42 protein-coding genes, 1 tRNA gene and 1 pseudogene (2 of these 44 cut by a window edge) are annotated in these 57,671 nt (G+C 66.2%); 22 read left to right on the forward strand and 22 right to left on the reverse strand.

Going from position 1 to position 57,671, the window contains the following annotated elements; genetic code table 11:
- Nucleotides 1-1,147, reverse strand: partial view of a DEAD/DEAH box helicase gene (locus CCONF_RS01140; protein ID WP_290224362.1) — the beginning only. It extends 1,184 nt beyond the left edge of the window; 1,147 of the gene's 2,331 nt are visible here — the first part of the coding sequence; its start codon is at nt 1,145-1,147; its stop codon lies beyond the left edge, outside the window.
- 257 nt (nt 1,148-1,404) lie between these two features.
- On the opposite strand from CCONF_RS01140, the gene CCONF_RS01145 reads away from it, so the two are divergent.
- A complete protein-coding gene (locus CCONF_RS01145) occupies nt 1,405-1,611 on the forward strand; it encodes a cold-shock protein (RefSeq protein WP_290224365.1) in 207 nt (68 codons plus the stop codon).
- Between the two features lie 92 nt (nt 1,612-1,703).
- Here the strand turns inward: CCONF_RS01145 and CCONF_RS01150 are convergent, their stop codons facing one another.
- The gene (locus CCONF_RS01150; protein WP_290224367.1) at nt 1,704-2,333 is read right to left on the reverse strand and encodes a DedA family protein; all 630 of its coding nucleotides are present in this window, start codon (nt 2,331-2,333) and stop codon (nt 1,704-1,706) included.
- A 377-nt stretch (nt 2,334-2,710) separates the two neighbouring features.
- On the opposite strand from CCONF_RS01150, the gene topA reads away from it, so the two are divergent.
- Nucleotides 2,711-5,749, forward strand: a complete 3,039-nt coding sequence (topA, locus tag CCONF_RS01155; RefSeq protein WP_290224368.1) for a type I DNA topoisomerase — start codon at nt 2,711-2,713, stop codon at nt 5,747-5,749.
- Here the strand turns inward: topA and CCONF_RS01160 are convergent.
- Both CCONF_RS01160 and CCONF_RS01165 read right to left on the reverse strand, forming a co-directional pair.
- Nucleotides 5,709-7,013, reverse strand: a complete 1,305-nt coding sequence (locus CCONF_RS01160; RefSeq protein WP_290224369.1) for a DUF418 domain-containing protein — start codon at nt 7,011-7,013, stop codon at nt 5,709-5,711. The genes topA and CCONF_RS01160 overlap by 41 nt on opposite strands.
- Before the next feature lie 108 nt (nt 7,014-7,121).
- Nucleotides 7,122-8,654 (reverse strand): adenylate/guanylate cyclase domain-containing protein, encoded by a 1,533-nt coding sequence (locus CCONF_RS01165; RefSeq protein ID WP_290224372.1) that lies wholly within the window; start codon nt 8,652-8,654, stop codon nt 7,122-7,124.
- 45 nt (nt 8,655-8,699) lie between these two features.
- Here CCONF_RS01165 and CCONF_RS01170 point away from each other — a divergent pair, with 45 nt between their 5' ends.
- Together CCONF_RS01170 and CCONF_RS01175 are read left to right on the forward strand one after the other, a co-directional pair.
- A complete protein-coding gene (locus CCONF_RS01170; RefSeq protein ID WP_290224374.1) occupies nt 8,700-9,911 on the forward strand; it encodes a DNA polymerase III subunit delta' in 1,212 nt (403 codons plus the stop codon).
- Nucleotides 9,912-9,990: 79 nt separating this feature from the next.
- Nucleotides 9,991-10,063: transfer RNA gene (locus tag CCONF_RS01175), tRNA-Thr, on the forward strand.
- Nucleotides 10,064-10,146: 83 nt separating this feature from the next.
- Here CCONF_RS01175 and CCONF_RS01180 read toward each other — a convergent pair.
- The gene (locus CCONF_RS01180) at nt 10,147-11,802 is read right to left on the reverse strand and encodes an AMP-binding protein (RefSeq protein ID WP_290224376.1); all 1,656 of its coding nucleotides are present in this window, start codon (nt 11,800-11,802) and stop codon (nt 10,147-10,149) included.
- A gap of 187 nt (nt 11,803-11,989) precedes the next feature.
- On the opposite strand from CCONF_RS01180, the gene CCONF_RS01185 reads away from it, so the two are divergent.
- The 3 genes from CCONF_RS01185 (at nt 11,990) to CCONF_RS01195 (ending at nt 14,761) form a co-directional block, all read left to right on the forward strand.
- Complete coding sequence (locus CCONF_RS01185) at nt 11,990-12,826, forward strand: GDSL-type esterase/lipase family protein (RefSeq protein ID WP_290224378.1); 837 nt, start codon at nt 11,990-11,992, stop codon at nt 12,824-12,826.
- Between the two features lie 140 nt (nt 12,827-12,966).
- A complete protein-coding gene (locus CCONF_RS01190) occupies nt 12,967-14,073 on the forward strand; it encodes an S-(hydroxymethyl)mycothiol dehydrogenase (RefSeq protein ID WP_290224382.1) in 1,107 nt (368 codons plus the stop codon).
- Between the two features lie 67 nt (nt 14,074-14,140).
- Entirely contained in the window at nt 14,141-14,761 is a 621-nt protein-coding gene (locus tag CCONF_RS01195; RefSeq protein WP_290224385.1) for an MBL fold metallo-hydrolase, read from the forward strand.
- 38 nt (nt 14,762-14,799) lie between these two features.
- On the opposite strand, the gene CCONF_RS01200 is transcribed toward CCONF_RS01195, so the two are convergent.
- The 9 genes from CCONF_RS01200 to CCONF_RS01240 form a co-directional block, all read right to left on the reverse strand.
- Complete coding sequence (locus CCONF_RS01200; RefSeq protein WP_290224387.1) at nt 14,800-15,633, reverse strand: cytochrome c biogenesis CcdA family protein; 834 nt, start codon at nt 15,631-15,633, stop codon at nt 14,800-14,802.
- A 142-nt stretch (nt 15,634-15,775) separates the two neighbouring features.
- Complete coding sequence (locus CCONF_RS01205) at nt 15,776-16,690, reverse strand: DsbA family protein (protein ID WP_290224389.1); 915 nt, start codon at nt 16,688-16,690, stop codon at nt 15,776-15,778.
- A 125-nt stretch (nt 16,691-16,815) separates the two neighbouring features.
- Nucleotides 16,816-17,679: a glucose-1-phosphate thymidylyltransferase RfbA gene (gene rfbA, locus CCONF_RS01210; protein ID WP_290224391.1), complete on the reverse strand. Its 864-nt coding sequence runs from the start codon at nt 17,677-17,679 to the stop codon at nt 16,816-16,818.
- Nucleotides 17,680-17,690: 11 nt separating this feature from the next.
- Complete coding sequence (rfbD, locus tag CCONF_RS01215; RefSeq protein WP_290224393.1) at nt 17,691-19,061, reverse strand: dTDP-4-dehydrorhamnose reductase; 1,371 nt, start codon at nt 19,059-19,061, stop codon at nt 17,691-17,693.
- 67 nt (nt 19,062-19,128) lie between these two features.
- The gene (gene rfbB, locus CCONF_RS01220) at nt 19,129-20,127 is read right to left on the reverse strand and encodes a dTDP-glucose 4,6-dehydratase (protein WP_290226175.1); all 999 of its coding nucleotides are present in this window, start codon (nt 20,125-20,127) and stop codon (nt 19,129-19,131) included.
- A gap of 194 nt (nt 20,128-20,321) precedes the next feature.
- A complete protein-coding gene (locus CCONF_RS01225) occupies nt 20,322-21,896 on the reverse strand; it encodes an HNH endonuclease signature motif containing protein (RefSeq protein ID WP_290224395.1) in 1,575 nt (524 codons plus the stop codon).
- Nucleotides 21,897-22,108: 212 nt separating this feature from the next.
- Nucleotides 22,109-23,527, reverse strand: a complete 1,419-nt coding sequence (locus CCONF_RS01230; protein ID WP_290224399.1) for a M1 family metallopeptidase — start codon at nt 23,525-23,527, stop codon at nt 22,109-22,111.
- Between the two features lie 86 nt (nt 23,528-23,613).
- Nucleotides 23,614-24,693, reverse strand: a complete 1,080-nt coding sequence (locus CCONF_RS01235; protein ID WP_290224402.1) for an alpha/beta hydrolase — start codon at nt 24,691-24,693, stop codon at nt 23,614-23,616.
- Nucleotides 24,694-24,728: 35 nt separating this feature from the next.
- Nucleotides 24,729-26,051 carry an alpha/beta hydrolase gene (locus CCONF_RS01240; protein WP_290224405.1) on the reverse strand — a complete coding sequence of 441 codons (1,323 nt, stop codon included), beginning with the start codon at nt 26,049-26,051 and terminating at the stop codon, nt 24,729-24,731.
- A 605-nt stretch (nt 26,052-26,656) separates the two neighbouring features.
- Here CCONF_RS01240 and lpdA point away from each other — a divergent pair.
- Together lpdA and CCONF_RS01250 are read left to right on the forward strand one after the other, a co-directional pair.
- Nucleotides 26,657-28,069: a dihydrolipoyl dehydrogenase gene (gene lpdA, locus CCONF_RS01245; protein ID WP_290224407.1), complete on the forward strand. Its 1,413-nt coding sequence runs from the start codon at nt 26,657-26,659 to the stop codon at nt 28,067-28,069.
- A gap of 166 nt (nt 28,070-28,235) precedes the next feature.
- Nucleotides 28,236-29,111, forward strand: coding sequence for a MetQ/NlpA family ABC transporter substrate-binding protein (locus CCONF_RS01250; protein WP_290224409.1), 876 nt, complete (start codon nt 28,236-28,238; stop codon nt 29,109-29,111).
- Nucleotides 29,112-29,149: 38 nt separating this feature from the next.
- Here CCONF_RS01250 and ramB read toward each other — a convergent pair whose 3' ends face one another.
- On the reverse strand, nt 29,150-30,559 hold the full coding sequence (gene ramB / locus CCONF_RS01255) for an acetate metabolism transcriptional regulator RamB (RefSeq protein WP_290224410.1): 1,410 nt from the start codon (nt 30,557-30,559) through the stop codon (nt 29,150-29,152).
- Nucleotides 30,560-30,982: 423 nt separating this feature from the next.
- Between ramB and CCONF_RS01260 the strand changes: the two genes are divergently transcribed.
- The 8 genes from CCONF_RS01260 to CCONF_RS01295 all read left to right on the forward strand — a co-directional run bounded on the left by CCONF_RS01260 (nt 30,983) and on the right by CCONF_RS01295 (nt 38,098).
- Nucleotides 30,983-31,738: a succinate dehydrogenase cytochrome b subunit gene (locus CCONF_RS01260; RefSeq protein ID WP_290224413.1), complete on the forward strand. Its 756-nt coding sequence runs from the start codon at nt 30,983-30,985 to the stop codon at nt 31,736-31,738.
- Nucleotides 31,739-31,768: 30 nt separating this feature from the next.
- Nucleotides 31,769-33,784 (forward strand): fumarate reductase/succinate dehydrogenase flavoprotein subunit, encoded by a 2,016-nt coding sequence (locus CCONF_RS01265; RefSeq protein ID WP_290224415.1) that lies wholly within the window; start codon nt 31,769-31,771, stop codon nt 33,782-33,784.
- Nucleotides 33,784-34,533, forward strand: a complete 750-nt coding sequence (locus tag CCONF_RS01270; RefSeq protein WP_290224417.1) for a succinate dehydrogenase/fumarate reductase iron-sulfur subunit — start codon at nt 33,784-33,786, stop codon at nt 34,531-34,533. Before CCONF_RS01265 ends, CCONF_RS01270 begins: the two co-directional genes overlap by 1 nt.
- A 57-nt stretch (nt 34,534-34,590) precedes the next feature.
- Nucleotides 34,591-34,965, forward strand: a complete 375-nt coding sequence (locus CCONF_RS01275; protein ID WP_290224419.1) for a hypothetical protein — start codon at nt 34,591-34,593, stop codon at nt 34,963-34,965.
- A gap of 275 nt (nt 34,966-35,240) precedes the next feature.
- Nucleotides 35,241-36,551 carry a DUF445 domain-containing protein gene (locus CCONF_RS01280; RefSeq protein ID WP_290226177.1) on the forward strand — a complete coding sequence of 437 codons (1,311 nt, stop codon included), beginning with the start codon at nt 35,241-35,243 and terminating at the stop codon, nt 36,549-36,551.
- A 130-nt stretch (nt 36,552-36,681) separates the two neighbouring features.
- Complete coding sequence (locus CCONF_RS01285; protein ID WP_290224422.1) at nt 36,682-37,182, forward strand: CGLAU_01105 family protein; 501 nt, start codon at nt 36,682-36,684, stop codon at nt 37,180-37,182.
- Nucleotides 37,183-37,218: 36 nt separating this feature from the next.
- On the forward strand, nt 37,219-37,497 hold the full coding sequence (locus CCONF_RS01290) for a DUF2516 family protein (protein ID WP_409338398.1): 279 nt from the start codon (nt 37,219-37,221) through the stop codon (nt 37,495-37,497).
- A 13-nt stretch (nt 37,498-37,510) separates the two neighbouring features.
- On the forward strand, nt 37,511-38,098 hold the full coding sequence (locus tag CCONF_RS01295) for a hypothetical protein (protein ID WP_290224426.1): 588 nt from the start codon (nt 37,511-37,513) through the stop codon (nt 38,096-38,098).
- Here the strand turns inward: CCONF_RS01295 and CCONF_RS01300 are convergent.
- From CCONF_RS01300 to CCONF_RS01310, 3 genes are read right to left on the reverse strand one after another with little or no spacing between them, the layout of a single operon-like run.
- Complete coding sequence (locus tag CCONF_RS01300; protein WP_290224429.1) at nt 38,091-38,867, reverse strand: LmeA family phospholipid-binding protein; 777 nt, start codon at nt 38,865-38,867, stop codon at nt 38,091-38,093. The genes CCONF_RS01295 and CCONF_RS01300 overlap by 8 nt on opposite strands.
- A 57-nt stretch (nt 38,868-38,924) precedes the next feature.
- Nucleotides 38,925-39,731, reverse strand: a complete 807-nt coding sequence (locus CCONF_RS01305) for a class I SAM-dependent methyltransferase (RefSeq protein WP_290224433.1) — start codon at nt 39,729-39,731, stop codon at nt 38,925-38,927.
- A gap of 16 nt (nt 39,732-39,747) precedes the next feature.
- On the reverse strand, nt 39,748-40,239 hold the full coding sequence (locus CCONF_RS01310) for a DUF2505 domain-containing protein (RefSeq protein ID WP_290224435.1): 492 nt from the start codon (nt 40,237-40,239) through the stop codon (nt 39,748-39,750).
- 24 nt (nt 40,240-40,263) lie between these two features.
- Here CCONF_RS01310 and CCONF_RS01315 point away from each other — a divergent pair, with 24 nt between their 5' ends.
- Nucleotides 40,264-41,385, forward strand: a complete 1,122-nt coding sequence (locus CCONF_RS01315; protein ID WP_290226179.1) for a UDP-N-acetylmuramate dehydrogenase — start codon at nt 40,264-40,266, stop codon at nt 41,383-41,385.
- Here CCONF_RS01315 and CCONF_RS01320 read toward each other — a convergent pair whose 3' ends face one another.
- Nucleotides 41,386-41,880, reverse strand: a complete 495-nt coding sequence (locus CCONF_RS01320; RefSeq protein WP_290224437.1) for an S-ribosylhomocysteine lyase — start codon at nt 41,878-41,880, stop codon at nt 41,386-41,388.
- Nucleotides 41,881-41,959: 79 nt separating this feature from the next.
- Here CCONF_RS01320 and CCONF_RS01325 point away from each other — a divergent pair, with 79 nt between their 5' ends.
- Together CCONF_RS01325 and CCONF_RS01330 are read left to right on the forward strand one after the other, a co-directional pair.
- On the forward strand, nt 41,960-43,117 hold the full coding sequence (locus tag CCONF_RS01325) for a YihY/virulence factor BrkB family protein (protein ID WP_290224440.1): 1,158 nt from the start codon (nt 41,960-41,962) through the stop codon (nt 43,115-43,117).
- A 12-nt stretch (nt 43,118-43,129) separates the two neighbouring features.
- On the forward strand, nt 43,130-44,155 hold the full coding sequence (locus tag CCONF_RS01330; RefSeq protein WP_290224443.1) for a serine hydrolase domain-containing protein: 1,026 nt from the start codon (nt 43,130-43,132) through the stop codon (nt 44,153-44,155).
- A gap of 197 nt (nt 44,156-44,352) precedes the next feature.
- Here CCONF_RS01330 and CCONF_RS01335 read toward each other — a convergent pair whose 3' ends face one another.
- Both CCONF_RS01335 and CCONF_RS01340 read right to left on the reverse strand, forming a co-directional pair.
- On the reverse strand, nt 44,353-53,463 hold the full coding sequence (locus CCONF_RS01335; RefSeq protein WP_290224446.1) for a type I polyketide synthase: 9,111 nt from the start codon (nt 53,461-53,463) through the stop codon (nt 44,353-44,355).
- Between the two features lie 379 nt (nt 53,464-53,842).
- Nucleotides 53,843-54,370, reverse strand: coding sequence for a hypothetical protein (locus tag CCONF_RS01340; protein ID WP_290224450.1), 528 nt, complete (start codon nt 54,368-54,370; stop codon nt 53,843-53,845).
- Nucleotides 54,371-54,740: 370 nt separating this feature from the next.
- Here CCONF_RS01340 and CCONF_RS01345 point away from each other — a divergent pair, with 370 nt between their 5' ends.
- Both CCONF_RS01345 and CCONF_RS01350 read left to right on the forward strand, forming a co-directional pair.
- Nucleotides 54,741-56,474: a DUF262 domain-containing protein gene (locus tag CCONF_RS01345; protein ID WP_290224454.1), complete on the forward strand. Its 1,734-nt coding sequence runs from the start codon at nt 54,741-54,743 to the stop codon at nt 56,472-56,474.
- Nucleotides 56,475-56,621: 147 nt separating this feature from the next.
- Nucleotides 56,622-56,984 (forward strand): annotated as a pseudogene (locus CCONF_RS01350) (ABC transporter ATP-binding protein); the annotation flags it as partial.
- Between the two features lie 371 nt (nt 56,985-57,355).
- Here the strand turns inward: CCONF_RS01350 and CCONF_RS01355 are convergent.
- Nucleotides 57,356-57,671 carry the final stretch of an integrase core domain-containing protein gene (locus CCONF_RS01355; protein WP_290224455.1) on the reverse strand. It continues 374 nt past the right edge of the window, so 316 of the gene's 690 nt are visible here — the last part of the coding sequence; the start codon falls outside the window, past its right edge — the gene reads right to left on this strand; its stop codon occupies nt 57,356-57,358.

Genomic DNA, 57,671 nt, shown 5'->3' on the forward strand with positions numbered 1-57,671 from the left:
AGCTGGCCACGGTGCCGGGAAAACCGGCGGTGACCACCGCGTCCAGGGTGCCGACGTCGATGCCCAGCTCCAGCGCCGAGGTCGTGGCCACCCCCAGCAGGCTCCCGTCGTCGAGGCCGGCCTCCAGGGCGCGGCGGTCCTCGGCCAGGTAGCCGGCCCGGTAGGAGGCGATGCGCCGGGCGAAGTCGGCCCGACCCAGGCGACCGGACAGCTCCTCCTGGCAGAGCATGGAGACCAGCTCCGCGGCGCGCCGGGAGCGCACGAAGGTCAGGGTGCGCGCGCCCTCGGCCACCAGGGCCGCCATGATATCGGCGGCCTCGGAGGTGGCGGCGCGGCGTGTGTTCTCGTCGAGGAAGCCGGGCTCCCACAGCATGATGGTGCGCGTCCCGGTCGGCGCTCCGTCGGCGGTCACGGCCTGCGCCGGCCGGCCGGTGAGCCGCTCCAGGTGGCGGGCCGGATCCCGCATGGTGGCCGAGGCCGCGATGATGGTGGGGTTCGCCCCGTAGTGGCGGCACAGGCGCAGCAGGCGGCGCAGCACCAGGGCGACATTGGCCCCGAAGACCCCGCGGTAGGAGTGGCACTCGTCGATGACGATGAACTCGAGGTGCCGCAAGAACCGCGCCCAGCGCTGGTGGGCGGCCAAAAGCGAGACGTGCACCATGTCCGGGGTCGAGAAGACGAACCGGGAATTGTTCCGGATGCCGGCGCGGGCCTCAGCCGGGGTGTCGCCGTCGTAGGGGGCGGGGTTGGCCCAGCCGGCCAGGCGCCCGGCGGCCAGCAGCTGATCCGATCCCAGCGCCTTGGTGGGGGTCAGGTACAGCGCGCAGGCCGTCGGGTTGGCCGCCAGCCTGGTCAGGATGGGCAGCTGGTAGCCCAGCGACTTGCCGGAGGAGGTGCCGGTGGCCACCACCACGTCGTGGCCCGCCCACGCCGCCTGAGCCGTGGCGGCCTGGTGGCTGTAGAGCTTGCCGATGCCGGCATCGACAAGCACTTCCTTCAGCTTCGGGTCCACCCAGCCGGGCCAGTCCGCGTACTCGGCTGGGTGGGGCGGCAGCGTGGTCAGGTGGGTGCACTCGGACTCCGGGAAGCGGCGGGTGAGGATGTCCGCGAGCTCCGCGCCCAGTGGGTTCGGGGACTCAGCTACCATCGCGTATACCCCTTTCTGGGTGGAAAAATACCAAGACTTTTAGTCAATAAAGCCTCCCAAGACTATCGCGCGGCGGCAAAACGTGTCACACTTACCAGTGGTCGAAGATTTCTTAGCGCAGTGTTTAGATTTAGGTGCTCGTGAAAGATTTTGGAAAACGCGGGCACTTTCTGGCTTAACCAGCCGAGAGGTTCGACGCCTCGACCACTTTTTAAAAAAGTTCAACACATCCCTACACACGCCGAAAGAGGTACATAATGGCACAGGGAACCGTCAAGTGGTTTAACGCTGAAAAGGGCTACGGCTTCATCGCTCCGGAGGATGGATCCGCAGACGTCTTCGTGCACTACTCCGAGATCCAAGGCGGCGGCTTCCGCACCCTGGAGGAGAACCAGAAGGTCTCCTTCGAGGTCGGCGAAGGCGCCAAGGGCCCGCAGGCCCAGGGCGTTACCGCCATCTCCTAAGGCACTAAGTCGCACGCTTTCGCCCTCGCTACCTGGTATTCAAGGTGCGGGGCGAAAGCTTTTTTATGCGCCGGGTAGGACAGCAGGGGAGCTTAGGGGGTCTCCGCGTAGCCGTTGCGGGTGTCCTTCCAGTCCAGGATCCGGTTTTGCAGCCACTGGATGGCGAAACCGATGACCACCGCGGCCACGATACTGACCAGCATGGCCGCCAGGGGAGAATCCGAAAAGGCCATGCCGCCCAGGTAGCCGATGGCTAGGGCCTGGAAGGCCCAGATGGCCACGCCGATGCTGTCGAAGAAGAAAAACAGCGGCCACGGGTAGCGCACCGATCCCAGCAGGATGGTCATGAACAGGCGCGCTGAGGGGATGAAGCGGGCGATGATGATGGCGGCCCCGCCGCTGCGCCGCATGTGGCGCTTGACCCACAGCAGGCCGTCGTAGGCCTTGGAACCGCGGCGCAGGCGCTGCAGGTAGGGCATGAAGCGGGTGCCCAGCAGGAAACACAGGTTGTCGCCCAGGATGGCGGCGAACAGAGCCGTGAAAAACATCACGGTCACGGACGGGACCCCTTGGCTGCCGGCCCAGGCCCCGACCAGGTTCAGGGGGATTTCAGACGGCAGGACGGGGAAGAAGCAGTCGAGGAAGATGAGGCAGCCGATGACCGGGTACACCCAGTCGGTGGTCATAATCGACTCGATGACCTGCAGGATTGAGTCCACCATGAGGCAGGCCACCTCCTTTTCGCTGTCGGGCCGCGCGCAGTGGCGCGACAAAGGTCAGCGCCCGGCACGGTCCGCGGTTAACAAGTTCAATAGTGCAGGATACACCCACCACCGACCAACGCTATACCCCATGGGTTATGCCCCCGTTGGGGCGGTAAATGTTGGTTTCGGGGCTAGACAAGTGATAAACAGTTCGGAAGTGGCCCCATTAAATACTGTATTACTATGTAGCCGGTTTTGGCTCTGTGTAGGCTAGGGGCACTTGGCCTTGCCTGGGCGTGGCGCGCGAAAGCTCGGAAGCTAAAGCGCGCGGCGCCCCGGGCGGGGCGGACAGCGTAAGTCTCGTGTGAGAAGGCCTCGAAAGGGATGAAGTCGAAGTGGCAGAAGCTTCCGACACGTCGGGCAAGACCCTGGTCATCGTAGAGTCGGCGACCAAGGCGAAAAAGATCCAGCCGTATTTGGGCGACGACTACATAGTCGAAGCCTCGGTTGGTCACATCCGGGATCTTCCCCGCGGGGCGTCAGACGTACCGTCGAAATACAAGAAGGAGTCTTGGGCGCGCTTGGGCGTGAACCCGGAGGACGACTTCACGCCGCTGTACGTGATCAGCGCTGACAAAAAGAAGAAGGTCGCGGACCTCAAAGCCAAGCTGAAGCAGTGCGATCAGCTCTTCCTCGCAACAGACCCCGACCGCGAGGGCGAGGCCATCGCCTGGCACCTGCTCGAGGTGCTCAAGCCCAAGGTGCCGGTGCGCCGCATGGTCTTCAACGAGATCACTAAGTCCGCCATCCTGGAGGCGGCTGAAAACACCCGCGAGCTGGACGAGAACCTCATCGATGCCCAGGAGACCCGACGCATCCTGGACCGCCTCTACGGCTACGAGGTCTCCCCGGTGCTGTGGAAGAAGGTCATGCCGCGCCTGTCGGCCGGCCGCGTGCAGTCGGTGGCCACCCGCGTCATCGTCGAGCGCGAACGCGAGCGCATGGCGTTCATCGCCGCCGACTACTGGGATCTGGCCGCCGATCTGGACACCGGCAACAGCGGATCCGAGGAGCCGCGGACCTTCTCCGCCCGCCTGGCGGCCGTCGATGGCCAGCGCGTGGCCGTCGGCCGCGACTTCGACGACCGCGGGCGCGTCAAGAACGACGACGTCGTGGTGTTGGGCCAGGAGCAGGCCGAGGCCCTGGCCGACGGGCTGAGCGGCCAGTCGGTGAGCGTGGCCAGCGTGGAGCACAAACCCTATACCCGCAAGCCCTACCCGCCGTTTATGACCTCGACCCTGCAGCAGGAGGCGGGTCGGCGCCTGCACTTCACGTCGGAGCGCACCATGCGCATTGCGCAGCGCCTCTACGAAAACGGTCACATCACCTATATGCGTACCGACTCCACCTCGCTGTCCAAGCAGGGGCTGAACGCGGCCCGCAACGCCGCGACCAGCATCTACGGCCAGGAATACGTCGCCAGCTCCCCGCGCGTTTATGACCGCAAGGTCAAAAACTCCCAGGAGGCCCACGAGGCCATCCGCCCGGCCGGCGAGTCCTTCGCCACCCCGGGGCAGCTATCCGGCCAGCTGGACGCGGAGGAGTTCCGCCTCTACGACCTCATCTGGAAGCGCACCGTCGCCTGCCAGATGGAGGACGCCAAGGGCACCTCCATGAAGGTCACGGTGGCCGGCACGGCCGCCACCGGCAACGAGGTGGACTTCACTGCCACCGGCCGCACGATCACCTTCCCGGGCTTCCTGAAGGCCTACGAGGACCCGAGCAACCCGGGCAAGGGAGGCAAGAACGGCAAGAATGACAAGGACGATGCCAGCAAGCGCCTGCCCCAGCTGCGTGAAGGCCAGGGGCTGACCATCGCCGATCTCAAGGCCGAGGGCCACTCGACCAACCCGCCGGCCCGCTACACCGAGGCCAGCCTGGTCAAAAAAATGGAGGACCTGGGCATCGGCCGCCCGTCGACGTACGCGTCCATCATCAAGACCATCCAGGACCGCGGCTACGTGGTCTCCCGCGGCAACGCCCTGGTGCCCAGCTGGGTGGCGTTTGCGGTCACCGGGCTGCTGGAGAACAACTTCACCGAGCTGGTGGACTACGACTTCACCTCCTCGATGGAGGACGAGCTGGACGCCATCGCGGCTGGCAACCAGGACCGCACCCAGTGGCTGAAGGACTTCTACTTCGGCAACGCGCAGGTGGGCCAGCAGAAGGCGGCATCGGTGGCGCGCCACGGCGGCCTGAAGTCGCTCATCGACGTCAACCTGGAGCAGATCGATGCCCGCCAGGTCAACTCCCTGAAGCTCTACACCGACTCCGAGGGCCGGGACGTGGTGGTCCGCGTGGGCCGCTACGGCCCGTACATCGAGCGCGTTATCGGCCGCGACGAGGAGACCGGGGAGCCGGTCTATCAGCGCGCCAACCTCTCGGAGACCACCACCCCGGACGAGCTGACCGAGCAGCTGGCCGAGAAGCTGTTCGCCACCCCGCAGGGCGGCCGTGAGCTGGGCGAGAACCCGGCCAACGGCCGTATGGTGGTGGCGAAGGAGGGTCGCTTCGGCCCGTACGTGACCGAGGTGGTCCGTGACGACGAGCGCGCCACCGCGGAGGCGGAGGCCGAGGAGGTTGTCGCCAAGGAGCGCGCCGAGGAGGACGCGCAGCGTGCGGCCGAGGGCAAGCGCGCCAAGAACTGGGAGACCAAGACCGCGGCCAAGCAGAAGGAAAAGCGGGTAGCCCAGTACATCGACGAGAAGCTGAAGCCGGGCACGGCCTCGCTGTTTAGCTCGATGGAGCCGTCTGAGGTCACCCTGGACGAGGCCCTCAAGCTGCTGTCGCTGCCCCGCGAGGTGGGCGTGGACCCGTCCGACGGGGAGATCATCACGGCCCAGAACGGCCGTTACGGCCCCTACCTGAAGAAGGGAACGGATTCTAGGTCGCTTGCCAACGAGGAGCAGATCTTCAGCATCACCCTGGACGAGGCCCGCCGCATCTACGCGGAGCCGAAGCGCCGGGGCCGCCAGGCCGCGCAGCCGCCGCTGAAGCAACTGGGCGACAACGACGTCTCCGGAAAGCCGATGACGGTCAAGGACGGCCGCTTCGGCCCCTACGTCACCGACGGGACCACCAACGCCTCCCTGCGCAAGGGCGATAAGCCCGAGGCCATGACCGACGCGCGCGCCAACGAGCTGCTCTCGGAGCGCCGAGCCAAGGAGGCCGCCAACGGCGGTTCCAAGGCCAGCAAGAAGGCGGGCAAGAAGACGAGCAAGAAGTCGACTAAGAAGTCGACGAAAAAGACGGCCAAGAAGTCGACGAAGAAATCGACCAAGAAGGCCGGCAAGAAGTCCACGACGAAGACGGCCAAGAAGCCGTCGCCGGGCACTAAGAACGTGGTGAAGGCGGGTTCTCGCCGGTCGAAGTAGGCGCGTCGGCCGCGTCAGGCGTGCCGGGCTCCAGCGGCGTGCGGTACTTGGCCGGCAGCTCGGCCCGTCGGGTCGGTCCGTAGGCCAGGCGCCGGTGGGTCCATTCCAGTGGGCCGGGGGCGCCCAGCGCCTCTAAAGCGCAAGCCAGCACCAGGGTGATAAGCCAGGTGATAAAGGCCAGGCCCAGCATCTGGGCGGCGCTAAAGTCGGCGCCGATACCGGCGGTGAACGGGAAGACTAGGGCCAGCAGGATGACAGACTGCAGGACGTAGCCGCTCATCGAGCGCTTGCCCAGGGCGCTAAACGGCCACAGCCACCGTGGCATCGCCGCGCCGGCGGAGACCGCCTTTTGCACCGGGTTGAGTACGAGTGCGACCGCGGCGAGGATGCCGGGCCCGCTCAGGATGCCGACGGTGAAGTTGAGGGCCACAAAGACCGGGGTGAGGTTGTCGGGCAGCACCCCGATGGCGCACAGCCCCCAGGGCAGGCCGATGAGCGCCACGACGGCGGCGGCGATGCCGGTCCAGGCCAGCAGGGTCCCGCGGTGGGCGTCGACGTCGGCGAGCACGCCCCGGCGGGCCCAGACGAAGCCGACCAGCATCACCGGCAGGTACATCAGCATAAACAGCGGGGATACGATCAGCTGGCCCATCATCACGATGAAATTCTCGCCCAGCATGCCGAGGAAGGTCTCGGCCGGGGCCGTTGCCCCCGTGCTGAAGGGATCGGCGCCGGCAAAATCGTCGCGCAACCAGGCCGCCAGGGCGGCGATGGCTGCCCCGCCGACGCTGACCAGCCCGAGCAGGCCGTAGGCGATGCGCAGCAAGGCCTTGTCGGTCAGGGACAGCAGGCAGGCGATGAGGATCCCGCACAAGCCGTAGAACATCATGATGTCGCCGCTGAACAGGAAGATGCCGTGGGCCAGCCCGAAGGCGGCCAAGAGGCCGTAGCGCTTGACGATGACGGACCGGGCAGCCGGCAGCGGGAAGCCGCGGCGCCACAGGCTCATGGTGATAAGGCCTACGCCGAAGCCCAGCAGGGTGGAAAACATCGGCAGCCCGCGGTCGTGGGCGAACATCGCGGCAAACAGCGCCGCGGCCTTATCGGCCGTGCTGTCGCCGGCGATGCCGCCGAACATCCCCGCCGGCCCGGTCCCGTGGACCAGCCAGGCGGTGGACATGTTGGCGATGCAGATTCCCAGCAGGGCCAGCCCGCGGGCGATGTCGGGCACGACCATGCGGGGCCTATGAGTCGGTTGAGTCATGTCTAAAAAGATAACTTAACGGCCCCGGCCGCGCAGGCATCGGTCGCCGGCGCTCCTTCCCGGCCGGTGTTGCGGGCCGCTGTTACTGCGCGGGGCTACGGCCCGCCGCTACTGCTCAGCGCGGTCGGCCAGGGTGGCGCGGATGGGCCGGGCCAGCTGGGTCATGCGGCGGCGCCCGCGCAGCTCGATGGACTTCATGAAGGTCCAGCGGGCCTGCTCCGCCTCGTTGGCGGTGCGCAGGGTCGAGGCGTTGGTCAGCACACGGCCCGGGGTGTCCTTGGCCAGCTCGGTCAGGCGGGCGGCCTCGTTGACGGCGTCGCCGATGACGGTGTATTCGAAGCGATCGGCGCCGCCGATGTGGCCGGCGACCACGTGCCCGGCGGCCACCCCAATGCCGGCCTGCAGCTCCAGGTTGCGCAGCTCCTGGCGCAGCTCGCGGGCCGCCTGCAGCGCCATCGAGGTCGAGTCGTTGACGTTGATGGGGGCGCCGAAGACCGCCAAGGCCGCGTCGCCCTGGAACTTATTGATGATGCCGTGGTTGTGGTGCACCACCGTCACGACGTGCTCGAAGAACTTGTTGAGCTCCTCGACGACGTTTTCCGGGGTGTGGTTGACCGCGAAGGTGGTCGACCCGATGACATCGATGAACAGCACGGCGACCTTGCGGTCCTCGCCGCCCAGCTCCGGGCTTTCCTCCAGGGCGCGTTGGGCGACCTCGGAGCCGACGTACTGGCCGAAGATGTCGCGCACTCGCTGGCGCTCCCGCAGGCCCTTCATCATCTCGTTGAAGCCGGCCTGCAGCACGCCCAGCTCGGAGCCGTCGTAGATGTCCACCTCGACGTTTTGCTCGCCGCGGCGCACCCGGTTGATGGCGTCCTGGAGCTCCAGGATGGGATCGACCACGCTCATGATGGCGAAGGAGGTGCCGATGAAGCCGGTGCCCATCGCCGTGATCGCCAGGACCAGGATGGCGGGGATGAGGTCGTCAGCATCGGAAGTAAAAAAGCCGGAGCGCTGCCCCAGCAGGAGCAGGACGATGCCCAGCATGGGCACGCCCGCCGTCATCGCCCAGGAGGCGGTCAGGCGGGTCTTGATGGGCGGCTCCAGGGAGGAGTCCTCGAAGCGGCGGGCCAGGGCGTTGGCGGCGACGGGGCGGACTAGGCGCTCGGCCTGCAGGTAGGTCAGCAGGACCACGACCATGCCGGCCAGGATGGTGGACAGCCCCACCACCAGCCCCAGGCGGCCGTCGACGGAACTGGTCAAAATTACCGAAATGACGATGCCGATGGCCCAGACCACGGCCGCCACTCCGGCCTGGTAGACGGGGATGCGCAGCACCAGGTTGCGTACCATGTTCGGATCGTGCGCGTTCGGGTTGCGCTGCCAGTCCAGCACAGGCCTAAACAGCAGCAGGGTCACGGCGATGCCGACGATGACCGCGAATACCACGTAGAGCACGCCGATCCAGGCCAAGCCCGGCACGCTCTCCTTGAATTTGGAGATCTCCGGCATGGGCAGGAATACCGCGACGAACATCATGATGGCCACGGCCCCGATGATGTTGGCCCCGAGGACGACGGCGGCATAGATCGGCCACTGGGTCTCCAGTAACCATCGCAGTCTCCGCACAGTAGAGCTCATGTCTTAATACTCTAACCGCTCGCCGCCGCACTGTGGGTTAGTAGGATGGGGCGGGTGAGTACTCCAGATGTGGCACAGCGGTTGGCCGACACCCCCGCGGTCCGGGACACCATCCTCCGGGCGGCGGCCGGGGCTCGGGGTTTGCCCGGGGAAGACCCCCGCGCGATGAGTCATTCCTGGCTGTTCACCGGGCCTCCCGGGGCCGGCCGCTCCCAGGCGGCGCTCGCCTTTGCCGCGGCGCTGATGTGCGAGCGGGGCGAAGAGTTGGGCTGCGGCGAATGCGCGTCCTGCCGGGGCATCCTCGAGGAGGGCCGGCACACCGACTTGGTCTACCTGCGCCCCCAGGAGCTATCGATCGCGGTGGACACGGTCCGTGACATCATCGGCCAGGCGGCCTCGCGCCCGACGGTGGCGCGCTGGCGGGTCATCATCTTCGAAAACGCCGATCGGCTCACCGACGGGGCGGCCAACGCCCTACTCAAGACGGTGGAGGAGCCCACGGCCAGCACGGTCATCGTCATGCTGGCGCCCTCGGCGGACCCGGAGGATTTCTCGCAGACCCTGCGGTCGCGCTGCCGGCACCTGTACATCCCGGCGCCGTCGACGGAGGCCATCGTGAGCCAGCTGGTGGCCGAAGGTGCCGGCGAGTCCGATGCCCGGCTGGCCGCCGTGACCTCCCTGCGGCACGTGGGCCGGGCCCGCCGCCTGGTAACCGATCCCACCGTCCAGCGGCGCCGCGCCCAGTCCATCAACCTGGCCGAGGAGGTCTTCCAGGGCGCCCAGGGCTTCCAGGCGGCCGGCGCCTTAATCAAGGCCATCGAGAAGGAGTCCAAGGAGGCCGGCGCGGAGGCCGACGAAAAGGAAAAGGCCGACCTGGAAAAGGCCTACGGGGCCGGCGGCAAGGGCAAGGGGGCGGCCAAGGCCCAGCGCGACGTGCGATCGGCGGTCAAGGATCTGGAAAAGATCCAGAAGAAGCGGGCCACCCGCCGGGTGCGGGACCTGCTGGACCTGGCGCTGGTGGATCTGGCCGGCATCTACCGCGACGCGCTCATGCTGCGGGTGGGCGCCGATGTGGAGATGACCCACCCGGACTTTTCCGGTCTGGCCCAGGAGCTGGCCCAGCGCGTCGGGGAGGAAGGGCTGGTCGCCTGCCAGGAGGCGATCGTGACCTGCCGCAACCACATCGCCGTCAACGTCGCCCCCGGCACCGCCTTCGACGGGCTGGTCGGCCGCCTGCGCCGCGCCTGCGGGACCTGATACCCGACCTGATTTCTCGATTGGCTACCGGCTAGGTTAAACTTTGCGGTGCTGCACAGTACTGCTGTGGTACCAGCAGGCCGCTTTAGCTCAGTCGGTAGAGCGTTTCACTCGTAATGAAAAGGTCGCGAGTTCGATTCTCGCAAGCGGCTCTCGTGAAATAACCCGCCGCCTCCCTAGGTTTTCCCAGGGGGCCGGCGGGTTTTCGCATGCGGCGGGCCCGACCCAGCCCGGCCTAGCGCGGAAGCTGGCGGGGAACGACCTTGCCGGTGGCGTTGCGCGGCAGCAGGTCCAAGAAGTGGACGTCGCGGGGCACGGAGTGATCGGCCAGGTTGGCGCGCACGAACTCGCGGATCTTGTCGGCGGTCAGTTCCTTGCCGGCGGGGGAGTCCTCCGGCACCACCCAGACGGCCACGCGGGCGAAGGTCTCCGGATCGTCGACGCCGGCGGAATGCAGCTCGCGGATGCCGTCCATGGTCTCGAGGACCTCGGTGACGGACTGGGGGTGGACGTTCTCGCCGCCCACGATGATCATGTCGTCGGCGCGGCCGACCACGTGCAGGTTGCCGTCGGCATCGACGCGCCCCAAGTCCCCGATGGAGATGAGCCCCTGGGCCTGCTTGGACTGGATGGTGGGGTTGGTGTAGCCGATAAGGGCGGTCGCGTTGGTCAGGTAGATTTCGCCCACCTCGCCGCGGGGGACCTCGTGGCCGTCGCGGTCCAGGATGCGCAGGCGGGTGCCGGAGGCCACCTGGCCGCCGATGGTGGGATTGGCGGCGACCTGTTCGGCGGTGGCGGTGGCGGCCAGGGCCAGCTCGGTGGAGCCGTAGATGTTGCACAGGATGGGGCCGAAGCGGTCGATGGTCCGCTGCACGATGGACGGGCTCAGGGCGTGCCCGGAGGAGGCGATGAAGCGCAGCGAGGAGGCATCGTAAGCGCCGTCGGGGTCGGCCTCGACCATGCGCAGGTAGAACACGGGGGACGACAGCAGCCCGTCGAGGCGGTAGCGCTGGATGTCGCGCAGGCAGGCGACCGGATCGAAAACACGGCGGGTGACGATGGTGTTGCGGGCGGCCAGCGCGATGTTCAGGCAGGCCCAGCCCCAGGCGTGGAAGATGGAGGCGGTCAGCTGGACGCGCTGATCGGCGCGCCAGGGCATGGTCGACATGATGGAGGCCACCACCACCGGTAGGGTGGGCTCGTTGCGGATGATGCCCTTCGGGATGCCCGTGGTGCCCGAGGACATCAGCACGATGTGGCCGTGGCGCGGCAGGACGGGCAGGCGCAGGTGATCGACGCGCTCCGGGTGGCGAACGATGTCGGCCAGGCGCGGCCAGCGCCCGGACTTGTCCGCCTGCCCCGACTCGTGGGCGATGATGACGTGGGTGGTCTCGTTGACGCCGGCGGGCAGGCGATCGACGAATTCGTCGTCCATGACCAGGACGTTGATGCGGTTCTCGGCGATGACCCCGGCCAGCTGCTCGGCTGAGGAGCCGATGTTGAGCAGGAAGATGCTGCCGCCGGCCAGGCCCTTCGCGCCCAGCGGGATGATGATGCCGCGCCCGTTGCGGGCCATCACGCCCAGGCGGATCTCGTCCAGGTTGAGCGCGAGCAGGTGGCGGGCGAAGGTGCGGGCCTGGTCGCGCAGCTGGAGGTAGGTCAGGGTGCCGTCGTCGTCGATGAGCGCCAGCCGGTCGGGGCAGGCGCGGGCGCCCTGCTCGAGCTCGCGAGCCGTGGTGAAGCGGTAGCGGGCCAGGATCCCCGGGGTGGCCGCGGCGGCGCGCACCCCTCCGGCGGGGCTAACGATGCCGGTGCGCACCAGGCTGGCAGCCAGCCGCGCGAGCGCCCGGGAGTGGAAGGACAGGGAGTGGGCTGCCGAGGAGAAAGACATAAACACCAATCTAAAAGCTACGGGTCTAAATGCTACGGGGGATGACATCCGGTATATCGCCGCGGGGGTGGCCCGGCGCTACCCGCCGGTAATGCCGGGGGCGTGCGAAGCGATTAATAAGTACCGGTCGTTGTGGCTGTCAATATAGTGTATTTTTGTAGGGGAATGTAGCGGAGAAAGGAAGCTCGTGTCTGTCGATCTACTGAAAAAGCCTGTTCTAGCCGTCTTTGTTTCTGTCTTTACTTTGTTGGCGGCGCTGCTGGCCGCCCCCGCCCCGCAGGCCCAGGCCGCCGAGCGCAACCTGGTCGCCTTCGGGGACTCGGTGCTGGCGGACCCGGACATGGGGACCTACCTGCGCGACCGCATCGGCGGCGCCTTCGACCAGCGCCCGCTGGGCGTTAACTGCCCGAAGGGCAACAACTACGCGGTCCGTACCGGCGCTAAGCTGGGCCTGCCAGTGCGCGACTTCTCCTGCTCCGGGGCGGCCTCCATGTCCCCGGGCCCGCAGATTTCCGCGCAGATCGACACCGCCATCGCCCGCGGGGCGCTGAACCCGTCGACGGCGCGCGTCATCTACGCCACCGGCTTCAACGACACCTACAACAACGCGAACCTGAACCAAGCCCAGATCCGGGCCAAGTTCGTCCGCTTCAACCGCCCGCTCATCGACCGCATCCGCGCGGCCGCCCCCAACGCCCGCATCCAGATCGTGGGCTACCCGACCATCGGCGACGGGATCCACTACTGCCTGATCCACGCCGGTTCCTCCTGGGACCGCACCCCGCTGCCGCAGGTCGCCGACTTTGAGAACAAGGCCCAGTGGATGCAGGTCGACCTGGCCCGCGCGACCGGCACCGAGTTCGTCGACCTGAAGCCCTCGACCCGCAACTCCGGTATGTGCGGCCCGGACGGCAACCGCAAGTGGGCCGGCCTGGTGGACTTCAACGCGGGTGACGGCAACCTGCCGCTGCACGTCAACGCCCGCGGCCACGAGCACATCGCGAACGTGTTGGCGGCGTCTTAATCTCGCGCATTCTTTTGCGTCCGTTTTCCTGAGCCCCTTCCCGGGGGAGGGGGCGGGCGCCGAAACCCCTGGTTACCACGGTAATTGGGGGTCGTTTTCATTAGCTGCCGGGTAGTGAAAACATGGGTAGGCTCGCGGGTATGAGCGAGAAGAATGAACAGATTGTATCTGGTGTAATCGCCCGTTCTCAGGGCGCGGAAGTCGAGAAGGTCAACATTGTCATCCCGGCCCCGGGCCCGAATGACGTTGTCGTCAAGATCCAGGCCTGCGGCGTCTGCCACACGGACCTGGCCTACCGCAACGGCGACATTGAAGACGCCTACCCCTTCTTGCTCGGCCACGAGGCTGCCGGCATCGTCGAGACGGTCGGCGAGGACGTTACCCACGTCGCCGAGGGCGACTTCGTGGTCCTGAACTGGCGCGCAGTGTGCGGCGAGTGCCGGGCCTGCAAGAAGGGCGAGCCGAAGTACTGCTTCGACACCTTCAACGCCTCCCAGGCCATGACCCTGGAGGACGGCACCGAGCTGACCCCGGCCCTGGGGATCGGCGCCTTCGCCGAGAAGACCCTGGTCCACGAGGGTCAGTGCACCAAGGTCGACCCGGACGAGGATCCGGCCGCCGCCGGCCTGCTGGGCTGCGGCATCATGGCCGGCCTCGGCGCGGCCGTCAACACCGGCGAGGTCCAGCTGGGTGAGACGGTCGCCGTCTTCGGCTGCGGCGGCGTGGGCACCGCGGCAGTGGCTGGCGCCAAGCTGGCCGGGGCCGCCAAGATCATCGCGGTCGACCTGGACCAGTCCAAGCTGGACGTGGCCCGCGAATTCGGCGCCACCGACACCAGCTGCTCCGCCGGCATGGAGGAGCAGGAGGTCATCGACGCCGTCCGCGAGCTCACCGAGGGCTTCGGCGTCGACGTGGCTATCGATGCCGTGGGCATCCAACCCACCTGGCGCCAGGCCTTCTACTCCCGCGACCACGCCGGCCGCCTGGTCATGGTGGGCGTGCCCAACCTGACCGACCACGTCGACGTGCCGGCCATCGACCTCTACGGCCGCGGCGGGTCCATCCGCCCGGCCTGGTACGGCGACTGCCTGCCGGAGCGCGACTTCCCGGCCTACGTCTCGCTGCACCGCAACGGCCAGTTCCCGCTGGACAAGTTCGTCTCCGAGCGGATCGCCCTGGACGACGTCGAGCGCGCCTTCGGCACCATGCAGGAGGGCAAGGTCCTGCGTTCGGTCGTCGAGATCTAGGCCGCGGCCACGGCTGTTATTCCCTGATTCCCTGTCTGAGACACCGCACGATAAGGAGACTAACCACATGCGGATTGAAAACCTGGTGACTTCCGGAAAGTTCTGCCTCGACGGCGGCTGCTGGGACGTCGACAACAACGTCTACGTGCTGTCGGTCGGCGACGCCGTCGTGGTGGTTGACCCCTCCCACGATCTGGACGCGATTGCCGACCAGGTGGGCGACCGCGAGGTGCGCGCCATCCTGCTCACCCACGCCCACAACGACCACTGCGAGCTGGCCCCGCGGGCGGCCCGCCGCTTCAATGCTCCGGTCTACCTGCACCCGGACGACGACGTGCTGTGGCAGGAGTCGAACGGCAACGAGCCCTACCTCCACTTCTACGACGGGCAGCGCTTCCTACTCGAGGGCGAGGAGATCCGGGTGCTGCACACGCCGGGTCACTCCCCGGGCTGCGTGGTGCTCTACCTGCCGGGCGAGGAGACCCTGCTCTCCGGCGACACCCTCTTCTCGGGCGGGCCGGGGGCCACGGGGCGCAAGTACTCCGACTTCGACGTCATCGTGGAGTCCCTGCGCGACGTCGTCTTCTTCCTGCCAGCCGAGACCCGGGTGCTGCCCGGCCACGGCGATGCCACCACGATCGGGGCCGAGGCCGATCGTATCGACGAGTACGTGCGCCGCGGCTACTAAGCGCCGCTAGCTATTGCGGGGAGGGCGGGGTTGGGAATTTACCCGGCCGGGGCCGGGGCCGGGGTGCGGGCGGCCTTGATACCCACCGCTGCGGCCGCCACCCCGCTGATTCCGCCGGCCACCCACGCGTCTGGGGCGCGGCCGGCCAGGCGCGCCACCCATTCCTGCACGACGAAGGCCTCCTCGGTGCCCACCGGGCTGGGCAGCAGGCTCGTGCCGTGGGAGAAGATAAACAGCACCCCGATGCCCACGAACAGGGCCCCGGCCAGCACCGACAGTGAATTGGTGCGGATGGGCCCCAGCTGCAGGGGGCGCCCGCGCAGCCAGGGCCGGCGGCCCAGATCGAAGCGATCCCAGGCCGCGGCCAGGACGAACAGGGGGACGGTCATGCCGAGGGCGTAAACCCCCATCGTCAGAGCCCCGTAACCCAGGGATCCGCCGACGGCGGCCGTGGTGAGGACCGCGCCCAGCAGGGGGCCGGCGCAGAACCCGGCGAAGCCGTAGACGCAGCCGAGCAAAAAGACGCTGACGTAGCCATCGCCCCTAACTCGCTGGCTGAGCCGGCCCAGCCCCGGCAGGGTGAAGCCGCCGCCCAGGGCGATAAAGATCCCGAGGGCCACCATGACGGCCCCGCCGGCGGTGATGACGGCCTCGCGGTGCTGGTTAAACAAGCCGCCGATGCCGCCCAGCCCCGTGCCCACCGGCACCAGCACGGCCGCCAGCCCGCAGAAAAACACCCCGGTCCGGGTCACCAGCTGGGTCACCGACCGGAAGGCGTAGGCGAAAAAGGCCGGCAGCAGCAGCGCGGAGCACGGGCTGAGCAGGGACAAGACCCCGGCTAGGAAGGAACCGAGCAGGCCGATTTCCATCATGTGGTGCGTCTCCTTTCTCCTGAAGTCTCTTTAAGCTCCTTAAATCTTCCCTTAAGCGCCCAGCGCGCTGCCGAGGCCGAGCCCGAAGAAGAACCCGGTACAAGCCAGCAGGGCGATGAACAGCCAGACGAGCCAGTGGACCTTACGCATCCCGGGACAGCTCCTCCTCGATGACCTGGCGGAAGACGTCCTCGGGCTGTGCCCCGGAGACGAACTGTCTGCCCACCACGAAGGACGGGGTGCCGGTGATGCCCAGGCTGGCCGCGTAATCGCGGGCGTCTTCGACGACCTGGGTGTAGGTGTCGTCGCCGGCCTCCTGGCGGAAGCGTTCGATGTCCTCGATGCCGGCCTCCTCGGCGAAGCGCACGTAATCATCCATGTCGAAGTTGGGGTGGCCGTCCATGTCGGCGCTGGCGGCGAAGGCGGCCTTCTGGAACTCCGCGAACTTGCCCTGGGCGGCCGCGGCTCGGCCGGCCTTCGCCCCGTCGATGGCGTGGGGGCCGTTGACCGGGAAGTCATTCCACTCGATGCGCACCAGGCCCTTGTCGACGTATTCCGCGATGAGGGCGGGCGCGGTCTGGTTGTGGAAGCGGGAGCAGAAGGGGCACTCGAAGTCGGAGAACTCGGAGATGACCACCGGGGCATCGAGGGCGCCGCGGGCGAAGGGATCGTTGTCGGCCCGGCGGTGGACCTTGTCGATGTCCTCATTGGAGGAGATGGTGCCGGCGGGGCCGTACAGCTTGGGGTCGCCGTTGGGTTCGTCGAAGTTGGTGCCCGGGGCGGCCTGGGCTGACTTGTCTGATTGGCCGTCTGGTTGGCCGGCAGATTGGCCGTCTGCTGGCTGGCTGTGGCTGGCGGCCCCGCTGCTGCTGTTGCTGTTGCCGCCGTTGCTGGCGGCATCGTCGGCGCCGTTGCGGTCGGCGACCAGGAAGCCGATGACGACGGCCAGTACCACGATCACGGCGGTGAGCACCCACACCAGGGCGGGGACGTCGCGGAGGGCGGAGGGGCGCTTCTGTCCCACTAGGGGTTGGTCGTACATTGAGCTATCGGGCAAGGGGCCTCCTCCGTAGAGAACTCTTAAGGTGCGGCGTGAATGGTGTGAATAAAAACCAGCGTCCCGGACAGTCTAGCCCGGGCGGCGCGGCGCGGGGTCGTGCGGTGTGCGGTCGTGCGGTGCGGCTAGTCCTCGGCCGCGGCGCGCAGGTAGGCGCCGTAGCCCGATTTGTCGAGGCCGGCGGCCAGGCGCAGCAGCTGTTCCCGGTCGATGAAACCCTCGCGGAAGGCGGCCACCTCGGGTGATCCCAGGACGGTGCCGGTGCGCTTCTGGATGACCTCGACGTAGGCGGAGGCCTCGCTCATCGAATCCACGGTGCCGGTGTCCAGCCATACGTCGCCGCGCCGCATGCGCTTGACCGAGAGCTCCCCGCGGCGCAGGTACTCCTCGTTGACGGCGGTGATCTCCAGCTCCCCGCGGGCCGAGGGCTGAATGGACCGGGCGATCTCGCAGACCTGGTTGTCGTAGAAGTACAGGCCCACGACGGCGTGGCTGGACTTCGGGTGTTCCGGCTTCTCCTCGATGCTGATGGCCCGCCCGTCGGGGGCGAACTCGACTACGCCGTAGCGCTGGGGATCGGAGACCTCGTAGGCGAAGATGACTCCCCCGTGCGGGGACCGGCACTCGGGCAGGGCGCTGCTGAAGCCGTGGCCGTCGAAGATGTTGTCGCCCAAAACGAGGGCGACGTCGTCGCCGCCGATGAACTCCTCGCCGATGATGAAGGCCTGTGCCAGGCCCTTGGGGCGGGGCTGGACTGCGTAGGAGAGCATGAGGCCCAGCTGGGATCCGTCGCCGAGCAGGCGCTGGAAGGAGGCGGAATCCTCCGGGGTGGTGATGATGAGGATCTCCCGGATACCCGCCTGGATCAGGGTGGATAGCGGGTAGTAGACCATCGGCTTGTCGTAGATCGGCATGAGCTGCTTAGAGATCCCCTGGGTGATGGGGTAGAGCCGCGTGCCGGAACCGCCGGCCAGGATGATGCCTTTCATGCTTTAAAAGTCTAGCTTTCCGCTTCCCCGGCGGCCGGGTACAACGCCAGGTAGAGGGCCAGTGCGGCCCGCCAGTTCTGGGGCCGGAAGCCGGTGGCCTCCAGCTTGCTCAGATCGAGGGTCGACTCGGCCGGGCGCGGGGCCGCGCCGGGCTGGGCGAAGTGATCGGTGGTGGTCGGGCGGACCTCGGCCGGATCGTGCCCGATGCCGATGAAGGTGGCCATCGCCAGCTCGTCCCGCCCGACGGTGTCGCCCGAGTTGGTGACGTTGTAGACGCCGTACTCGGCCCCGGAGTCCAGCAGGTGGGCGATGGCCTTGGCCAGGTCCTCGGCGAAGGTGGGGCGGCCGCGCTGATCGGCGACGACCTCGGGCTCCACCCCGCGCAGGGCGAGGCCGCGCATGGCCTCGACGAAGTTGTTGCCGTCGCCGAAGACCCAGCTGGTGCGGACCACGTAGTGGCGGGCGGTGGCCTGGGCGGCGGCATCGCCAGCCGCCTTCGATGCCCCATACACGCTCAGCGGGCTCACCTCCTCCTGCTCGGAGTGGACCTTCTCGGTGCCGTCGAAGATATAGTCGCTGCTGACGTGCACCAGCGTCAGGTTGTGGGCGCTAGCGATGCCGGCCAGCCGCGCCACCGCCTGCGCGTTGACGGCCCAGGCGGTCGCGCGATCGCGCTCGGCCCCGTCGACGTTGTTGTAGGCGGCGCAGTTGATGATCGCGGAATAGTCGCGCCAGCGGCGGGCCTCGGCGAGGTGGGGGTCGGTGATGTCGAGATCGGCCCGGGTGGCGAACTCGGCGTGGGGCAGGATCCGCCGGAAGGCGCGCCCGAGCTGCCCGTCGGCGCCGGTGACTAGGACCTTGCGCGGGGGCATCGGGGTCGCCTCGGAAAGTTGCGGGTGGGCCGCGTCCTTGTCGGAGATCTCGGTCGGCTCCAGCGGCCAGTCCACCAGGTCGAGGTTGACGGCCGGGTAAGACGCCTCCGGGGACCAGTGATCGTTGACCAGGTAGGAATAGGCGGTCAGTTCCAGGGCTTGGAAGCCGTTGGCCACCCCGCGGGGGACGAAGACGGCCGTGTCGGGGCCAATCTCGGTGGTAACCAACTCGCCGTAGGTCTCGGACCCTTCCCGCAGATCGCACCAGGCCCCGAAGACCTTGCCGTAGGCGACAGAGACCAGCTTGTCCCAGGGCTCGGCGTGCAGGCCCCGGGTCACCCCGGCGGTCGCGTTGAAGGAGACGTTGTTCTGGACCGGCGCGAAGTCGGGGAGGCCGGCCGCCACCATCTTCTCCCGCTGCCAGTTCTCCTTGAACCAGCCCCGGTCATCCCCGTGGACGTCCAAGTCCACAATGAGGAGTCCCTCGATGCCCGTGGTGCGAATGTCCATTCTGTCCTTCCGTGGTTCCTGGTTGTTAGAACTTGCTGTTAGGCCTGGTTGTAAACCTTGGCCGATCCTACTGTCCCCGCCGGGCGTAGCCGGCCTCGACGTCTTGCTTGCTGGCCTCCCACCAGTCGCGGTTGTCGGCGTACCACGCGATGGTGTCTTTCAGGCCGGCCCGCAGATCCGTGAACCGCGGGGTCCAGCCCAGTTCGGTGCGTAGCTTGGTCGCGTCCATGGCGTAGCGCTGGTCGTGCCCGGGCCGGTCCGCCACGTGGTCGAAGCCGTCCGCCCCCATGAGGTCGCAGATGATTTCCATGACCTGCAGGTTGCTGGTGTCGGGTTGGTCGGCGCCGATGTTGTAGGTCTCGCCCAGCCGGCCGCGTTCCAGGATGTCGATCACGGCCCGGTTGTGGTCGTCGACGTGAATCCAGTCGCGCACCTGCTCCCCGGTGCCGTACAGCTTCGGGCGCAGGCCGGACAGGATATTCGTGATCTGGCGGGGGATGAACTTCTCGATGTGTTGGTAGGGGCCGTAATTGTTCGAGCAGTTCGACACCGTCACGGGCAGGCCGAAGGACCGCGCCCAGGCGCGCACCAGGTGGTCGGATCCCGCCTTCGATGCCGAGTACGGCGACGACGGCTGATACGCCGTCGATTCCGTAAAGCGCGTGTCGGCCCCAATCTCCAGGTCACCGAAGACCTCGTCGGTGGAGACGTGGTGGAAGCGGGTCCCGCGGTTCCGGGCGGCTTCCAGCAGGGTAAAAGTACCCACCAGGTTGGTCTGGATGAACGGCGACGGGTCGCGCAGGGAGTTGTCGTTATGGGATTCGGCCGCAAAATGAACCACGGCGTCAACGTCCCGCATGACCTGGTTGACCAGTTCTGCGTCGGCGATGTCGCCCTGGACGAAGGAGCAGCGGTCGCCTCCTAGATCGGCGATGTTGGCGCGGTTTCCCGCGTAGGTCAGCTTGTCGAGGACCACCACCGAGTAGTCGGTTTCCGCTAGGGTCAGCCGGACGAAATTGGAACCGATGAAGCCGGCCCCGCCGGTCACGAGCAACGTAGACATAATGGTCACCATCCTACTTCAGCGGTTGCCTCGAAGCCTGCCACCGTCATCTCCCGCCACGAGCAGCCCAGTAGACCCAAGCTGCCCCGAGGAGCCGCAAGAGCCCCCAAGAGTCCTCAAGAGTCCAGGCGCGCGTGAATCCCCGCCAGGCCACACGGGCGTGCCCTTGGCAGGGGAGGGTGAACAGGGACAACATCTTAACTAAACAACGGAGCCTGGCTGTGCGGGTCTGGCGGGGGAGCCTCGCCGCCTGAGGTGGAACCGGTACGGGGTCCGGGACTAGTGCCAGTGGGTGGTGCACCTCGGTGGCGGACCTTGTGACCACACGATTGCTGGGCCGCGGGCGATTCGTTGAACCGCAGCGGTTGCCCTGGCCCGGCCCGGTGGCCGGTGCGCCTGGTCTCGGGGGATCTGTCGGCGTGGCCCATGTTGTTGGCACCATCCCGGAAGTCGTTGTTATCCACGTGGTGGCGTCGGCACCGGAGCGTGAGGTTGGAAATATCGGTATCTCCTCCCAAAGCCCAGGCGATGACGTGGTGGACGTCGCAGTCAATCCAGGCCCGGTTGCAGTCCGGGTGGGTGCACACCAGCTCGGAAGCGGCCAGGGCAATCTTTTGCCAGAGGCTCGCCGTGCGCCTATTGCGCGCCAGCTCGAGCGGGAAGCCGTGGGGGTCGAGGACGCAGAGGAAGTCGTGCTCAGCGAGCCCCATCCGGAGAAGGTCGAGCGGGCTGACCGAGATACCCGCGGTGGTGGGGAAGCGGCTGTCTCCGGTCATGTTCTCGAGGTCATCCATGGTGAGCGTGACCAGAAGGCCCGCCGCGCCGCCGGTGGACTGGTCCTTGGAGGATAGGTACCGGCGGCAGATATAGCGCAGGTGGTCCACGTTGCGCTCTTGGAAGCTGCGCTTGTCTTCCTGGTCCAGCCCGCTTTCCTTCAAAGCGGCGTTATCCGCGTTGCGGGCGTTCGCCAGGGCGCTCTTGACGAGCGCGGCGGTGGCGGGGTCCAGGTAGCCGCGGACGTGCACGCCGCCGTCGGCGTCCGGGTTGGACAGGGCTAGCCGGCGCTTCTTGTAGGCGGCGTCCTTGTCCTTGGTACCTTCCGGGGTGCGGGCGGCCAAGTTGGCGTTCTTAATCTGCTTGCGCAGCCAGTCCCGCAGCGTGTGCAGCGAGGTATCTTTTGCCTTTTCCAGGGCCTGCTCGCGCAGCTGCTTGTGGCCTGGGGTGGCGTGCTGGTTGAGGTGTTTGAGCTCCGTCTCAATCATCGCCAGCACCTTGGCGCTGGTGGTTTGGCCGTCTTCCAGGAAGCGCTTGCGGCGGCGCTCCTCAGCTTCCCTTTCCGCCTGCGCCCGGCGTTGCGCTTCCGCGTCGGCGGCCTGCTGGCGGGCGCGTTCTTCATCGCTGACAGCCTGGGCGTCGTCGGGCAGGGGAGTCGGTTCCGGTGCGGGCGCGGCCTCCTCGAGAGGGCTGAACAGATCGCGGCCGGTCTCGAGCCGCTCCCGGGCGGTGGCAAAGTCCAGGCCGAGGCGCGCCATGAGGTAGTCGATGGCCTTCGAGGAGCCGACCTGGCGGCCGGCGTCGTCGCGCTCGGCGAGGAAAGCGAAAGCGCCATCGATGACGGTCTTGTTGTTGAAGGCGTATTCGAAGGCCTCGAAGCCGCGGTGGAGGCGTCCGAAGGACAGGTCTTCGGGTTTCTTCATTAGGGAGCGTAACCGCTCCATGGAGCCAGAGATTTCTTTGAGCGTTGCTAGGATTTCGTCGTGCTGGTCAGTCATGGCGGTCACCCCCTAAGGAACCGTCGCGTAGAACCTTTTTTCGCTTACGTGTTCTAGTATAACGATAAAAAAGCCCGTGTCAACAGCAAAAAAGAAAATATGTTCGACTTTACTAAAGTGCCTGTTCGCCAGAGCTGGCTTAGTTTAAGTAGAAACTAAAATCGGCAGCCAACCCAGCCGGCCCAGCCAACCCAGCCGAATCCCAGCGCCAACTACTTCGGGAACCGCGGCAATTCCTGCTCGTTCAGCCATTGGTTCCAGAGGCCCTCCACGTCCGCGACAGAAACATCGGAAGCGCCCTCTTCTGCGTCCTTCACAGCCCCCACCAGAGCCTCCCAGAAGTCCCGCGCGACGACGTTTCCGTGCTGGTTATCGGCGAGGTAGGAGCGGACGAGGGGGAAGAAGGTGGCATCGCCAAGCAGGTGCCGCAGGGAGTGGATGAACAGGGCGCCGCGCTTGTAGACGCGGTCGTCGAACATGTCGCGGGTGCCGGGGTCGGCCAGCAGGAGGTCGTGGGGCTTGCGCGAGAGGACCAAGTAGTGGGAGTGGGCGGCATCGTGGGCCATGGCTTGGCCGGTGTGCTCGCTCCAGAGCCACTCGCAGTAGCAGGCGAAACCTTCGTTGAGCCAGATGTCCTGCCAGCGGCTAAGGCCCACCGCGTTGCCGAACCACTGGTGGGAAAGCTCGTGGAAGATGAGCCGCTCGAAGGCGTGGTCGCCGCGCACGTGGTTGGAGCCAAAGATGGAAATGCCTTGCGCCTCCAGCGGGATTTCCAGCTCGTCTTCGGTGACGACCACGCGGTAGTCGGGGAAGGGGTACGGCCCGAAGGTCTCGGCCAAGAAATCGAGCATCTCCTGCTGGCGGCCGAATTCCTCGGTCACCTGTTCGCGCAGGTCAGCGGGCGCGTACGCCACGGTGTTGGGCCCCAGGCGGAACTCGCTGAACTCGCCCACCAGCACCGTCGCCAGGTAGGTCGCCATGGGCTTATCGATGCGGTAGTGCCACGCCGTCCGCGACGGCCCCGCCGTGGCCTTGTCGACCAGCGTGCCGTTGGCGACGACGGTGAAGGGGTTGTCGGCAGTGATGGCGAGGTCAAAGGTCGCCTTCTGGCTCGGGTGGTCGTCGCACGGGAACCAGCTCGGCGCCCCGTTGGGCTGGCTGGCGACTAGGGAACCGGACTCGGTCTCCTCCCAGCCGATTTCACCCCAGGGGCTGGCGATGGGCCGCGGGTTGCCGCCGTAGCGGATGGCCAACGTGATTTCTGCCCCCGATGCCACCGGCTCCGCAAACGAAATCCGCAGCTTGCCGCCCGAGGTCCTAAAGCGGGCCACCCGCGGGCCGGCGGGGCAGCTGACGCGGCGCACCGCCATCGCGGGACCCAGGTCGAGCTGCAGGGCATTCAGGTCTTCCTCGCCGACCTCGATGGTCAGCGTAGCCTGCGCAGACAGCAGGTTGGGCTCGACCTTGTAGTCCAGCTCCAGCTGGTAGTGGCGCACCCGAAACCCCAGGTTGTAGTCAACCTTGGTGTACGGATCCCGGGTGGCGTGAGGGGCAACCCTGGCACTAGAACCAGCACCAGAACCAACAGAAGAACCAGAAGCAGCAGAAAGGGCGGTAGAAGAAAGCATCATGATAAATGCTAAGTCTACCGCCCTTGTAGAAAGCCCCAGGAGCCAGTCCGAAAACCGGCCTTAAGGCCCGTGCTTAGAACGCAGCGTTAGTTGTAGAAGGCCTGCCAGAAGGTGGCCCAGGACTTCTCCAGGTCCTCGCGCCAGCCGGTCCAGTTGTGGACGCCGGCGTTGCGGAAGTTGTAGGTCGCCGGGATCTTCTGGGAGTCCAGCTTGGCCTTGAGGTTGTGGGTGCAGTGGTTGACGCCGGCCTCGATGACGCCGCCCTCGACCTGGTTGATGGCGGAGCCGACGGCGGCCTCAGCCTGGCTAGCGCCCTTGGACTGCAGGTAGCTCGGCATGGCAGTCTCATCGGCCAGGCCGGAACCAGAGGAGATGTAGAGCTTGGTGCCGCGCAGCTTCTCCGAGTTCATCAGGGCATCGTTGTAGCGATTGTTCGCGGAGCCCTGGCGGCCCCACATCTGCTCCGGCTGGCCGCCGCCCCGGTTGACGGTCAGGCGCAGGAACTCGTATTCCATCGGGTAAGCGGTGGCGGCGCAGCCGGCGAAGGAGCCGACGGCGTCGTAGAAGCCCTGGTTGTGCTGGGCTAGCAGCAGCGAGGAGGTCGCGGACATGGACATGCCGGCGATGGCGCGCTTGTTGTTGGCCTCCAGGCGGGACTCGATCGAGCCCGGCAGCTCCTTGGTCAGGAAGGTCTCCCACTTCTGCGGCCCCTGCAGGTACTTGCCGTTCGGGGTCTGCTCCCAGTCGGTGTAGTAGGAGAAGGCGCCGGCCTGCGGGATGACGACGTTGACCTTCTTGTCGGCGTAGAAGTCGACGGTCTGGGCCTTGGACAGCCAGTCCGCGTCCTGCTCGGCGCTGCCGGCGCCGTTGAGCAGGTAGATGGTCGGGCGGTTGGGCTCGCCCGCCGGGATGACGGCCAGCGGAATCTGGCGGCCGTTCATGGCCGGAGAGCTAGCCTGCAGCTTGAGTACCCGGTCGTCGTCCTTGTACTGCTTGTACCACTTGGAGTTCGCGACGGCGTCGGTGACCTGCAGGTCGCTAACCTCCGAGGCCGGGGCGCCGCCGTTGACGTCGGCCGGGGTCAGGGTGGCTGCGGTGGCCGCCGGGACGGCGGTGGCTGTGGCAGCCAGGGCTGCGGTGGCCAGGAGGGTACTCAGTCGCTTCATGCTAATGCTCTCTTTCTGCTTAAGTTCTTAGTTTGTTAATTCTCGCCGAAGGCCCGCTCGAAGGTTGGCCAGGACTCGCTGATGTCCTTGATCCAGCCCGGCCAGGAGTGGGTACCGGTGTTGCGGAAGTTCCAGTCCGCCGGGATGGACAGGGAGTCCATCTTGGCCTTCAGGTCGTGGGTGCAGGCGTTCATGGCCGCCTCGATGACGCCGCCCTCGATGGTGAGGGTGGAGGACCCAGCCAGCGCCGTCGACAGGTCAGCGCCCTGGTTCATCAGGTGGGAGACGGTGTCTTCCTTGCCCACCAGGCCGGAGTTGGCGGACACATAGATCTCGTGGCCGCGGAGCTTCTCGGCGTTGGCCAGGCCGTCGTAGCGGCGGTTCTCGGCGGAGCCGCGGGCGCCCCAGATCTGCTCCGGGGTGGCGCCGCCGCGGTTGACGGTCAGGCCGACGAACTGGTGCGGCAGCACCGTGGAAGTGGCGGCGCAGCCCGAGAAGGAACCGACCGCATCGTAGAGGTCTGGGTGCTGCTGGGCGAGTACCAGGGCGGAGGTCGCGGACATGGACATGCCGGCGATGCCGCGTTTGCCGTTGCCGTTGATGGTCTGCTCCAGCGCGCCCGGCAGCTCCTGGGTCAGGAAGGTCTCCCACTTCTGCGGGCCCTTCAGGTACTTGCTGTTGGGATCCTTCTGCCAGTCGAAGTAGTAGGAGAAGGCGCCGGCCTGCGGGATAACCACGTTGATGCCCTTGTCGACGTAGAAGTCCACCATGTCCTGGGTGCCTTCCTTGGTCGGGTCGACATCCTTGCGGTAGGTCTGCTTGATCCACTCCATGTCCTGGTCCGCGCCGCCGGCGCCGTTGAGCAGGTACAGGGTCGGGCGGGCCTGGTCGAAGTTGCCGTCCGGGGTGATGACCGCCAGCGGGATTTCGCGCCCGCCCATGGCCGGCGAGGTGGCGTTGAAGGCCTTGACATGCTCGCGGTTGAAGGAGCTGGCCTGGGCGTAGGCCATCCACTGCTTACCGCTGGCCATCTTGGACGGGCTGATGACGCGCTTGCCGTCGGCGTTGGTGGACCACGCCGGGGCGGTCTCCTGTGCTAGGTCGATTTCCGTGATGACGGACTCGCCGGCCGCGGCGGTCTCTGCCTCCTCGGAAGCGGCGTCGGACTGCGCGGACTCGGGAGCGTTCTCGTCGCCCAGGATGGCCTCGGCAATCTCCGGGTCGGTGGCCGGCTCTTCCAGGTCGGCAACGGCCTCCAGATCGCCGGCCGGCTCGTCAGCCAGCGCCGGGGAGACGCAAAGGCCAAGGGCAAGGGCGGTGGCGGCGGTGGTGCCAACCAGCGGGCGAATAATCTTCATGAGGTTAACGCTTCCTGAGAGAGGGGCCTTTTCGCAAAGGGAAGAGAGAGTTTCCTGACTGGTTATCGTAGGTGCAAACAAAGTTGTTAGCAGCTGTCCGTCAGCTGAAATTTTTCAGCAAATCCCAGCCTAAAGCAAACAACTGTCGCTCACAGTGCAAATATAGCTTAGCAGCCGGACACGAAACGGGTGGTGTGCAAGTGAAAGGTGTGTCATAATCTAGGGGGTTTCCGGCTGCCGATGCCGGCTAGCTGCCCGGAAGTTCCCCTCCGGCGTAACGCGAGCTGGGAATTTTTCGTTAAAACAACCGCACCGCTTAACCGCGTTAGCGCTGTCTCTCCACCGTTTACAGAAGGGTTTTAAAAAAAATGAACGCTTTCGACACCATCCTGGTTCAGATCAACGAATTCCTGGGCGGCCTCGTCCACGCTGGTTCCTCCACCTCGTCCACCATTGCGCTGGCGCTGGGCATGTTCTAAAGACATCCGCCCGAGAGGCAATCTCCCCGGAGTCTCCGGGGCAATAGCCCCGGCCAGCCCCCTGTTGCCGCGCTTTGTTTGCCCCTTTGGCAGACAGCGTGGCCAAAGTTACGTATCCTGTAAGACGTGACTAATGAACATTATGACGTTGTAGTACTCGGCGCGGGCCCTGGCGGCTACGTCGCCGCCATCCGCGCAGCCCAGCTCGGCAAGAAGGTAGCCGTGGTGGAGAAGCAGTACTGGGGCGGTATTTGCCTCAATGTCGGCTGCATCCCCTCCAAGGCGCTGCTGAAGAATGCCGAGGTGGCCCACACTTTCAACCACGAGGCCAAGGACTTTGGCATCTCCGGTGAGGTCTCCTTCGATTATGGGGCAGCCCACAAGCGTTCCCGCAAGGTTTCTTCGGGCATCGTCAAGGGCGTCCACTACCTGATGAAGAAGAACAAGATCACCGAGGTCAACGGCCTGGGCTCCTTTAAGGACGCCAAGACGATTGAGATTACCGAGGGTGACGACAAGGGCAAGACCCTCACCTTCGATGACTGCATCATCGCCACTGGCTCCGTCGTTAAGTCCCTGCCGGGCGTTGAGATCGGGGGCAATATCGTCTCCTTCGAGGAGCAGATCCTCAAGGAAGACGCCCCTGAGTCCATGGTCATCGTGGGCGCCGGTGCCATCGGCATGGAGTTCGCTTACGTCCTGGCCAACTACGGCGTGGACGTGACCATCGTGGAATTCATGGACCGCGTCCTGCCGAACGAAGACAAGGACGTCTCCAAGGAGATCGCCAAGCAGTACAAGAAGCTGGGCGTGAACCTGAAAACCGGTTACAAGACCACCTCCATCAAGGACAACGGCGACGAGGTGACCGTCGAGATCGAGTCCAAGGACGGCGAGAAGACCGAGACCCTGACCGTTGATCGCTGCATGGTCTCCATCGGCTTCGCCCCGCGCACCGAGGGTTACGGCCTGGAAAACACCGGTGTCGAGCTCACCGACCGCGGTGCCATCGCCATCGATGAGCGCATGCGCACCAATGTCGACGGCATCTACGCCATCGGTGACGTCACCGCCAAGCTGCAGTTGGCCCACGTGGCCGAGGCGCAGGGCGTGGTGGCTGCCGAGACCATCGCCGGCGCCGAGACCCAGGAGCTGGGCGACTACCAGATGATGCCGCGCGCGACCTTCTGCAACCCGCAGGTTGCTTCCTTCGGCTACACCGAGGAGGCCGCGAAGGAGAAGTTCCCGGATCGCGAGATCAAGGTCGCCAGCTTCCCGTTCTCCGCGAACGGCAAGGCCGCGGGCCTGAACGAGACCGCCGGCTTCGTCAAGCTGGTCGCTGACGCCGAGTTCGGCGAGCTGCTGGGCGGCCACATGGTCGGCGCCAACGTCTCGGAGCTCCTGCCGGAGCTGACCCTGGCGCAGCGCTTCGACCTGACCACCGAGGAAATCGGCCGCAACATCCACACGCACCCGACCTTGTCGGAGGCTATGAAGGAAGCTGCCGAGGGTATCGGCGGCCACATGATCAACCTCTAAGGAGCCTTTCCTAGGCGCCGATCCGGATTCCCTTCCCCACCCGTTGGGGGAGGGAATTTTTGCGCTTTATAGACCGAGCGGTTCGAACTTTGCTAATCTGCACTAGACCGCTTAGTTCATGGGGGTGTCCAGGCCGGGCGCGCCGAATAACGCAAAGGATAAATACATGAAGCTTCGCCGCATTATCGCTACCGTCACCGCCGTGGCCGTCGCCAGCACCGGGCTGGCGGCCTGCTCTAGCTCCGACGGGGAGGGCAAGGACCAGAAGATCGTCGTCGGCACCACCGATGCTGCGAAGAAGGCCTGGACCGCCTTCGAGGAGGTGGCCGAGGACAACGGCTTCAATATCGAGGTCGAGAACTTCGAGGACTACGCCACCCCGAACGTTGCGCTGGCGCAGAGCCAGAACGATATCAACAACTTCCAGACGCTGCGCTTCCTGGCGGAGTACAACGTGGGTAACGACGAGGATCTCGTGCCGATCGTTTCCACGGAGATCGTGCCGCTCGCGCTGTTCTGGAAGGACCACGACTCCCTGGATGGCATCGAGGGCGAGACGGTGGCCATCCCGAACGACCCGTCCAACCAGGGTCGCGCGCTCAACGTGCTGGCTTCTGCGGGCCTGGTCGAGCTGACCGGCGAGGACAGCCTCTCGCCGACGCCGGCCGACGTCGACGAGGCCAAGTCCAAGGTCAAGGTCACTACCGTCGATGCCGCCCAGACCACCTCCGCGTGGGGCGAGGGCACCCCGGCCGTCATCAACAACTCCTTCCTGGAGCGCGCCGGCATCGACCCGACCACCGCCGTGGCGCAGGACGATCCGGCTTCCGACGAGGCCGCGCCGTACATCAACGCCTTCGTCGTGCGCGCCGAGGACAAGGATAACGAGGTCTACCGCGAGCTCGCGCAGCTCTGGCACGACCCGAAGGTCCAGGCCGCCGTCGACGAGGACTCGCAGGGCACCTCCGTCCAGGTCCAGCGCTCCCCGGAGGAGATGGACAAGGTCCTGCAGCGCGTCATGGACGAACTCGAGGCGGAATAGGCGCCAAGACTAGGCACCGAGAAGCAGCACCGACATTCCTAGTACGGCGCCACCGCCGAGCGATGCGTGTCGATGTCCAGCGCCTCGTGGATGGGCGGGAACGCGCGCTGGGCGCAGTTGCTGCGGGGGCAGATGCGGCAGCCGGCGCCGATCGGGGTGGCGCTGGACATGTCGGCTAAGTCGAGGCCGGCGGCGTAGACGGTGCGGTCAGCGTGCCGCGCCTCGCAGCCCAGCCCGATGGCGAACATCTTGTTGGTGTCGCCATAGCGGCCCTGTAGGTACTGGACGGTCCGGGCCACCCACAGGTAGTTGCGTCCGTCCGGCATCTGCGCCAGCTGCCGGGAGATGATGCCGGGCCGGGAGAAGGTCTCGTAGATATTCCACAGCGGGCAGGTTCCCCCGGAATTGGAAAAGTGCACGCCGGTGGCGGATTGGCGCTTGGACATGTTGCCCGCGCGGTCCACGCGCACGAAGGTAAAAGGAATGCCGCGCTGGTTGTCCCGCTGCAGGGTGGACAGCCGGGAGGCGACCGTCTCGTAGCCCACGCCGAAGGACTGGCACAAAAACTCAACGTCGTAGCCAGACTTCTCGGCCTCCGCGTGGATGGATCCGTAGGGCAGCACGGTCGCGGCCGCGAAATAGCTAGCGATGCCGCGCAGCGCCAACCGGCGCGATGCCTGGGAGGTAAACGGCTCCTCGTCGGCGGCGTCCGTGATGAGATCGCCGGCCTCCAAAAACCCCAGCTCCGTGGCCATGCGGAAGGCGCGCTGGCCCTCGGTCAGCCGGCTGGCCAGCAGCAGGGTGCCGGCCTCCCGGTCGAGCCGGTGCAGAGTGCCGTCCAGCTGGCCGACGGTCTTGATCTCCAGGTTGTGCTTCGAGCGCAGTCGGTCGGCTAGGGCCCGCTCGGTGTCGCGGATGTGGAAGGGCTCGACGCCCAACTCGCCGGCTAGGTCTTCGGCGTGGTGGTCGAGACCGTCGAGGTAGTTCTGGCGGGCGTAGAAGAAATCGCGGACCTCGTCGTGGGGCATCGATAGCGCCTGTGCCGAGTCCGTGACGCGGCGCGAGTCCGTGGCCAGGGAAAGCTTGTCGCGGACATTGCGGTAGCGCCGGTGCATGTCCACCAGCGTGCGTGCGACGGTGGGGTGGTTGTAGACCAGCTCGGACAGCTCCTGCAGCTCCACGGGGGAGGGACAGAGCTCCTTGTCCTGGATGACGTCCTGGATTTCGGCGAGCAGCCGGGAGTCGTCGTCGCGGGAGAAGAACGTGGCGTCCACGCCGAAGACTTCGGTGATGCGCAGCAGGACCGGCACGGTCAGGGGGCGCACGTCGTGCTCGATCTGGTTCACGTAGCTAGCCGACAGGCCCAGGGTGGACGCCAGGGAGGCCTGGCTGAGGTCTCTTTCGCGCCGCAGCTGCCGCAGCCGGGAGCCCACGTAAGTCTTCGTCATGACGGATAGGTTACCTGCCCAATGCCCCTATAACAGTGTTTTAGCAAATTTTGTGTGAAGGTTCTTAGCGGTGGTGTGAAAGTAGTGCTTAGGGGATAAAAGGTACAAACGTCCGGTTTTGAAAATCGCCCGATCCGGGGGCGATACCTGCGAAAGTATGACACCAATTGGGGTAAGTCATTCACCATTAACGCGTCGGGTGACCAACCTCACAAATGGCGAAATAATTACACAACACACATGTTTTCTAATTGCGAGTTGCCAAGGTGGCGCCCCATTTCCTAAAACGCAGATTTGGGCACCCTTACCTAAAGCTGGGGAATTTCAAGCAAGGCAAAATTTGCCAGTGGTCCTGTGGGTCAGCTCATAACTAGGAGAAAGGCCCATATCCTGCGTAAAGTCTAGGTTGACTATGGAGGTGTCATGACTTTGAAGAAACCTGACCGTGAGGCAATCGCTCACGGTCGTATCAGTGAAGAACCGATCCGCCAGACCCCCGGCGTCCCGTCGTGGGCTCTCAAGCTCATCATGGCGGTCAGCGGTCTCTTGTTCGCTTTGTTCGTCGTCGGCCACATGGCCGGTAACCTGAAGCTGTACATGCCCGCCCATGGCGGCGAGGAAGCTCTGGACGTCTACGGCGAGTTCCTGCGCTCCCTGGGTGAGCCGCTGCTGCCGCACGGCACGGCCCTGTGGATCATCCGCATCGTGCTCCTGGTTGCCCTGGTTGGCCACATCTACGGTGCCATCGCGCTGCATTCGCGCTCGAAGGCTTCGCGCGGCAGCTTCCGCCGCTCCAACCTGATGGGCGGCCTGGACTCTTTCGCTACCAAGTCCATGCTGGTCACCGGCATCGTGCTGCTGCTGTTCCTCATCTTCCACCTGCTGGACCTGACCATGGGCGTGGCCCCGGCCGCTCCGGACGCCTTCGTCCACGGCGCCGTCAAGGCCAACATGATTGCTACCTTCAGCCGCTGGCCCGTGACCATCTTCTACGTGCTCGCCATGTGCTGCCTGTTCCTGCACCTGACCCACGGCATCAAGCTGGCTGCTTCTGACCTGGGTATCACCGGCTACAAGTGGCGTCAGACCTTCCTGGTGCTGGCCTACCTGATTCCGGCCATCGTCTGCATTGGCAACATCGTTATGCCCCTGTCCGTCGCCTTTGGCTTCGTCAGTTAGTAACTAGGACTGATAGGAATATTTGAACCCATGACTAATACCGAACTGAAGCGAGAGCACCCGGACTTCTCGCACCCAGAGTCCATCGTCGAGGGCGTGCGCCCCGGCAAGATCCTGGAGTCGAACGAGCCTCACGGCGTCCCGATGAAGGACATGTGGAGCTACCAGAAGGACCACATGCAGCTGGTCTCCCCGCTGAACCGCCGCAAATTCGAGGTCCTCGTGGTCGGCACCGGCCTGGCCGCCGGCGCCGCCGCGGCCTCCTTGGGCGAGCTCGGCTACAACGTGAAGGTCTTCACCTACCACGACTCCCCGCGCCGTGCGCACTCCATCGCGGCCCAGGGCGGCGTGAACTCCTCGCGCTCCAAGAAGGTCGACAACGACTCGGCTTACCGTCACACCAAGGACACCGTGAAGGGCGGCGACTACCGCTGCCGCGAGTCCGACTGCTGGCGCCTGGCCTCCGAGTCTGGCCGCGTCATCGACCACATGAACGCCATCGGCGCCCCGTTCGCCCGTGAGTACGGCGGCACCCTGGCCACCCGTTCCTTCGGTGGTGTGCAGGTCTCCCGTACCTACTACACCCGTGGCCAAACGGGTCAGCAGCTGCAGCTGTCGACCACCTCGGCGCTGTACCGCCAGATCGGGCTGGGCAACGTGGAGCTGTTCTCCCACCACGATCTGCAGGACATCATCACCTACGATGACAATGGCACCAAGCGCGCCGGCGGCATCGTCACCCGTAACCTGATTACCGGCGAGCTGAAGGCCTTCACCGGCCACGCCGTCATTCTGGGTACCGGTGGCTACGGCAACGTCTTCCACATGTCCACCCTGGCGAAGAACTCGAACGCCGGCGCCATGATGCGCGCTTACGAGCAGGGCGCCTACCTGGCCTCCCCGTCGTTCATCCAGTTCCACCCGACGGGCCTGCCGGTCAACTCCGAGTGGCAGTCGAAGACCATTCTGATGTCCGAGTCGCTTCGTAACGACGGCCGCATCTGGTCCCCGAAGGCCGAAGGTGATGACCGCGACCCGAACTCCATCCCGGAGGAGGAGCGGGACTACTTCCTGGAGCGCCGCTACCCGGCCTTCGGCAACTTGGTCCCGCGTGACGTCGCCTCCCGCGCCATCTCCCAGCAGATCAACGCCGGCCTCGGCGTGGGCCCGCTGAAGAACTCGGTCTACCTGGACTTCCGCGATGCCATCGAGCGCCTCGGCAAGGACAAGATCCGTGAGCGCTACTCGAACCTGATCGAGATGTACAAGGAAGCCATCGGCGAGGACGCCTACGAGACCCCGATGCGCATCGCCCCGACTTGCCACTTCACCATGGGTGGCCTGTGGAGCGACTTCAACGAGATGACTTCCATCGACGGCCTGTTCGCCGCCGGTGAGTGCTCCTGGACCTACCACGGCGCTAACCGCCTGGGCGCGAACTCGCTGCTGTCGGCTTCCGTGGATGGCTGGTTCACCCTGCCGTTCACCATCCCGAACTACCTGGCTAACCACCTCGGTGAGGACAAGCTGGCCGAAGATTCCGAGGCCGCACAGCGCGCCCTGGAGCGCGCGAAGGGCCGCATCGACCGCCTGATGAACGTCCGCGGCAACGACCCGCACGGCCCGGCCTACTACCACCGCAAGCTGGGCGAGCTCCTCTACTGGGGCTGCGGCGTGTCCCGTAACGTCGAGGATCTGAAGACCACCATCGGCAAGATCCGCGAGCTGCGCTCCGAGTTCTGGGCCAACGTACGGATCCCGGGCTCCGCCGAGGACATGAACCAGGTGCTCGAGTACGGCGCCCGCGTGGCCGACTACTTGGACCTGGGTGAGCTGATGTGCATCGACGCCTTGGACCGCGACGAGTCCTGTGGCGCGCACTTCCGCGACGATCACCTGTCCGAGGACGGCGAGGCCGAGCGCGACGACGAGCACTGGTGCTTCGTCTCGGCTTGGGAGGCTGGCGAAGGTGAGCACGAGTTCATCCGCCACGCCGAGCCCCTGTACTTTGATTCGATCCCGCTGATGACAAGGAACTACAAGTAATGAAACTGACACTTGAGATCTGGCGTCAGGCCGGACCGACCCAAGAAGGCAAGTTTGAGACGGTCCAGGTCGACGACGCTGAAGAGCAGATGTCCATCCTGGAGCTGCTGGACCACGTCAACGACGGCATTATTGAGCGCGGCGAGGAGCCGTTCGCCTTCGCTTCCGACTGCCGCGAGGGCATCTGCGGCACCTGTGGTCTGACCGTTAACGGCCGCCCGCACGGCCCGGGCCAGAACACCCCGGCCTGCCAGCAGCGCCTGTTCCAGTTCAACGACGGTGACACCCTCAAGATCGAGCCCTTCCGCTCCGCGGCCTACCCGGTCATCAAGGACATGGTGGTCGACCGCAGCGCCCTCGATCACGTGATGGAGCAGGGCGGCTACGTCTCCATGGACGCCGGCACCGCCCCGGATGCCGACACCATGCACATCAACCACGAGACCGCCGAGTACTCGCTGGACCACGCGGCCTGCATCGGCTGCGGTGCCTGCGTGGCGGCCTGCCCGAACGGCGCAGCCCACCTGTTCACCGGCGCCAAGCTGGTGCACCTGTCGCTGATGCCGCTGGGCAAGGAAGAGCGCGGTCGTCGCGCCCGCAACATGGTCGACGACTTGGAGCAGAACTTCGGCCACTGCTCGCTGTACGGCGAGTGCGCCGACGTCTGCCCGGCCGGCGTTCCGCTGACCGCGGTCTCCGCGGTCACCCGCGAACGTGCCCGTGCTGCTTTCCGCGGCAAGGACGACTAGACTATAGTCAGTAGAGAAACACCAGTAACAACCGATTCCGGCAGAAAGTTCATCCCTATGAGCACTCATTCCCAGGCAATCGCGGATCACGCGAGCGAGACCTACCCGGAGTTTTCCGGCAAGATCCAGGACAACTACATCGAAGGCTACGAGCCCGTGTCGTTCGCCGCGCCGCACTCTTCGCTGCTGCGCACCTCCACCTGGGTGGGCATGGGCCTCATCATGGGCATCCTGCCGGCCATCGGCATCATCACCTGGGGCCTTGGCATTTACCTGTTCCCGAACGGCACCGCCTCTGAGGCGCATGTGGACACCACCATCATCATTGGTGTGGTCCTGGCCGTCATCATCTCCATCGCGGCCATCGTGTCCGTGAAGTTCGGGCGCCGCTACTACCACCAGTACCGCAAGGAAACCGGTCGCGTTAACTAGGCCAAACGCCAAGGACACAAGCCGTACCCGCTGCTGGCGGGTGCGGTTTTTCTTGCTTTGCTGGGCTTGACGATGCCGGGCTTGACGATGCCACCCCGCCTGGTCCAGCACCCCGGCGCCGGTGGCGCCCCGGCCAGGGCGCCGCTGGGGCAAGTCCCGAGATGAGGCAGAATGGATAAGGGAAAAAGACACTGCGCGGCGGTTAAGGAGTATTCACGTTGGGCAAGCACAGCACTGCTGCTAGCTACGAGGGCGTTAGCCACCAGGGTCAGGCAGTGGAAGCCAGCGCCGGCGGCATCGCTAGCCGCCCCGTGCCGGGGCCGTCGCCGGAGGTGGAGCAGGAGCGGCGCCGCACGCTGCGGAACCACAAGATTTTTGTGACCGCGCTGCTGGGCCTGGCGGCCGTCATCTTCTTCGCGTGCTCGTGGTGGCAGAACCAGCCCGGGGGCGCGCCGGTGTGGGTCGGCTACGTGCGAGCGGCCGCGGAGGCCGGCATGGTCGGTGGCCTGGCGGACTGGTTCGCCGTGACGGCGCTGTTTAGGCACCCGATGGGTATTCCCATCCCGCACACGGCGCTCATCCCGCGCAAGAAGGACCAGGTGGGCGAGGCCCTGTCGGAGTTCGTCGGGGAGAACTTCCTCAACGCCGAGCTGATTACGGACAAGGTCTCCCAGGCGCAGCTGCCGGACAAGCTGGGATGCTGGCTGTCCCAGGAGGATAACGCCGCGAAGGTCTCCCGGGAGGCGGGCAAGCTGACGGCCAACGCCATCCGGGCGCTGGACCCGAAGGACGCCGAGGCGCTCATCCAGTCCCAGATCCTAGACCGGCTGGCCGAGCCCGAGTGGGGTCCGCCGGCCGGGCGGCTGCTGGAAGGGCTTATCGCCGACGGCAAGGTCGAGCCCGTCGTCGACGAGCTCATCGATTACGCCCACGCCAAGGTCGGCCAGATGGAAGAGCCCGTCGTGCGGCTCATCGACGAGCGCATGCCGCAGTGGGCGCCGCGCTTTGCGCGCTCGCTGGTGGGCGAGAAGGTCTACCGGGAGCTGGTCCAGTTCGCCGACGAGGTCAAGGCGGACAAGAACCACCCGGCCCGCCAGTCCATCCGCCGCAACCTGGACAAGTTCGCCGACGACCTGCAGCACGACCCGGGCATCATCCGCCGCGTGGAGGAGCTCAAGGTGGACCTGATGGGCTCGGAGCGCATGCAGCGCGCCCCGCAGGCCATCTGGCGCCAGTCGGCGGCCGCCATCATCGCGCAGGCCGAAGACCCGGACTCGATGCTGCGCGAGAAGATCCGGGGCCTCTGCCTGCAGTGGGGCACCAATATTTGCGAGGACCCGCAGCTGCGTGCCAGCCTGGACCGCCGCATTAACGGCACCGCGGCCTTCCTAGCGGACAACTACTCCGGCGAGGTCACCTCGATCATCTCGGAGACCATCGAGCGCTGGGACGCGGAGGAGGCCTCCGAGAAGATCGAGCTCATGGTGGGCAAGGATCTGCAGTTCATCCGCCTGAACGGAACCATTGTCGGTGCGCTGGCCGGCTTGGTCATCTACACTGTTAATCACCTCATATTTGGCGTTTAGGGACGGTGTTCTGGGACTTCCCACTGGGCCCTCTCCCCGGCGCCGGATACGCTTGCACGACCAGTTTTTACAATCTCATACCGGCACGACCTAAAGAACCGAACGAAAGTATTTCCCCGAGGAGAAAACCATGGCCGAGCACACGCAGCAGCCGAACAACGGAAACAACGACAAGTCCATCGCGGATTCGCTGAAGGAATCCTGGGGCCCGATCAAGGAGGCCGGCGCCTCCGCGCTGGGCGTGGCCAAGGACTTCACGGACCGCTTCCGCGAGGACCGCAGCAGCCACGCAACCGATAAGCCGGAGATCGGAGAGGACGCCTCCCTCGTGGACAAGGCGAAGGCCGCCGCGAAGGACTACGGCGGATCGCTGCGCCGCGCGGCGGAGGGCACCAAGGACTCCGAGTCTTTCAACGCCGCCAAGGACAACTTCGGCCAGGCCTACAACGCCACCAAGGACGGCGTGAACGAGGCCGTCAACACCGCCCAGGAGCGCCGCCGCGCCAACGGTACGACCACCGAGCAGGAAGACGCCGGCAGGAACGCCAAGGGCGCTGATTCGGTGGCGGATCCGACGCAAGATATCATCGATGGAGAGGTAATCTCCACTGAGGACAACCAAGAGAAGTAGGTTTAACAGCTAGTGTTCTTTCTCGATAATCCCGTTATTTTCGTACTGACCGCGATCGAGACGGTGCTGTTCTGGGGCGTGGCCATCGCCGCCATCGTGGGCGCCGTGATGGCCGCCAACACCCGGGAGGACGCGTTCACGGCCGGGGACCGCCAGTCCAAGATGACGTGGGTTGCGATCATGGCCGGCTCGGCCCTGGCACTGCTGCTGAACCTGCCGTTCCTGAAGTGGATCGCGGCGGTCTGCGTGGGCGTCTACTGGTTCGACGTGCGCCCGCAGCTGCGTGCCCTCATCAACGGCGACTACCGCTACTAGGGCTGTACTCGGTATGCTGCCTGACGATGCCGCGTGGCTCGCTCAACGCGTCTACTGGGACCTAACGCGCGCGTCCCGCGCCGAGGTCGAAAGCGCCGTGAAAGAGTATTCCGGCCCCGTGCTGCTGAGCCCGCACCACCTGCCGCAGGCCGCCGCCGGCCGCGTGGCCGCCGTCGCGGGCTTTCCCACCGGCCGGCACCACAGCCTGGTCAAGGCGACGGAGGCTCGCCTGGCGGTCCAGAACGGCGCCGCCGAAATCTGGGTGGCTGTCGATGCCACCTTGAACGACCCCAACGCCCTGCTCACCGATCTGGTCACGGTCCGCGAGGCCTGCCCCGACCCGGTCGTGCTGGGCGTCATCCTGCCGGCTGCCGATGTCGCCCCGGCTGCCCCGGACCTCGTAGTGGATATGGCCGAGAAGGCCGGCTACCAGCGGGTCATCATCCGCGGCGACCAGGAGGGGCCAGAGACGGCAGATTCGTGCCTCGAGCGGATCCTGTGGGCGGAAACTGCCCTGGATATCGGTCAGCAGATCGACGCGCTGGAAGAGGGGTACGTCGCGGTCGCCACCTCCTTTAACCAGTTTGTTTGTTTTATGTAACGCTAGTGGTGTTTTGCGTCTCGGAGAGCTTGACGTTATCCCCGGCGACGGTGATCTTCAGCGTGCCCTCCTGGACCTGCACGTCCTCGATGGCCAACTCGGAGCCGGCCATCTGCTCAGACAGGCCGTCGGACAGCGACTGGGTAATCTGCTGGGTTACCTCCGCGGGCAGCTCCATGCCGAAGAGGGTGGACTTGGTGGCCTCGATCTTCAGGTTGCCGTCGGCGGCGTGCGGGGTCAGCGACAGGGTGGCCAGCCCGCCGCCCAGCTGCACCTCGAGGACGTTTTCGGCGTCCTTGGAGGTGATGTCGGTGACCACGATATCGCCCAGCATGTCCAAGCCGGACTGCTCGCGCAGGCTGTCCTGGAAGGTCTTGAGCAGGAACTCGTCGGGCAGGGTGGTGGTGGCCACCAGGTGCCCGGCGGTCTCGGAGTTCATCTCCAGGTCGGTGACCTCGAGCTGCGCGGCAGGCTGGCCCTTGATGCCCGCGTCCGAGATGTCCAAGGTGGAGGGCACGTCCATGTTGATTTGCCCGATGGTGCCGCTGAGCACGCCGATGACCAGCGGGCTGGCGCCGAAGTTCACGGAAGGATCTTCCTGCATCACCACGCCGTCGGACTCGGCGTTCTCGCGCAGCTGCGTCTTCATTTTGTCGCCGACGAACCAGCGCAGTCCGAACTCGGCCACGAGGACGAGGACGAGGAGGGCGACGAGCACCCCGACGATAATCTTCCAGGCCGTCGATGCGGCAGATTTGTTTTGAGCCATGCTCACCAGTTTCGCCCATAACGGTGGGCTTCGGCAACGCGGGGCGGCAAATTCGGCCTAGGGGGTGACGAATTCCCAGTCAACGGTCAGGTGGTTGTCGCGCAGGCGGCGGCGTGCGGGCGCGACGGGTAGGCCGGCATCGCGAAGCAGGGCCTGGGCCATCCGCCAGCGCACGCGCGGGCCGTGCGGCGCCCAGCCGGCGCAGTGATCCCAGGCGCGGTCCGCGGCCGACAGCAGCTCGTGGATGCCCTCTCCCGGCACGTTGCGGTGGATGAGCGCCTTCGGCAGGCGCTCGGCGAGCTGGGAGGGGCGCTCCACGTCGAAGGGATCCCAGGCCAGCGTCAGTGTCTGCGGACCGGCAGCGTCCAGCAGGATCCAGGTGGCGCGGCGGCCCAGCTCGTCGCAGGTGCCCTCCACGAAGGCCCCGCCCGGGGCCAGCCGCGCGCAGACCGCCTCCCAGGCCTCCGGAACTTGGTCGACGTCGTACTGGCGCAGCACGTTGAAGGCGCGCACCAGGTGCGGGTGGTGGCCGGCCAGCTCGAAGCCGCCGAGCTCGAATTCCACGCCGTCGCGGGGCGGCAGGACCCGCTCCGGGTTTACCTCCAGTCCCGTGACCCGCGTGTGCGGGTTGACCCGGCGCAGCCAGCGCGCCCATTCCACGGTGGTGGTGTGGGACGCGCCGTAGCCGACGTCGATGGCGTGCGGGACCGGGTGGCTGCGCAGCAGCGAGGCGATGTCCGGGTGGGCGTGCATCCACCTGTCGCAGCGCCGCAGCCGGTTGACCGCGGTGGTGCCGCGGGTGATGACGCCAAAAGGCCGACCCGCGCTGGGGTTAGCCTTCAGGTTATGCGCGTGGTCGGCCATTTAAGGAGTGGGCGTTTTAGAGGTTGTCGGTGATCCACTTGTCGGTCAGGGCGCCCTCGTTGTTGAAGAGCTCCTCGAGAGCCTCGCCCACCTTGGGCTCGATGGCGGCGCCCATCATCGGGATGTTGACGGAGATCTCGTTGGTGTAGGCCAGGGTGGTGGTCTCTCCCTCGCCGGTCAGCTTGATCTCGCCCTTGAAGTCCACCGGGGTGCCCTTGACGTCGGCGGTGTAGTTGGCATCGGCCGCGTTGCCGTCCAGGTCGGAGGTGGTGAACACGCGCTTGACCTTCAGGTCCTGGGAAACCATGGCGCGCACGGCCTCCGGCAGGAGGCTGGTCGGCAGGATCTCGTACAGGATCGCGGTGTCGTTGGTGAAGTCGTGCACCTGGCCCGGATCCGGCGACAGGTTGGCTACCACGTACTCCCAGTAAGCCTCGGTACGCAGAGCTTCGTGCACCTTCTCGATGGGCTGATTGATAGTCACGGTGTTTTCGCTACGAGTTGACATGGTATACAGACTACCGTGGATAACGTGCCTGAAGAATTATTGACCCAGCAGCTGAATGAAATTGACGGGGTGGAGCTCGATCCACAGGTGACGTTCGCGGATCTGACCACCTTGCGCATCGGCGGTTCCCCGCGGGCCTGCGTGCGCGCCGCGACACCCGAGGCGGCCGCCCAAGCCATCGCTGCTATCGATGCCTCCCGCGCGCCCCTGGTCATCGTCGGCGGCGGCTCCAACCTGGTCGTCGCCGAGGGCCAGCTCGACTACATCGCCGTGCTGCTCGACTTCGACGCCGTGGACATCGATGCCGCATCCGGCATCGTCCGCGCCCAAGCCGGCGCCAACTGGGACGCCGTGGTGGCTGCCACCGTCGAGACGGGCCTGGGCGGCATCGAGTGCCTGTCCGGCATCCCGGGCAACGCGGGCGCCGTGCCGGTGCAGAACGTCGGCGCCTACGGGGCGGAAATCTCCGACGTGCTCACCCAAGTCAAGCTCTACCACCGCGAGAGTAGGCAGACCGAGTGGGTGCCGGCCGCCGACCTGGAACTGGCCTACCGCTACTCCAACCTGAAGTTCACCGGCCGCGCCGTCGTGCTGGAAGTCGAGCTGCAGCTGACCACCGACGGGCTCTCCCGCCCCCTGCGCTTCGGCCAGCTCACCGACACCCCGGGCGAGCAGCGCCCCGTCGCCGACGTGCGCGAGCAGGTCCTCAGCCTGCGCCGCGGTAAGGGCATGGTCCTAGACGCCAGCGACCACGACACCTGGTCCGCCGGCTCCTTTTTCACCAACCCCATCGTGCCCAGCGCCGTCGCCGATTCCATCCAGGCCGCCACCGGCGAAGATTCCATGCCGCGCCATGTCGTCTCTGCGGTTTCTGCCGGTTCCGCCGTTTCTGGTGGAGACAGCGAAAGCGGCACCCAGGAGAAACTGAGTGCTGCGTGGCTCATCCAGCGCGCCGGCTTCGACAAGGGCTACCCCGGCCACGGGGCCGCCACCCTGTCCACCAAGCACACGCTGGCGCTGACCAACCGGGGCGGGGCCAGCGCGGACGACATCGTTCGGCTAGCCCGCGACATCCGCGCCGGGGTGAAGAAGGCCTTCGGTGTGGAGCTGGTGCCCGAGCCGGTCTGGCTGGGCGTGAGTATTTAGCTACTTGTCCTCGGCCATGACCTGGTCCCACTCGTCCTTCTTGTCCAGGAAGGCGCGGGCGGCTTCGTGCGCGCCCTCGAGGGAGTGGTTAGCGCCCCAGCCGCACTGGACCTCGTTGGCGGCGGGGACCTCGGTGGCGCTCAGGATGTCGTTCAGCCCGCCCTCGAGGGCGCGCAGCAGCTCCTCGCGTCCCATGCCGTTGGTGATGGCGTAAAAGCCGGTCAGGCAGCCCATCGGGGCAAAGCCGATTAGCTTGTCGGTGTAATTGCGCATGAACTGGGCCATCATGTGCTCGATGGAGTGCATGGCCTTTGGTTCCAGGTGCTCCTTGTTGGGCTGGCAGAAGCGCAGGTCATATTTGATGACCTCCTTGCCATCGCCCAGATCCGTCTTGCCGGCCACGCGCACATACGGCGCGGCCACCAGGCGGTGGTCCAGCTCGAAGGATTCGACGTTCGACGGGGTCTTTTCGGAAGCATTGTTCTTCTCAGTCATATCTCCCAGTCTAACGACACCCCGCCGGAGTGGGTGTCTATTTCTTGCGCACCCAGCGGGTGCTTTAAGGTCTATAGCTGTGACTAAGCACGAACCGGCGGACGCTGTACCCGTGGAGACCGTCGTCCCCATGGGCGGCTCCGACGTCCTGCGCGTGGCCGGCCACTCGGGGGACGCCGATCCCTTAGCCCGCAGCAACCGGCTGCGCAAGGACAGCTGGGTGTTAGTCGCCCGGCGCACCTGGCGCGACTTCTTCCACGACGGCTTCTTGGACCGCGCCGCCGCGATGACCTATTTCACCCTCATGGCCTTTGCCCCGACGGTGCTGGCGGCTTATTCCATCGCCACGCTGCTGTTCGCCAGCCGTAAAGAAGAAGTCCTGCGGGTGACCTCCGATTTCATCGACCAGTACTTGCCGCAGACCTTCGAGGACCAAGCTAATTCCATCGTCGGCTCCATCATCGGTTCGACGGCCGAAGGCACCCTGGCGCTGGTGATCTCGGTGCTCATCTCCCTGTTTTCCGCCTCCGCCTACGTGCGGGCCTTTTCGCGGACCGCGAACCTGGTCTACGGCCGGATGGAGGGCCGCAGCCTCATCCGCACCTGGTCGCTGATGTGGGGCCTGACGTTGGTTCTGGTCATCGGCGCGGTCATCGTGCTCTTTGCCAACCTGCTGCGCGATACCATCGTCACCGGTGCCATCCAGCCCGTCGCGGAGCAGCTCGGGCTCCAGGAGGCCGCCGAATTCCTCATCAGCATCTTCCTGCCGGTGTGGAACTGGCTGCGTTTCCCTATCACGCTGCTGGTGGTCCTGACCCTCGTGGCGGTGCTCTACCACTACGCGCCCAACGTGCGTCCCGAGCGCTTCCGCTGGCTGACCCTGGGCTCTATCGTCGCCGTCGGGGTCAACGGCCTGGTCTGGTTCGCCTTCGGCCTGTTCGTGCAGTACGTGGCCAGCATGAGCGCCTACGGCGCCATCAGTACCGTCATGGCCCTGTTCGCCGCGATCTGGATCATGAACACGGTGCTCATCGTGGGCATCAAGATCGACGCCGAGATCCTGCGCGCCAAGGAACTGCAACTGGGGCTGCACTCGGAGCAGCACATCCAGGCCGCCCCGCGCGACGACACCGCCGCCCGCGCCCAACTCGCCGCCCAGGAAGACCTCTGGGCCCGCTCCGGAGACATCCGCGATGCCGCCGAGGCCGACAGCCCCGAAACCCCGGACGAGTCCTAGAGGGCGTTGGCCATGCGCGATGAATTCACGACACCATTCGGCGATTCGTCGCTGTCTGCCAAACTACAGAGTGCGTTGAGCGGCGTGGACTGCCGCGGGGCCTGTGCCGCGGTGCTGGGCCCTGAGCTTCCGGGCGGGCAGTCAACCGCCGGCCAGGGATTTTCTCCCGAGCGTACTTTCCACATCGGCTCCGTTGGCAAAGCATTAAACGGGCTCATCTTCTCCGCGATGGTTGCCGAGGGGGCAGTCTCCCGCTCAGCGTCCTTGTCAGACTTCTTGCCTTTGGCTGGGGCGCCCGCTGGGGACGTCACCCTGGTAGCCCTGGTCAATCACACCTCTGGGCTGCCCAGCGTGGGCGGTGGCCGGGTGGCCGCCCTGCGGTCCCTGTGGCGGTTGATCCGGAAGAAGGATCCGCAGCCCGAGGGCTTCAGCGATCTGATGGCTCAGCTGCGGCGGGCTCGCCTCGGACCGCCGGAGTTCCACTACTCGAATCTGGGCGGCGCTGCGCTCGGGCACGCGCTGGCTGCTGCCGACGGCGTTTCCTACCCACAGCTGATCGCACAGCGCATTGCGCAACCGCTGGGGTGTCCGACCCTCGCAGTTCTAGACCCGGGCGCGGCGGAACGTGAGGCCGATGTCCCAGGCCTGAGCGTGTACAACACCGCGCAAGAGCCCTGGTCAGGGGAGGGATACGCCCCGGCGGGTGGGATTCGCGCATCCGCGCAGGACATGGTCATCGTGCTCGAGGCCGTTCTTGATGGCCGGCTACCAGGGCAGGGGCCGGGGCCATCGCAGCGGTACTCCACGGGCATGGAGGACCCCAACGGCGGCGAGCATCTTGTCTCGGATGGGTGGTTTATCCAGGAGGCAGCCGGTAATACTGGCGAGCTGGCGTGGCATAACGGCGCTGCCAACGGATTCGTGTCGGCGGTCGTCCTCGACCGCGCGGTACGACGCGGCGTGTTCGTCTCGCTGCGCGACGGGACGATGGACAGCGACCCACTGTCGGTGGCGCTGTCCCTGCTGCGGGAGGTGTGAGGCTCAGGTTGCCGCCTTGGGGGCGGAGATGGAGCCCGGGTTTTGGGGCCAGGCGCGGGCCGTCTCAAGTCATCCCTGCCTGCAGGAGAGTTCCCGACAAGTTTGGGGCTGGGACCCCACCCCGGAGGGCAAAACTTGTCCGGAACTCTCGTGGTGGCTCCTATAGCAGCGCCGGCAGCCAAAGAGCGCCTAGAGAACTAGGCCTCCGGGTAGAAGCCGTCCGCGCCGAGGCGCGCGTTCTCGTCTAGGAGCATGGCGACCTCGGCCTGCTTGGACTCGCCGGGCAGGCGGCGGGACTCGATGACCTCGAACAGCGGGGCGCGGCCCAGCATGCCGGCCTCGAAGTGGGCGTGCCCGCGGGCCAGGCGCTGGTTGGCGCGGGCCAGCCAGGCATCGGCTGCGTTCTGGCCGTGCTGTTGGCGCACCGCGGCGTAGAAGACGCCGGGATGGGCGTAGACCAGCAGGGCGCCGACGTGGCCGAAGCCCAGGGAGGTCAGCGCCGCCGCGCGGACGGGCTGGCCGCCGGCCGCAAGGTCCAGCGGGCTGCGCAGCCATACCAGGTTCTTGGCCTTGGGCGCAATCAGCGGATCCACGCAGTCCAGCGACACGTTCGCGGGCAGGACGCCGGTGCGGAAGACGTCGATGAGCCCGCCCGTCTGGAACAGGGCCGCGCCCGCCTTGGAGTGGCCGGTCAGGGTCTTCTGCGAAATGACGAACATCGGCTGGTCGGCATCGCGGCCGATGGCCGGCCAGAGCAGCGAGTGCAGCTCCGACTCGTTCGGGTCGTTGGCGTTGGTGGAGGTGTCGTGCTTGGACAGTACGCTCACGTCGTTGGGGGAAAGCCCCAGACCGCGCAGCGACTTGGCCAGGCGGGAGTTCTCCCGGCCGCGGCCGGCACCCAGCGCACCCAGGCCCGGGGCCGGGATGGAGGTGTGCGCGCCGTCGCCGTAGGAGGCCGCGTGCGCGACCACGGCGTGGACCGGCAGGCCGAGCTCGGCGGCCAGGCTGCCGCGGGCCAGGATGACGGTGCCGCCGCCCTCGCCCTCGAGGAAGCCGCCGCGGCGCCGGTCGTTGGCGCGGGAGATGAACCGGCCGTCAATGCCCTTGTCCAGCATCGCGGCGGTTTCCGCCGTGGCGTTCATGTCGCCGAAGCCGGTCAGGGACTCGACCTGCACGTCGTCGATGCCGCCGGCGATGACCACGTCGGCCTTGCCCAGGGCAATCTTGTCCACGCCTTCCTCGATGGACACGGCCGCGGTGGCGCAGGCGCCGATGGGGTGAATCATCGAGCCGTAGCCGCCCACCAGCGACTGCATGGTGTGTGCCGCGATGACGTTCGGCAGCGCCTCCTGCAGGATGTCGCTGGGCCGGTCGCCGCCCAAGAAGCGGGTGACGAAGACTTTGTGCAGGCTTTCCATGCCGCCGATGCCGGTGCCCTGCGTCGTGGCCACCTGGCCCGGGTGCACGGCCTGGAGCAGCTCGGTGGGGCTGAAACCGGCCTGGGTGAAGGCATCGACGGCCGTGACCAGGTTCCAGACCGCCATGCGGTCCAGCGAGTCCAGCATGTGGTCCGGGATGCCCCAGCGGGAGGCGTCAAAGTTGTCCGGCATCTGGGCCGCGATGGTGCGCGTCAGCGTGGCCTTGCGTGGCACCTGCACGCGCGCGCCCTTAAGGCGGGTGACCTCCCACTCGTCGTCGGCCGGCTGGATGCGGACGAAGTCCGGGTCGGCGGCGGCGATGTCGCGGGCGGACTGCTCGTCGGGCACGGTGAAGGTGATGTCGCGGTCCAGGAAGACCTCGGTGAGATCGATGGACCCTTGGTCGACCAGGTGGTACTTGTCGCTGAGCGTGCGCACGCCGGCGCGCGCGACGACCTCGTCGCGGAAGCGGGAGTAGATCTCCTCCTCGGCGACCTCGTTGCCCTCGGCGTCGAACCAGCCCGGGTGCGGGTCCTCTGACCAGGAGATCAGCCCGGTCATCCAGGCCAGCTCGAGCACGCCCGCGGCGGTCAGCTCGGCGCCGCCGTCGCGGTCCAAGCCGTATTCGGCCTCGAAGCGGGTGCGGCCCGAGCCCCAGGAGCTGACCTCGCCCACGCCGGCGATGACCACCAGGTCATCCAGGTCCGTGGTGACGGTGCCAACGCCCTCGTCCGGGGTAGAGCCCAGCACCGGCTGCTGCGGGCGCGCCGGGGTGGGCAGGGCGGTGATCGTGGCGGGGGCCTCGGCGGCCTTGTCGTCCGCGGCCGGCTGGGAGGCGGCGGCGTTTTCGGCCAGCTCGCGCAGGGACACGCCCTCCAGCCCGCCGGTCAGATCGAGCTCGACCGGGGCCTGGGCGGCGCGCTCGCGGCTATCTGCGGAGGCCAGGTCCAGCAGCTGGGCGGAGATCTCCTGCGGGGACCAGACGTGGATGCCGGCGGCCTCGGCGGCGGGCACCAGGCCGTCGTTGCCGCCCATCAGGTGTGTGCCGGCCACCCAGCCGATCTTCGCCTGCGCCAGGGTGACGCCGGCCGGCCAGCCGGCTTCGGCGCTCCACTTGGCCAGGATGGCATCGAGGGCGGCCTTGACCTCGCCGTAGGCGCCGTCGCCGCCGAACATGCCGCGGTTCGGCGAGCCCGGCAGCACGACGTGGCAGCGGGTGTCCACGGCCTGCTGCGCCAGGGAGCTCAGGCCCGCGATGGTGCGCTCCAGCGACCACAGCAGCAGGCGGGCTTGGTTCTCGGTGGCGGAGCCGGCATCCGCCAGCGAGCCGGACACCGAAGGCGCGGCGAAGGGGAAGGCCAGCGTCGGGGTCAGCGCGGGCTTCAAGACCTTGACCTCGTTGCCCACGGACTCGCGCTGCTCGGTGCCGATCCACTCGATGAGTGAATCCACGTCGCGGAAGCTGGACAGGTTGGTCGGCACCAGCCACAGGGCCGCGCCCGGAGCAGCGTGGCGGGCGTAGAGCTTGCGGGCGAATTCCTTGCGGGACTGGCTCACGCGGGAGGCGGTCATGATGACCGTGGCACCCCCGGCCAGCAGGCCCTCCACCAGCGCGGAGGCAATCGAGCCTGGCGCCGCGCCGGTGACCAGCGCGACCTCGCCGGCAAAGTCCCCGGCCGGGTCCTGGCCCGCGAGCTTGGCGATGCCACGTAGGCGCCGCTCGGCAGCCTCCGGCAGGTCGCCGTGCTCGGCCCACCAGGTGGCCTGCTCGGCGACGGTCTGGCCCGCGCCGCTAAAGCGGGCGGTGTCCTGGTCCGCGGTGTCGGTCGCGTCTGTCTCGCCCAGGGCGATGCGGGCGATGTCCTCGCGGGCGCTGGCCCAGCGGTCGTCAAAGAGGACGGCGCGGTTGGCGTCGAAGGACGGGGTGACCAGTTTCAGCCAGCCGGAGCCGAGCTCGGCCTCGACGGCCTCGATGAGCGTGGTGTCTGGGGCCTCTGGCGTGGTCTCCTGCGGGGTCAGGCCCAGCTGGTCGAGTACCTGGCGCGCGGCAGTGGCCAGCACGCCGTTGTCGCCGGTGACGGTCTCGGCGTAGGCCTCCAGCGCGGCGGAGTCCACCACGCCTCCGCCGGCAGCGGAGCTGGCCGCGCCCTTGCTTACGGAAACGGAATGATCCGCTGCGACGGCCTCGATGGCCTGGTCCAGAAGGTCGGTGACCGCGGACTTGGAGCTGGCCGAATCCGGCAGGGTGGCCAGGCTGCCGCCGCGCACGGAGTCCTCTGCGCGGGTGCCCAGGAGAACCTCGGCCTCCACGAAGGCGGTCCAGGACTCGGGCAGGCCCCAGGTGCCGGTGACGTACTCGCCCACGAAGGCCGGCTTCAGGCCGGCGGCTCCGAAGAGCTGGCGCAGGCGGGAGCCGATGGCCTCGGTGAGAACGGAGCCGAAGGCGGCGTAGCCGGGAGCGGCGGTGTTGACGCGTTCGCGCAGGGTGGCGACGTCGGCATCGGCGGCGCCGTCGATGGCGGGCACGCCGATCTCGGCCGACATGTCCATCAGCAACTGGTTGCGGCGCGAGGACACGCCGTTGGTCAGCTCCTCGACGGTGTCCGTGTCGTTGATCTGGGACAGGCGGATCTTGTTCTGGAAGGCAAAGAGCACCATGATGGCCTGCGCCGCGTCGAAGTTCAGCTCCGGAGCGGCAGCGGCCGGGGCGGAAGACGCCGGGGCACTAGCCGTCGGGGCAGGCGCAGGGGGCGCGGCAGGCTCAGCGGCAGCGGCGCTCGGCTCAGCAGCGGAGTCCGAGTCTGTGGCCGCGGCCTCCTCCGGCGCCGGGGTGGCCGGGGCGGAGCGGACGTCGGAGAGCATGACCTGGTCCTGGTCGCGCTCGACGTTGAAGACGGGCAGCTCGAGCCCGGCCACGGCGAGGGAGCGTTGCGCCAGGTTGGTCAGCGTCGGGGAGCTGGCCAGGCCGACCTCGATGATCTGGTCGACGCGGCCGAAGAGCAGCTCCTGGGTCTCGATCCAACGCACCGGGGAAGCGAACTGCCAGGACAGCAGCTCGATCATGAGCAGGCGGGCCAGCTGGTTGTCGTCCATGTCGTCCACGCGCAGGCCGTCCAGGCGGCCGGAGGGCGCCAGCGGGGCGACGGCGTCGACGAAGTCCTGGGTCAGCTCGAAGGGGCGGGCCACTAGGTTCGGGACGTAGCGGCCGACTAGGGCGTCCAGGTCGAGCTGCTCCGGCAGGAGCTCGTCCAGCTTGTCGGCGAACGCCGGCACGCCGTCGCGCAGCACGCGGGAGTGGAAGGGCACGTCGATGCCGGGCACCATCACCACGGCGCGGTCCTTGATGGCATTGGTCTTTTCTAGCAGCGCGGCCAGGCCGGCCTTGGTGCCGGCCACGGAGTACTGCTGGCCGGAGATGTTGTAGTTGACGATCTCCAGGAACTCGCCGGTTTCTTCGGCCACGCCGGCGACGTAGTCGGCGACGTCCTCGGCCGGGATGCCCACCATGTTCGGGCGCAGCGCGGCCATGGCGTAGTTGGAGTTGCCCTCGGCATCGCGCGGGACCAGCGAGCCCATGGCGGAGCCGCGGGAGTAGACGATGTCGATAACACCCTCGAGGTCGAAGATGTTGGCCAGCGAGGCCAGGGCGGTGTACTCGCCCAGGGAGTGGCCGGCGTAGTAGGAGCCGGACGCCAGGGCGTCGGCCTCGCGGAGACGCTCGGTCTGGGCGTAGGCGACCACGGCCAGGGCGACCTGGGTGAACTGGGTCAGGTGGAGCACGCCCTGCGGGTGGCGGAAGACCTCGCCGCGCACGGCCAGCTCGGTCGGGTTGTCGTCGATGACCTGCTGGATGGAGAAACCAAGGTGGTCGCGGGTGTGCCGGTCGGCGCGGCGCCAGATCTCGCGGGCGGCCGGGGAGGCGTCGCGGTCGCCGCGGCCCATGCCGGGGGCCTGGATGCCCTGGCCCGGGTAGACGTAGGCGGTGCGCGGCTGGGCCAGCAGCGCCTGTCCGACGGAGACGACCTCGTCGTCGATCCGGCAGGTGACCTCCAGGGCGGCGTGGATGCCCTTGCGGCCGACGCGTTCGACGGTGATCTCAATCGCGTCGTTGAGCTGGACCATCCCGAACATGGAGTAGGTCCAGCCCACCACGCGGCCTTGGCGCCCGGCCAGGTGCTGGGCAGTGGCAGACAGCCACATGCCGTGCACCAGCGGGGCGGAAAGGCCGACCAGGCCGGCGGCGTTGGCGGAGGTGTGGATCGGGTTGTAGTCGCCGGAGACCAGCGCGAAGGGGGTCATGTCAGCCAGGGCGGTGACCACGGCGCGGTCCAAGAAGGAGCGCGGGGTGGTCTCCACCTTGGTGGCGGACTTGCCGCCGCCCCACTCCGGGGCGGGGCTGGGCTGGTTGTGCCCGTGGGCGCGGCCGCGGATGGCAAAGCGCTGCATCTGGGTGGCCACGACCTCGCCGCTTACGTGGTCGCGCAGCTCCAGCTCGACGGTGACGATCCTCCCGGAGCTGGACTCCTCGATGGCCGAGCACCAGGAGGTCACGTCGATTTCCCGGCCGTCGGCCAGCTCCTCGAGCGGGACGCGCACGTCGATGACGTGGTTGAGGTGGACGGCGTTGAGCAGGCCCTCGATGACCGGGTAGCCGTCGTCCAGCTGGCCGGAGCCCAGGGCGGTATAGATGGCCGGCCAGCAGGGCCCGACCAGCACGTCCGGGGTGCCGGCGGCGGAGCTGGCCGATGCCTCCTCGGCCGGGGTGCTCACCGGCAGGGCCGCGCCGGTCACGGCGGTGTGGGCGGACAGGAGGGAGGCGGGCAGATGGAAGGAATAGTGGGCGACGCCGAAGGGGGTGGACTCGGTGATAGAGCCCGGCACGATTTGGGGCATCTCGGTGATCTCGTCGCCCTGCTCGGCGGTGGAGCCAACACCGGCGAGGCCGGACAGGAGGGCGAAGACGGAGTCGGGCAGGCGCTCGTCGGAGACGACCGGGGAGCCGCCGGTGGCCACGTCTTCCGGCAGGTCCACTGGGACGGTGACCTCGCGGACGTAGAAGGGGCGCTCGGCCTCCGGCAGGTTGTCCCAGTAGGAGTCCGCGGTAATGCGGATGGACCAGTTGCCGTCGTCGTCCTGGACGAGGTCGTAGGCGTCCGGGTCCATCTCGTAGGCGGGATTGGCCATCAGGTGGCCGTGCCAGACCAGGGTGGGGGCGGCGCGCAGGAAGGCGGCGGCATCGCGGGCGTCGGCCAGGCGGGAAAACGCCTCGACCGGCTGCTGGCCCGCGGACTCCAGAGTCTCCGTGGTGCCCTGCTCGAAGCGGGCGAGCAGCTCGGCGACGGGCTCGTTGAGCTTGGTGATGCCGGCAACGGCCACCGGGCCCGGGATGATGCGGACCTGGTCGGCGGTGTAGCGGGCGTCCTGGGCTTGCCAGAGGGTGTCCTTGCCGAACCAAGTCTTGAGATCGCCATCGATGGCGGGCACCCACGGCATGGGCTTGACGTGCTTGTAGTGCAGGGAGATCCACCAGGCGGCATCGCGCGGCGAGACCTGCACCTCGTGGGCCTCCGGGTAGTCTGCCAGCAGACGGGCGGCCGCGGCCGGGGCGTCGGCGACGTCCGCGACGGTAGCAAAGAGGGTGTCGATCTCGCCGTGATCGGCGGGGTTGAGGCGCGCCTCGATGCGGTGCAGCAGGTCGAGGAAGCGGTCGTCCCAGCTGAGATCGGCAAAGGGGTGGGCCAGCTCGACGAAACGGTTGACCCACTCGGCATAAGTCATGGTCTCCACGTCGCCGAAGTAGGGCTTCGAGGTCTTGGCCAGTGCGGTGATGATGTCGTCGCGCCAGGCGTCGTAGTCCTCGATGGGCAGGGAGGTAATCAGCCGGGAGGCCTTGGCGAAGGAGTTGTCCAGGTCGTGGATGTCGGCCAGCAGGTGGGACTGGGAGGAGGCTACGCCGCCGGTGCCCTGGCCGCGGCCGACCCAGCCACCGTTGTCGTTAGGGGTCACGCCGGGGGTGTCGACCAGCAGCTGCTTGACGGAGTCGGTGGCCTTGGCCTCCTTGGTGGCCATGGCGACGGTGCCGATGAAGACGGCATCGACGGGCATGGCCGGCAGGTTGTAGTCGGTGGACCAGGTGCCGGTCAGGTAGGTCGCGGCGCGCTCCGGGGAGGAGATGCCGCCGCCGACGGCCAGCAGCACGTTGCGGTGGGCGCGGATATCGGCGTAGGTGGCAAGCAGCATGTCGTCCAGGTTGACCCAGGAGTGGTGGCCGCCGGCGTGGCCGTCCTCGACCTGCATGAGGATGACCGAGTCCGGGTTGGCGGCGGCGATCTTCAGGGTGTCCTGGATCTGGCGGGCCGTGCCCGGCTTGAAGGAGACGAAGGGGAAACCGTCCGCGTGCAGCTGGTCGAGCAGGGCCGTGGCCTCGTCGACCTCCGGGATGCCGGCGGAAACACACACGCCGTTAAACGGGGCGCCGGCCGCGCGGGCCTTGGGTACGATGCGCGCCTGCCCGAACTGCAGGTTCCACAGGAAGCGGTCGAAGAACATGGTGTTGAACTGGGCGGTGCGGCCCGGCTTGAGCTGCGCCTCCAGGTTCTTGCGGTGTTCGGTGAAGACCTCGTCCGAGTACATGCCGCCGCCGGCCAGCTCGGTCCAGTGGCCGGCGTTGGCGGCCGCGGCGACGATGTCCGCGTCCGCCGAGGTCGGCGTCATCCCGCCCAGCATGATGGGCGACAGGCCCGTGGCGGCGGAAAAGCGCGTCTGGGTGTAGACGCCGCCGTCCGGCAGGCGCACTAGGCGCGGGGCGAACTCGGAGTAGTCCGTGCCCTCCGGCAGCTCGCTGCCCGGGGTGGCCAGCGCGTTGCGCGCCGCCGCGGTGGTGGCGTCCACGATGGCCACCCCGGTGCCGGCCACTAGCGGCTGGGTCAGCTTGCTCAGTCCCTTGTCCAAGCTCAGCAGGTAGTCGGCGTCCAGGGCGGCGACGGTGGCCGGCCAGTCGTGCTCGTCGACCAGGATCTGCTGGGCAAGCGTGCGGGCGAAGTCTTCGTCGAGTCCGCACAGCCCTGCGAACTCGACGGTGCGCTCGACGGCGCCGGCCAGGCTGGCGTGGTGGAAGGGCAGGGCCACCGGTAGGTAGTCGAAGACGGGGGCGAGCTCGTCGCCGCCGAATTCGCGGGATTCCAGGCGCTCGTTGAAGGCGGCGGCCGCGGTGGTAATGGCCGTCTGCGTGGCGGCCAGGTCATCCGGCGCGCCCGCGATGACGCCGTGGCGGCGGCCGTTGACCACCGCCACGGCGGCTGAGCCTGCCAGGTGCTGCTCCACCTGCGCGCGGTCCAGGCCCCGGATGGAGAGCATGTGGCTGCGAGTGTCGTGGGCGCCGTGGACCTGGGCCGCGGCAGTGCCCATGAGCACGGCCAGCAGCAGGGCGTCCTGCGGGTTGTCCACCGCGGCCGCGCCCAGGGCCCCCTGCGAGTGGCCGGCGGTCTGCGCCTTGTCCACGTTCAGGCCGAGGTCCCGCAGCTGGCCCACGGCGGCGATCTGGCCCAGGACGATGCCCGGTACCGAGTAAGCCGGGAAGGCGTCCGCGTCGACGGCCTCGGCCGCCGGCGCGCCGGGCTTGTCCGCGGCTGCGGCCTCCGCGCTGGTGGCCTCCGGGCTGTTCAGCAGGGACTCCAGGCGTTCGAACACGCCCGGGCAGGTGGAGGCGATGGTCCGGGCCACCGGGCCGGCGGCCACGCGCACCCGGGCGAGCAACCCGGTCAACTGCTCCGCCTGCGGGCTCGCTCCGGCGGCGGCCACTGCCTCTTGCCAGGGGGAACCTTGGCCGGCGAAAAGGAGGGCCGGTGAGGTCTCAGCGGCGTTTAACGTCAACAAGGGAGTCAAAGACATATAGGTGTCTACCTCGATTTTTCTGGATTTGGCAACAACTTGTGTGGCACCAACTTCTCCTGTTGCTGGTAACGATGTTGTTAGCAATAGGAAAACAATGCGGTCTAGACACAGTAACCCATCCCACAGCCGCAGGCGTACCGCCACGCGCGAAATGTGAGTAATTACTCATATTTTGGGGGAGGGTGACTTCCTTGCACACCCCGCCACGGATCCGTTGGCCCATTCCCATGGACCCGGCCGCGTCCAATCGACAAATCAGTAGCGTGCAGCCCCGTCCCGTCCGCGAACTCGCGGCGCACCCCAGCAAGCCGGATATACGGCTGCGGCTCAGTCTGGGCGGATAGTGGTGAAGCAGTCATGGTGGATGTCCCGGGGCTCAAGAAGCTGTGATAACTTCGGCGGTCGTGAAGGTGCCGCGGTGTTCGACCGTCGCACTGGCAACAGGGCCGACCTCGGCAATTGAGGTGCCTGTAGCCTTGCTGAGCTTGCCCGGCTCTAGCTCCGCAGCGATATCCACCGTACGGTCGCCTTTGGGCAGGTTGCACTGCTTATCGATGCACCCCGCCTCCTTCTTGTTGTTGAAATCAAGGGTGGTACTCGCGTAGCTGGCGTTTACCTGCGCGGCGTAGTTGTCGTCAGAGGAGTCAAAGCCCGCGTCGCGGGCTTCTTCCAGGGCGCGATCCACTGAATCCTTCGATACCGAGTTGTCGGTAAGTTCTGCGCGGCGCTTGAAGGTGACGTCGTAGGAGTCCTCGCCCTCCTTATGGCGCAACCAGATACTCCAACCCCGGGAGCCGTAGAAGCGGTCCGGGGTGTCTACATAAACGGAGTGCTCCGTGCCTTCGAACTCCCCGAGCTCAAACCGGGACGTCAGCGCCTGACTGGGCTGCCCCTCAGCATCCACAGCGTCACCTTTAAGAAGCAACTTCACCTAGTAGTCGGGCTCAGCAACCGCAGCGGCAGACGCCTCTCCAGCCCCGCCGGGAGCAGCCATCGCAACCGCCATGAGCATGCCGCAGGCAGCTCCGATACTTCTCTTAAATACGGCGAGAATACTAAAGTGCTTAGGTTTCGAAGCTACTAAATAGTTATGTAGATAACGTGAACATCAGGTAAAGCACTACGCCCTGCCCCGCGCAGATGACGGACTCTGCTCCCCAAGCACCGCTGACGCTCGCAGTTTTAGATAATCCATTCGGACAAACACCACGCTGGGTCTGGTCGTTCACATACAATTTAAAGTGATTTGTCTACATCCCCCCTAAGGAGCGTGAATGTCGAAGCTCAGCATCGACCAAAAGACCGTCTTGTCGCTGTTCAGCGATAAGCGGGCCGATTTCCTCATCCCCGACTACCAGCGCCCCTACGCCTGGACTGAGGATCAGTGCCTGACCTTATGGGAAGATATTTTCGCTTTCGCCATCCCGGAAGGCGACGTGGACCAGTTCGACGACAACGACGAGTACTTCCTGGGGCCCATCGTGACCTTTCGCAACACGGAAGGCCAGCTCGAAATCATCGACGGACAGCAGCGACTGACGACCTTGATGCTGCTCCTGCGTGCTTTCTATGCGAAGTTCGAGCACATGAAAGACGCTCGATCGGTGAAAACCCGCGATCTTATCGCGTCGTGCCTGTGGAAGACCGATGAGTTCGGCGACCCCGACTACGAACAGCTGAAGATCGACTCTGAGGTAGCCTCCGACGACGACAAGGGCGAGTTTCTCGAAATCCTGCGAAAAGGTGAGGTAGTTCCGGGCCGTCGCAGCCGGTACGCGGAGAACTTCGCGTTCTTCCAACGCAGCATCGACGAGTTTGTCGACAAGTTCCCGACCTATACGCCTTCGCTGGCCATGCGCATCCTGAAGAACCTAATCCTGCTTCCGATTGAGGCAGAGTCCCAGCGAACAGCCCTTCGGATCTTCTCCACGCTCAACGACCGCGGGCTCCCGTTGGCGGATGCGGACATCTTTAAATCGCAGTTCTACAAGTACTTTGCGGACAAGGACAAGAAGGACGAGTTCATTGATCGCTGGCGGGTGCTGGAAGAGACCAGTAGCCGAATCTTTGACCGGTCCAGTTCCAATGCGATGGATGAGCTGTTCACGCGTTACATGTACTACCGGCGTGCGAAGCTGGGTATTCGCAAGACGACGACGGTGTCCCTGCGTGATTTCTATGAGCGTGGCAACTACGAGCTGCTGAAATCAGAGCAGACCCTCGCCGACCTGGAGACCCTCCTCTCGTTCTGGGTAAGGGTCAACGACCGAGAAGGCTTCAGCGAGGAGGTAATCCGCCGCCTCTTTGTCATGTCGCACGCGCCGAACAGCATGTGGACTTACTTCGTGTCCGTGTACTATATGCATAACCATGATGAGAACGGCGATCTGGATGACAAGAAATTCCTGGACTTCCTCTCTCGTATCAATGCATTTATCTGGGCATACTCGATTGAGCGGCCCGGCGTAAACGCGCTGCGTACCCCGATTTTTCCGGCGATGGTCCGGCTGGTCAACGACGAGCCAGTCACTTTCGAGCAACACCGTTTCGACCGCACCGGCTTGGAAGAACGGATGAAGTCCTTCCGGTTCAACAACGGGCGGCCGATTACCCGTTCCATGCTGGTGTGGTGGGTCTTCCAGGATCCCGATCAGCAGCCGTTCGATCCGGACGTAAAGCTTGAGCTCGAGCACATCTACGCCAAGAAGCGTGCCGACGTGGAAAACTCCCTCGACCCGCGCAGCCTGCTCGAGTCACTGGGCAACAAGGCGTTCTTGGAAAAGTCCATCAACATCCGCGCATCGGACTACCGCTTCTCCGACAAGAAGAACTACTACAACGGCTTCACCACGTCCCGGGGCCAAGTCCGCCCAGGCACCCGCAACGTCGAGCTCAAGAAGCTCGCGGAGAATCAAAACGACTTCAAGCAGGAGGACATCATCGCACGAAACGAGAAGATCGTGTCCAGCTTCCTCGACTTCGTGGGTGAGTGGGGACTGCTGGCTTAGCGTCCTCCCACCCATGGATGGGGGAGTAGAAGAGGCGAAAGCAAAAGGATCTGAACCAATCTATGTAAACCAAGCGATGAATATATATGCCCCCGGGCAGAGAAAGGAAGAAGCTTAAGGTCGTCAATGACGTTTCTTTCGACGTCCGCCGCGGCATCACGCCAGCGCATTGCCATGGCCCGCGCCCTCGCTCTCAACCCGGAGGTCGTCGTCCTGGACGAGGCCGTGTCCGCCTTGGACGTGTTGGTGCAGAACCAGATCATCCAGCTGCTGGCTGAGCTACAACGCGACCTCAGTCTGTCCTACCTGTTCATCACCCACGACCTGGCTGCGGTCTGCCAGACCGCCGGAGACATATTGGTGATGAAGAAGGGCCAGGTAGTCGAGCAAGGCGCTGTCGATGCCGTCTTCGACAATCCGCAGCAGGACTACACCCGCAACTTCATCGACTCCGTACCCGGCCTCAACATCGAGCTCGGCACCGGCGCGAACCTCGGGCTGGCGGAGTAGCCACCGGCACCGCGCTCCGCCTTGTTCAGCGGTTAGGTTTATGCCTGAACCCCAAAACCTCAGGCCGCCTGAGCACCGGTGCGGTGACTTCAATGGGATGGCATCCCGCCCATTATAGGATTGCTGGGCATACCTAGAAGAAGCGCTACACCTAGCGCGAATATGACGTAGGGATCATCCGTCATGCCTGTTTTTTGATGCCCCAAAGAAGAACGTGACGAGTGCCGATGCAGCAAGCGCCATCGGGACTAGTGTCGTTGTACTACCGGTAACCAGTACTATTACCGAAGCTGCTGCAAGAACTATGGTCAAGAGATTCGTTAACTTCATACGGAATGCCTAGCCTAGATGAAGTGCCCCGGGTTTTGTTCCTAGGCTTGTGCCTTGATTTCCATTATTTCTTGGGAAGGGTTGCGGCTCCAAAACTCGGATTCAACATCCGCCGGCGCCCGGTAGCCCAGGCTCTGGTGGAGCCTTGACTCGTTCCACCAATTCACCCACTCAAACGTGGCAATCTCAACATCAACCACGTCGGTCCACAACCTGGTATGAATCAGCTCGTTTTTGTAGGAACCGTTGACGTTTTCAGCCAGTGCATTGTCATAAAAGTCACCAACAGTACCGGTCGACGCGATAATGCCATGCTCAGCAAGACGCTCATTGTAGATAATGCTCACATATTGCGAG

It is taken from the genome of Corynebacterium confusum, from assembly GCF_030408715.1.
GTDB lineage: Bacteria > Actinomycetota > Actinomycetes > Mycobacteriales > Mycobacteriaceae > Corynebacterium > Corynebacterium confusum.

What these genes read in the sequence shown, in the direction of transcription:
- CCONF_RS01240 (WP_290224405.1), bottom strand. Translation starts at nt 26,051, where the DNA reads ATGAAGATTATTCGCCCGCTGGTTGGCACCACCGCCGCCACCGCCCTT.
- CCONF_RS01295 (WP_290224426.1), top strand. Translation starts at nt 37,511, where the DNA reads ATGCTGCCTGACGATGCCGCGTGGCTCGCTCAACGCGTCTACTGGGAC.
- CCONF_RS01230 (WP_290224399.1), bottom strand. Translation starts at nt 23,527, where the DNA reads ATGATGCTTTCTTCTACCGCCCTTTCTGCTGCTTCTGGTTCTTCTGTT.
- CCONF_RS01180 (WP_290224376.1), bottom strand. Translation starts at nt 11,802, where the DNA reads ATGTCTTTCTCCTCGGCAGCCCACTCCCTGTCCTTCCACTCCCGGGCG.
- CCONF_RS01145 (WP_290224365.1), top strand. Translation starts at nt 1,405, where the DNA reads ATGGCACAGGGAACCGTCAAGTGGTTTAACGCTGAAAAGGGCTACGGC.
- rfbD (WP_290224393.1), bottom strand. Translation starts at nt 19,061, where the DNA reads ATGGACATTCGCACCACGGGCATCGAGGGACTCCTCATTGTGGACTTG.
- CCONF_RS01235 (WP_290224402.1), bottom strand. Translation starts at nt 24,693, where the DNA reads ATGAAGCGACTGAGTACCCTCCTGGCCACCGCAGCCCTGGCTGCCACA.
- ramB (WP_290224410.1), bottom strand. Translation starts at nt 30,559, where the DNA reads ATGACGAAGACTTACGTGGGCTCCCGGCTGCGGCAGCTGCGGCGCGAA.
- CCONF_RS01260 (WP_290224413.1), top strand. Translation starts at nt 30,983, where the DNA reads ATGACTTTGAAGAAACCTGACCGTGAGGCAATCGCTCACGGTCGTATC.
- CCONF_RS01150 (WP_290224367.1), bottom strand. Translation starts at nt 2,333, where the DNA reads ATGGTGGACTCAATCCTGCAGGTCATCGAGTCGATTATGACCACCGAC.
- CCONF_RS01190 (WP_290224382.1), top strand. Translation starts at nt 12,967, where the DNA reads ATGAGCGAGAAGAATGAACAGATTGTATCTGGTGTAATCGCCCGTTCT.
- CCONF_RS01305 (WP_290224433.1), bottom strand. Translation starts at nt 39,731, where the DNA reads ATGGCCGACCACGCGCATAACCTGAAGGCTAACCCCAGCGCGGGTCGG.
- CCONF_RS01250 (WP_290224409.1), top strand. Translation starts at nt 28,236, where the DNA reads ATGAAGCTTCGCCGCATTATCGCTACCGTCACCGCCGTGGCCGTCGCC.
- CCONF_RS01335 (WP_290224446.1), bottom strand. Translation starts at nt 53,463, where the DNA reads ATGTCTTTGACTCCCTTGTTGACGTTAAACGCCGCTGAGACCTCACCG.
- CCONF_RS01320 (WP_290224437.1), bottom strand. Translation starts at nt 41,880, where the DNA reads ATGACTGAGAAGAACAATGCTTCCGAAAAGACCCCGTCGAACGTCGAA.
- CCONF_RS01170 (WP_290224374.1), top strand. Translation starts at nt 8,700, where the DNA reads ATGGGGCGGGTGAGTACTCCAGATGTGGCACAGCGGTTGGCCGACACC.
- CCONF_RS01285 (WP_290224422.1), top strand. Translation starts at nt 36,682, where the DNA reads ATGGCCGAGCACACGCAGCAGCCGAACAACGGAAACAACGACAAGTCC.
- CCONF_RS01330 (WP_290224443.1), top strand. Translation starts at nt 43,130, where the DNA reads ATGCGCGATGAATTCACGACACCATTCGGCGATTCGTCGCTGTCTGCC.
- CCONF_RS01265 (WP_290224415.1), top strand. Translation starts at nt 31,769, where the DNA reads ATGACTAATACCGAACTGAAGCGAGAGCACCCGGACTTCTCGCACCCA.
- CCONF_RS01345 (WP_290224454.1), top strand. Translation starts at nt 54,741, where the DNA reads ATGTCGAAGCTCAGCATCGACCAAAAGACCGTCTTGTCGCTGTTCAGC.
- CCONF_RS01310 (WP_290224435.1), bottom strand. Translation starts at nt 40,239, where the DNA reads ATGTCAACTCGTAGCGAAAACACCGTGACTATCAATCAGCCCATCGAG.
- CCONF_RS01275 (WP_290224419.1), top strand. Translation starts at nt 34,591, where the DNA reads ATGAGCACTCATTCCCAGGCAATCGCGGATCACGCGAGCGAGACCTAC.
- CCONF_RS01165 (WP_290224372.1), bottom strand. Translation starts at nt 8,654, where the DNA reads ATGAGCTCTACTGTGCGGAGACTGCGATGGTTACTGGAGACCCAGTGG.
- rfbA (WP_290224391.1), bottom strand. Translation starts at nt 17,679, where the DNA reads ATGAAAGGCATCATCCTGGCCGGCGGTTCCGGCACGCGGCTCTACCCC.
- CCONF_RS01195 (WP_290224385.1), top strand. Translation starts at nt 14,141, where the DNA reads ATGCGGATTGAAAACCTGGTGACTTCCGGAAAGTTCTGCCTCGACGGC.
- CCONF_RS01200 (WP_290224387.1), bottom strand. Translation starts at nt 15,633, where the DNA reads ATGATGGAAATCGGCCTGCTCGGTTCCTTCCTAGCCGGGGTCTTGTCC.
- CCONF_RS01160 (WP_290224369.1), bottom strand. Translation starts at nt 7,013, where the DNA reads ATGACTCAACCGACTCATAGGCCCCGCATGGTCGTGCCCGACATCGCC.
- CCONF_RS01300 (WP_290224429.1), bottom strand. Translation starts at nt 38,867, where the DNA reads ATGGCTCAAAACAAATCTGCCGCATCGACGGCCTGGAAGATTATCGTC.
- CCONF_RS01270 (WP_290224417.1), top strand. Translation starts at nt 33,784, where the DNA reads ATGAAACTGACACTTGAGATCTGGCGTCAGGCCGGACCGACCCAAGAA.
- CCONF_RS01225 (WP_290224395.1), bottom strand. Translation starts at nt 21,896, where the DNA reads ATGACTGACCAGCACGACGAAATCCTAGCAACGCTCAAAGAAATCTCT.